Below are 57,671 nucleotides of genomic sequence, written 5' to 3'. Positions count from 1 at the left end.
CAACCTCCGGTTCCAGCTGGCCAACGTGCTGCGCTCCCAGGGCGACTACCAGGCCGCGCGGGCGATGGACGAGAGGACCCTGGACGGCCAGCGCCGGCTGCTCGGCGAGGACCATCCGAACATCCTCATGACCTCGGGCAGCCTGGCCGCCGACCTGCGCGCGCTGGGGCGCTACAAGGAGGCGCTGGACCTGGACCTGCGCATCCACCTGGGTTTCAAGGAGATCTTCGGCGACGACCATCCGCGTACGCTCTCGGCGGCCAACAACCTGGCCATCGACCTGCGGCTGGCCGGCGACAGCGAAGCCGCCCGCCGGCTCACCGAGGACACGGTCCGCCGCCGCACCGCGCTGCTCGGCCCGACCCATCCGTACACGCTCGCCACCAAGGGGCACCACGCACGCGACCTGCGCGACCTCGGCGACTACCGGACCTCCGCCGAGCTCCTGCGCGAGGTCCGCGAGAGCTTCGAACAGGTTTTCAACCCGGGGGTGCCCGAAGTCCTCCAGGCCGACAAGAGCCTCGCGGTCTCCCTGCGCAAGGCGGGCCGTACCGCCGAGGCACTGCGGATCACCGAGGAGACCTGGAAGACGTACGCCCGCTACCACGACCGCTACGGCAGCACCATCCCCGAGGTCCTCGCCTGCGGACTCAACCTGGCCGCGGACTACTTCGCCACGGATCCCGAGGACGGTCCGGCGCGGGCGGTCCACCAGGTCGAGGAGGTGCTGGACGGGTACCAGGACTCGTTCGGCGCCGAACACCCGTTCACCATGTACTGCTTCAACAACCTCGCCATGTACCACCGGGCCCTCGGCAACACCGAGAAGGCCGAGGAACTGAGCCGCCACGCCCGCGACTGTCTGGCGGCCACGCTCGGGGACGACCACCCCGCCGTCCTGTCCGCCGGCCTCAACCTGGCCAACGCCTACGGGGACCGGGGCCTGTACGACCATGCCGAGCGCTCGGAGCGCCAGGCCGTGGAGGGGCTGCGCCGACGGTTCGGCGCCGACCACCCCGATGTGCTGGTCGGCATGGGCAATCTGGCGATCACGCTGCGGGCGACGGGTCGTGAGGAGGCCGTGCGGCTCCAGGAGAAGGCGGCGATCCGACTGACCCAACTGCTGGGCCGGAACCACCCGGTGACCGTGCTGGTCCGCGACTGGCAGCGGGTGGGGAGGGACTTGGAGCCGCATCAGATCTGAGGCGGACGTCCCGGAAGCCGCCGGGGGCGTCTCCGAGCGGCGCGGACTAGACGGCCACCAGCGGTGCGCCGTCGCGCCACTTGAGGATCTTGTCGAAGCTGACGATCGCGCCGCCGAGGCCCGGCTTGTTGCCGATGTGGACGTGGTCGGCGAGTTCCCGGATGAGGCAGAGGCCGCGGCCGTCCTCGGCGTCGGTGGGTGCCGGGCGGACCGGGTGGCGGTGGGGGAAGCCCGGGCCCGAGTCGGCGACCTCGATCCGGCACTTCTCACCGTCGAGGTAGGCGGTCACCCGGTACGCCTCGGTGGCGGTGCCGGCCGGGATCGCGCCGCCGTGCTCGACCGCGTTGGCGCAGGCCTCGCTGAGGGCGATGGAGAGGTCGTAGGAGACGTCCGGATCGACGCCCGCGGTCTCCATCGTGCCGATCAGCAGCCGTCGGGCGAGCGGCACGCTCGCGGCTTCACGCCGCAAATGGAGTGACCACCAGATGCTCATGCTCCAGCCTCCCGGCCGCGGCTCGACATACCGTTACGTATTGCCGCCGAGGGCCGGGCGCAATCGCCCGGAACCCGTCTGTCCGCCCATACGGCGGATGCGGCCCCCGCACATTCGGTGTATGCGGACCGAACCCTTCCGAGTCACCCACAACTTCCACCACTCCCTTGCAAGTGGCTGGGCGGTGACCTCGCTCCCTCGCAAGTGGTCGGGCGGTGACCACATTCCCTTGCAGATGGTCGGGCAGTGACCGCACTCCCCTCAGCTCCGCCCCGCGATCAGCGCACCCGCACAGCCCGGAGCACCTCAGGCCTTTCGGACCCGCCCCTGCCACGCGCCCACCTCAGCCCCACCCGAACACCCACCCGAACACCCACCTGAACACCGCCCTCTCCCACCCCGTACCTCACCGCGTGAACCCGCCGAACCCAGCGGAGCGCCCCGGTGCGATGATGGGCCCGCCATGACTGCCCCCCACCCACGCCGGCCGACCGCCGCACGCCGGGCCCGCGCCGGAGGCGACCTCCGGGTCCTGCGGGCCGCGGTGTTCGCCGCGGTCTGCGTCGTGCTGGCCGGGGCCGGACACGCGCTCGCCTCGTGCGCGACGGTCCCGCTGTGGAGCCTGGGCGTCGGGTTCGTCGGCACCTTCTGCGTCGCCGCCGCGCTGGCCGGACGGCAACGCTCGCTCCCGGGCATCGCGGCGCTGCTGGCGGTGGGCCAGACCGTGCTGCACGTCCTGTTCGGCCTGAACCAGCACGGGACGACGGCCGCGTCACGCACCACGGAGACCATGGACGCCGCGCTCATCGAGCGCGCCGCCCGCTTCGTGTGCGGCACGACCGCCGCTGCCCTGAGCCCCGCGCAGGCCCGGCGCATCCTCATCGACGCCGGGGTCGGCGGCACGCACGTCGCGCACGACCCCGCGGACGCCATGACGACCGCGCCGGGCTCCTCCGCCGCGCTCCTGCCGTCCCTGCCCATGCTGCTCGGCCATGTCCTCGCGGCCGTAGCCGCAGGGTGGGTGCTGCGCCACGGCGACCTGGCACTGCTCCGCCTGGCCAGGCTCGCGACCCAGGAGCCGCTCGTACGGTCGCTGCGCGGCGCGCTCGCGCTGGCGCGGGCCCTGCGGTCCGGGCTCATGGGCGCGCCGGAGGCCTTTTCACGCGCCCCGCGAACGGTGTACGCGGCGCCCACCGCCTTGCGGACGACCTCGCTCCAACACACCGTCGTCCGCCGCGGCCCTCCGACCGCCGCGCCCGCCTTCGCGCTCGTCGCCTGACCCGACGCACGCTCACTCCGCACCAGGGAGAGGGAGTCCGTCGCCCGGCGTCGAGACCCGCGCACCCGCTCCCGGCCCCGGCCCCACGGCTCCGGACCCTGCGGCCCAGGCCTCGCGGCTCCAGCTCTGCGGCTCCCGGACTCGAACACCGGCGCCCAGCCTCTGGTTCCTGGTCTTGGTCCTGGTCTTGGTCTTGGTCCTGGTCTCGTCTCGGTCCCGGCTCCGGACACCGGCCCAGGCTCCGGTCCCCCGGCCGTCGGCTCCGGCCGTCGGCTCGGCGTCGGCTCGGCGTCGGCTCGGCTGTCGGTCTCCGTTCCGGCCCGGCCCGGTTGGTCGGCTCGCGGCGCGCGCTGTCCCTCGTCCTCTCTTCTCCCTCACTCACTGTGGAGTGTCACCAGTCATGAAGGTTTCTCGTATCGCCGCCGTCGGCGCCCTCGCCGGCTCGGCCGTCCTCCTCCTGTCCGGCCCCGCGTTCGCTCACGTCAGCGTCGCGGCGGAGGGCACGGCGGCCAAGGGCGGGTACGCGACCGTCAACTTCAAGGTCCCCAACGAGCGCGACGACGCCAGGACCACCAAGCTCGAAGTGAACTTCCCGACCGACCACCCGCTCGCCTCGGCCCAGCCGGAGGCCGTCCCCGGGTGGAAGATCCAGGTCACCAAGGCCACGCTCGACAAGCCGGTCGAGCTGCACGGCGAGCAGATCGACGAGGCCGTCTCCAAGATCACCTGGACCGCCACCGGCGACGGCATCGCTGCGGGCTTCTTCCAGAAGTTCCCGGTCTCCATCGGTCAGCTCCCCGAGAACACCGACGAACTGGTCTTCAAGGCGATCCAGACGTACTCCAACAAGGAGGTCGTCCGCTGGATCGAGGTGCCGCAGGACGGCCAGGAGGAGCCCGAGAACCCGGCTCCGGTGCTCGCGCTGTCCGCCGCGTCCGACGACCACCACGGCTCGTCCGGCGCCTCGAACGCCTCCGAGGAGTCGAAGGACGCCGACGACGCCGAGGCCGCGTCGAAGGAGACCACCGCCGCGCCCGCCGACAGCAGCGACACCACCGCCCGTGTCCTCGGCATCGTCGGCATCGTGGTCGGCGCCGCGGGCGTGGCGTACGGCGTCCTGGCCGGCCGCCGGCGCACGGACGCCTGAGTCTCCGGCTTCCCGGCAACTTCCCCTCGGCGCACGTGGACGCCTCGTGCGCGCCGGGGCTCGAATCGACTGGACATTTCTCATGCGCACGAACACGAAGAAGAAGACGCTCGCGGCCGGTGCCCTGCTGGTCGCGGCCGTCCTCGGCCTCTCGGCCTGCGGCACGGGTGACGACTCCACGACGTCGGTCGCCGAGGTCTCCGACACCGGCCCGGAGCAGGCGGCCACGGTCCTTGACCAGCCGTTCACCAAGCCGGACCTGGTCCTCACCGACACGAACGGCAAGTCGTACGACCTCCGCAAGGAGACCGAGGGCAAGCCGACGCTGATCTACTTCGGCTACACCAACTGCCCCGACGTCTGCCCGCTCACCATGAACAACCTCGCGGTCGCCAAGAAGGAGGTCGCGAAAAAGGTGTCGAAGGCGGAGCTGGCGAACCTGCGGCTCGTCTTCGTCACCACCGACCCGGAGCGCGACACCTCGGCGGAACTGGGGAAGTGGCTCAAGGGCATCGACTCCGAGATCGTCGGTCTGACCGGCGACTTCGACGACATCCAGGCCGGCGCCCGCACCCTCGGCATCTCCATCGCCGCGCCGACCAAGGACAAGAACGGCAAGCCCGTCTCCGAGCACGGCACCCAGGTCATCGCCTTCTCCCCGAAGACCGACGGCGGCTATGTGCTGTACGGCGAGGACGCCACCGTGCAGGACTACGAGAAGGACCTGCCGAAGCTGCTCAAGGGCGAGAAGCCGTGAAACCAGTGGCCGGCCCCGTCCTGATCACCGCCGCCGCGCTCGTCGCCCTGACCGGCTGCGGTGCCACCGGCTCCTCTTCCTCCGACTCCGCCGATTCCGCCGACTCCTCCGCCGCCAAGCTGTCCGTGAAGGCGGCCTATATGCCGCAGCCCGTCACAGACTCCATGGCCGCCGGTTTCCTCGTCATCGAGAACGACGGCGGTACGGCGGACGAGCTGACCTCCGTCACCAGTGATCTCGCCCAGGACGTCACCGTCCACGAGACGACCGGGCAGTCCATGCAGGAGGTCAAGGGCCTGGAGATCCCCGCCGACGGCGAACTCGTCCTGGAGAGCGGCGGAAACCACCTGATGTTCGAGAACCTGAAGCGCAAGCCGAAGGAAGGCGAGACGGTGTCCCTGCGGTTGAACTTCACCAAGTCCGAGGCCATCACGGTCGAGATGCCCGTGAAGTCGGCGACGTACCAGCCGACCAGCGGTCACTGAGGGAGGTAGCACCGGTGAGCCGGTTGAGGCCGTTGCTGTTGCTGTTGTTCGCCACCGTCGCAGCGCTGCTCGCCGGTGCCGTGCCCGTCTCCGCGCACGCCGCGCTGACCGGCAGCGACCCGCAACAGGGGTCGGTGGTCCAGGAGGCACCGGATCGGGTGTCGCTCACCTTCTCCGAGAAGGTCGCGGTGTCCGACGGCTCGGTGCGCGTGTACGACCCCAAGGGCAAGGAGGCCGACACCGGCGAGGTCACCGACCTGGGCGGCAACAGCTACGCCGTCGGGCTGCACGCGGGCCTGCCCGACGGCACGTTCACCGTCACCTACCAGGTCGTCTCGGCGGACAGCCACCCCGTCGCCGGCGCCTTCACCTTCTCGGTGGGGGCACCTTCCAAGACGACGGTCGCGGTGCCCGAGCAGGGGGCCGGCGGCGGGGTCGTCGGCGGCCTCTACGGCTTCGCACGCTATCTGTCGTACGCCGGTTTCATCCTGCTGGTCGGCGGCGCGGCCTTCGTGCTGGCCTGCTGGCAGCGCGGAGCCGGGGTTCGGCCCGTGCAGCGGCTCGTGGTCTCCGGCTGGCTCGCGCTGACCACCGCCACCCTCGCGATGCTGCTGCTGCGCGGCTCGTACACCGGCTCCGGCAAGCTCGGCGACGTCTTCGACCTCGACCTCCTCGGCCAGGTCCTCCAGACGAAGACGGGCGCCGCCCTCGTCTCCCGTCTGCTGCTCCTCGCCGCGGCGGCACTGTTCATCGCGGTGCTGTTCGGCGCGTACGCGCGGCGGTACGAGGAGATCGAGGAGGGCGAGGACGAGGACGACGAGGAGACCACCGGCATCGAGCCCGCCGGCACCGAGGCCTCTGCGGACTCTGTGGGCTCTGCGGACGACGCGGACGACGCGGACTCCGAAAACGACGACGAGTCCCTCCAGCGGGACCTCACCTTCGGGCTGGCCATCGGCGGCGGCGTGGTCGCCGCCGGGCTCGCCGCGAGCTGGGCGATGGCCGAGCACGCCTCGACCGGTATCCAGACCGGCATCTCGATGCCCCTGGACGTCCTGCACCTCCTGGCGGTCGCCGCCTGGCTGGGCGGCCTGGCCGCGCTGCTCGTAGCCCTCTTCCGGGCACCTGTCGACGCGCAGATCGAGAGGGACGCCGTACGACGGTTCTCGCGGCTCGCGTTCGGCAGCGTGCTCGTGCTGACCGCGACCGGGATCTACCAGTCGTGGCGGCAGGTGGGCAGCTGGTCCGCGCTGACCGGCACGTCGTACGGACAGCTCCTCCTCGTGAAGATCGGCCTGGTCGCCGTGCTGGTCGGGATCGCGTGGATCTCGCGCCGGTGGACCGCGCAGCTGGCGGAGGCGCCGGCAGTGGCGGAAACGGGAGTCGCCGAGGAGAAAGAGGTCTCCGAGGAGGTCTCCGAGGCGAAGGAGCTGGCGCCCGCGCACGCCACGAGCGGCTCCACGAAGGCGACCGGTGACGGTTGCGAGCGGGCCGCACAGCTCGCCCGGCAGCGGGCGGCGGTGGCGAGCGCCCGCGAGAAGCGGATACGGAACGCGGATCCGGGCCGTTCGGGTCTGCGTCGGTCCGCGCTGGCGGAGGCGGGCGTCGCCGTCGTCCTGCTCGCCGTCACGACGGTGCTGACGGCCACCGAACCGGGGCGCACGGTGGAGGAGGCCGAGGCGGCCAAGGCGGCCGTGACACAGCAGGACAAGACGTCCGGGGCGCTGGCGCTGGACATGTCGTTCGACACCGGGGGCAAGAACGGCCAGGGCGTGGCCCGGCTGCAGATCGACCCCGCGCGGGTGGGCGCCAACGAGATGCACGTCTACGTCCAGGGACCCGACGGCAAGCCCTTCGACGTCCCCGAGGTGAAGGTCGCCTTCACCCTGGAGGCCAAGAAGATCGGCCCGCTGCCCGTGGTTCCCGACCGCGTCACCACCGGCCACTGGACGGCGAGTGGCGTACAGGTCCCCATGGCGGGCGACTGGAAGATCGAGATCACCGTACGGACATCTGACATCGACCAGGTGACCGTCAGCAAGAACGCGAAGATCGGCTGAAACACACCATGGCTGACCAGGACCTCGTCGAAGACGGCTCCGTGGCCCCGAGAGGGGCTCGGGGCGGTGCCGACCATGCGGCCACCGCCGCGCCCGCGCGAGCGACCACGCACAACTCACCGTCGCCGTCCGCGGGTGCGGAGCCGACGCGAGGGACGGCACCGTCGCCCGGCCTCGCGAGCGGGCCCATCTCCCGACGTCGGCTGCTCGGCACGGCCGCCGCTACCGGCCTCGCGCTGGGTGCGGCGGGCGGCGCCGCAGGCTATGCGGCCGGCGCGGCTTCCTCGTCCTCCTCTTCCTCCGAGAGGGTCACCCCGCTGTCCTCCCTCGGCGCGGGGGAGGTGAGGTTTCACGTGAAACATCAGCCGGGGATCACCACCCCGCTCCAGGCCCGTGGCCATCTCGTCGCCTTCGACCTGGCGGCCGGGGCAGGGCGCAAGGAGGCAGCGGCTCTGCTGCGTCGCTGGTCGGACACGGCCCGGCGACTGATGGCGGGCGAGCCCGCGGCTCAGGACGACACGGATATCGCGCTCGACGCGGGACCCTCGTCGTTGACGGTCACCTTCGGCTTCGGCCACAGCTTCTTCGCCCGTACCGGTCTGGAGAAGCAGCGCCCGGAGTCACTGGACCCGCTGCCGGACTTCTCCTCGGACCAGCTCGACAGGGCGCGCAGCAACGGCGATCTGTGGGTGCAGATCGGGGCGGACGACGCGCTCGTCGCCTTCCACGCCCTGCGCGCGATCCAGAAGGACGCGGGCGGCGCGGCACGGGTGCGGTGGCAGATGAACGGCTTCAACCGCTCGCCGGGTGCCACGGCCCACCCCATGACCGCCCGCAATCTGATGGGGCAGGTCGACGGCACCCGCAACCCGAAGCCGACCGAGTCCGACTTCGACGAGCGGATCTTCGTGCCCGAGTCCGCATCACCGAGCACCTCCGGCGACCCCGCGTGGATGGCGAACGGCTCCTACGCGGTCGTACGCCGCATCCGCATGCTCCTCGACGACTGGGAACAGCTCTCGGTCAAGGAGCAGGAGGGCGTCATCGGGCGCCGGAAGTCGGACGGGGCGCCGCTGAGCGGGGGCCCGAAGGCGACGGAGACGACCGCGATGGATCTGGAGAAGACGGACGCCCAGGGCAATCTCCTCGTCCCGATCAACGCGCACGCCCGCATCACCCGTCCCGACCAGAACGGTGGCGCGGCCATGCTCCGCCGCCCGTTCTCCTTCCACGACGGCATCGACGCGAAGGGCGTCCCCGACGCCGGTCTCCTCTTCGTCTGCTGGCAGGCCGACCCCCTGCGGGGCTTCGTCACCGTCCAACGCAAACTCGACCGCGGCGACGCGCTGTCGAAGTTCATCCGCCACGAGTCGAGCGGCCTCTTCGCGGTGCCGGGAGGCGCGGCGGAGGGGGAGTACGTGGGGCAGGGCTTGCTGGAGGGCTGACGGTCCTGCTGCCGGGCCGAGGGTCGTACTGCTGGACCGAGGCCCATTAGGGTGAGTCCATGCCAGCCAGCTACGTGTACCTCGGCCCCGAGGGCACCTTCACCGAGGTCGCCCTGCGCACACTGCCGGAGTCCGCGACCCGCGAGCTCGTCCCGATGGTGTCCGTGCCCGCCGCACTCGACGCCGTCCGCAACGGCGAGGCCGAGGCCGCGTTCGTCCCGATCGAGAACTCCGTGGAGGGCGGCATCACGACCACGCTCGACGAGCTGGTCGCCGGCGCCCCGCTGATGATCTACCGCGAGGTCCTGCTCTCGATCACCTTCGCGCTGCTGGTCCGGCCGGGCACCCAGCTCTCGGACATCAAGACGGTCACCGCCCACCCGGCCGCCCAGCCGCAGGTCCGCAACTGGATGAAGGCCAACCTCCCGCCCGACGTCGTCTGGGAGTCCGCCGCCTCGAACGCCGACGGCGCCCGTCTGGTCCAGGAGGGCCGTTACGACGCCGCCTTCGCCGGCGAGTTCGCGGCCTCCCGGTACGGCCTGGAGCCGCTGGAGACCGAGATCCACGACGCGGAGAACGCCCAGACCCGGTTCGTCCTGGTCGGCCGTCCCGCCCGGCCCGCCGCCCCGACCGGCTCCGACAAGACGTCCGTCGTCATCTGGCAGCGCGACGACCACCCCGGCGGGCTGCGCGACCTGCTCGGCGAGTTCGCCGTCCGTGGCGTCAACCTGATGCTTCTGCAGTCCCGCCCGACCGGCGAGGGCATCGGCAACTACTGCTTCGCCATCGATGCCGAGGGCCACATCTCCGACCGGCGGGTGGCGGAGGCGCTGATGGGCCTCAAGCGGATCTGCCTCCAGGTCCGCTTCCTCGGTTCGTACCCGCGTGCGGACGCCACCACCGCGAAGGTACGGCCCACACTGCCGGGCACGTCCGACACCGAGTTCGTGGCCGCGGCGGACTGGGTGGCGCGCTGCCAGGACGGCCGGTTCTGATCCGGCCCACCGCCGGTGCTACCTGCCTATTTTCTTTGTCCACAGAAGTTATCCACAGGGCACCTTCTCGACCTGGGGACAAGTCGACAACACAGCCCTATTCAGTCGACAAATCGCCTTCCCGGGTCCCCCTGTGTCCACAACCCCGTGAGTCACCCTTCGTCCATGTGTCTCCTCGCGTGAATCCTTTAGAGCGACCCATTCCCCCGCGAATCCACTCGAAAGTGGGCGTGAAGGTGGTTTGGGTCGGGAATCCTCAAGGCGGAGTCCGATTCCCCCAGTGATCTTTCCCGAAGTCCACAGATCTTTCGCACAGCCTGTGGATAACTCTGCGGCACTGTGGATTCCTGTGGACGACCGATCCCCAAGTCCCTTGCGACACAAGGAAGTCGAGTCAACCAGGCGCCGAACCTCTGCCCCCTTCAGGGGGTCGCGCCCCGGTTCATTGACTTTCGCCGGCACCGGCCGGGCCCTGCCCACGTGATCGACATTCCAGCCAAAGATCCAGATAAAGGGCGTACAGCGAATTCAAGTCGTGGGCCGGAACCACGCACCGGTAGCCTTGAGGGGTGATTGACCTTCGCCTGCTCCGTGAGGACCCCGACCGTGTGCGCGCGTCCCAGCGCGCCCGTGGAGAGGACGTCGCACTCGTCGACTCCCTCCTGTCCGCCGACGAGCGGCGCAGGTCGTCCGGCGTCCGCTTCGACGAGCTCCGCGCCGAGCAGAGGTCGCTCGGCAAGCTGATCCCCAAGGCCTCCCCCGACGAGAAGGCCGAGCTGCTCAAGCGCGCGGAACAGCTCAAGGCCGACGTCAAGGCCGCCGACGCCGAGCGCGGCGCGGCCGACAGCGAGACCCAGGAGCTCCTCCTCCAGCTGGGCAACCTCGTCCACCCCGACGTCCCCGTCGGCGGCGAGGAGGACTTCGTCACGCTGGAAACGCACGGCGACATCCGTGACTTCGCGGCCGAGGGCTTCGAGCCCAAGGACCACCTGGAGCTCGGCACGATCCTCGGCGCCATCGACACCGAGCGCGGCGCCAAGGTCTCCGGCTCGCGCTTCTACTTCCTGACGGGCGTCGGCGCCCTCCTCGAACTGGCCCTGGTCAACGCGGCGATCGCCCAGGCCACCGCGGCCGGCTTCACCCCGATGCTCACCCCGGCGCTGGTCCGCCCGCAGTCGATGGCCGGCACCGGCTTCCTCGGCCAGGCCGCCCAGGACGTCTACCACCTCGACAAGGACGACCTGTATCTGGTCGGCACCTCCGAGGTCGCGCTGGCGGCGTACCACATGGACGAGATCATCGACGCCGACCGCCTCCCCCTGCGGTACGCGGGCTTCTCCCCCTGCTTCCGCCGCGAGGCCGGCTCGCACGGCAAGGACACCCGGGGCATCTTCCGCGTCCACCAGTTCGACAAGGTCGAGATGTTCTCGTACGTCGCGCCGGAGGACTCGCAGGCCGAGCACCAGCGCCTGCTGGACTGGGAGAAGCAGTGGCTGACGTCGCTCGAACTGCCCTTCCGCGTCATCGACGTCGCCTCCGCCGACCTCGGCTCCTCGGCCTCGCGCAAGTTCGACTGCGAGGCGTGGATCCCGACCCAGGGCAAGTACCGCGAGCTGACCTCGACGTCCGACTGCACGGAGTTCCAGTCGCGCCGCCTGCAGATCCGCGTCCGTGACGGCAAGCAGGTCAAGCCGCTGGCCACGCTCAACGGCACGCTCTGCGCCGTCCCGCGCACCATCGTGGCGATCCTGGAGAACCACCAGCAGGCCGACGGCTCCGTCCGCGTCCCCGAGGTCCTCCGCCCGTACCTGGGTGGCCGCGAGGTGCTGGAGCCGGTAGCCAAGTGAGCGAAGCGGCAGCCACCGGGGGCTCCACGGACTCCGGCAAGACCACGGTGTCCGAGGCGCCCGGGGCCCCCGGCGCGTCCAGGGCCGCTGAACCGTCCGTGACGCCCCCGAAGGTCTCCGAACCTTCCCTGACGCCCCCGGGCTTCCCCTACAAGCTGATCGCGACCGACCTCGACGGAACGCTCCTCGGTTCCGACGACTCGGTCTCGCCGCGCACCCGTGAAGCGCTCGCCGCGGCCACCGCGGCGGGCGCCGCCCACATCGTCGTCACCGGCCGGGCCGTCCCCTGGACCCGCCACATCCTCGACGACCTCGGCTACCGGGGACTGGCCGTCTGTGGCCAGGGCGCACAGGTGTACGACGCCGGAGAGCACCGGCTGCTCACGGCCGTCACCCTCGACCGGCAACTCGCCGCGGTCGCCCTCGCCAAGATCGAGGCGGAGGTCGGCCCCCTGCATCTGGCCGCCAGCCGCGCGGGCCTGGACGGCGAGATCCTGGTCGGTACCGGGTACGCCCTGCACGGCTCGCTCCCCACCACCCCGCTCACGGACGTGTCCGACCTCTGGGCGGCCCCGCTGAACAAGATCTACATACAGCACCCGACCCTGACCTCCGACGAACTCACCGAGGCCTCCCGCCAGGCCGCCGGCGGCTTCGTCACGGTCGCCATGGCCGGTGAGGGCATCGTCGAGCTCCTCCCCCTCGGCCTCACCAAGGCCACCGGTCTCTCCCTCGCCGCCCGCCGCCTCGGCGTGAAGCGCACGGACACCATCGCCTTCGGCGACATGCCCAACGACATCCCCATGTTCACCTGGGCCACCCACGGCGTAGCCATGGCCAACGCCCACCCCGACCTCAAGGCCGTCGCCGACGAGGTGACGTCCTCCAACGAGGACGACGGCATCGCCGAGGTACTGGAACGCCTGCTGCCCTGAGAACGAGTGCCACGGGTAGCCGGCTTCCTGCCGCTACGGCCTCGCGAGGCTGTCCGCACGTACCCCGGCCCGACGACCGGCCGAGCCACTGCGACTGCGACTGCGAACGGCGGAGGATGCACGGATCGAACGTGCGCGGGCAGAACCCGACCACGGCTTAGCAAGCCGGTGCCTTACCACTCGGCCAATCCTCCGGGTGGGCGGCCCACGCGAAGCGATTCGCGCGCTCGAAGCGGCCGCCCCGGGCAGCTCCCCACTGGGGGGACGGGACTCGACGGAGGGGTAACTACTCCGGAGCCCGCCGTGGGCTGCCCTGCAGGGAACTCGGCGTACTGCGCCTGAAGGACAGCATCGCCGGGCTCCTCTCCCAGAACGTGGCGCCGACTCGATCCGGCGACTTGGACATCAACCACTGTGCCCGGCAGCCGGGTTGCCCGCCACCGAATATCGGCCGCCCGGCCCTCGGCCAGCCGAACGGTCAACCGCGGCGCCACTTGCGGCGTCGCGCCTTGCTGAAGAACCATCCGGCGGGCGGTTCGTCCGAGCGCCAGGGCTGGGGATCCGGGGCCTGTCGCCGCCACCGCGCCGCCAACATCCTGGCCCGCGCCGACGGTTCGGCCGTATCGGCGGACCGTATGAAGTCCTCGTCCAGCACGAGGTCGTCCCAGACGTCCTCACGCGCGTCCCGCGTCTCGCCGCCGTCCGACGAGCTCTCCGACTCCGCTGTCATCCCCGTGCCCTCCCGCCCTCCGGCCGCCCTTCCTGGCCGCGTATGCCCCGTGTATCCGTCCCGCCAGTCTGCCTGGACGTGCGTGAAGCCTCCGTCAAGAGCAAAAGAAGGGCCTCCGGGGCGGATCGCCCCGGAGGATTCCGTCACTCCTCGCCGGCGAGCTTCAGCGTCCGCAGTTTCTGCCCCGCGTACCAGGTCGCGCCCGCTGTGACGACCGTCAACAGGACCACCGCGGTCGGCAGTCCGACGTCGGAGGTCACCAGACCGCCGTCGGTGACCTTCTGGGCGACGGCGAGCGCCCACTGCTGGACGCTGAGGGTGCGCGCTCCGTCCACCAGGGACCCGAAGAGGGTCTCCCAGACGAGTGCGTACACGAGCCCGAAGACGACCGCGTGCCGGGTGACCGTGCCGAGGAGCAGGAACATCGCGGCGTACGCGATCGAGGCGACCAGCGCCGCCACCGTGTACGCGACCGCGATCTGCTGCCCGTTGCCGTTCAGGATCAGACCCGCGATCAGCGTCGGTACGGCCGAGAAGGCCATGGTCACCGCGATCGCCACGATCAGCTTGGTGAAGATGATCGTCGGCCGCTTCACCGGCTTGGCCAGCAGATACACCACGGAACCGTCGTCGATCTCCGGTCCGATCGCGCCTGTACCCGCGATGACGCCGATGATCGGCACCATCGTGGCGAGCGCGAATCCGCCCAGGAGATCCGCGGCCACCTGGTCGTCGGCACCGCTCAGGGCGCGCACGGCCACGGAGAGCACGATCAACAGGGCGGGCAGCGCGCTGAGGATGAGGGCCCGGCGGCGGCCGAGCAGGGCCCGGTAGGTGAGCCGGGCGACTGTGGGGTCGTACATGTTCGGCCTCCTACGCCGCGACGAGATACGAGAAGACGGACTCGAGGGACTCGTCCGACGGTGAGACCGTGAGCAGACGGATGCCGTGGTCCCGGGCCACCCTCGGCAGCAGTGTCGTGAACCGGCCGAAGTCGACGGCCTGGATACGCAACGCGCCCTCGGTCATGTCCACTTCGATGCCGGCGGTCGAGGGATCGGCGATCAGCGCGGCGGCCAGGGCCCGGTCGTCGCTGGAGCGCACCAGATAGCGGTGCGGGCGATCCGTCATCAGCCGGCGGATGCGCCGGAAGTCACCGCTCGCCGCGTGCCGTCCGGCGACGATCACCTCGATGTGGGCCGCCAACTGCTCGACCTCTTCGAGGATGTGGGACGAGAAGAGCACCGTGCGCCCCTCGTCGCCCATCCGCCGCAGCAGGTCCATGAGCTGCATGCGCTGGCGCGGGTCCATGCCGTTGAACGGCTCGTCCAGCAGCAGCAGTGACGGTTCGTGGACCAGCGCCGACGCCATCTTCACGCGCTGACGCATGCCCTTGGAGTACGTCGAGATCTTGCGGTCCTGCGCGTACTCCATCTCCACCGTGGCCAGCGCCCGCTGGGCCGCCGTCGCCCCGAGGCCGTGCAACTCGGCGTTGGCGACGACGAATTCGCGGCCCGTGAGGAAGTCGTACATCGCCTCGCGCTCGGGAACGATGCCGATGTGCTTGTAGATCTGCTCGTTGCGCCACACCGGCGTGCCGTCGAGGGTGACGGAGCCCGTGGAGGGGGCGAGGAAGCCGCCCATCATGTTGATGAGGGTGGACTTGCCGGCGCCGTTCGGGCCGAGGAGGCCGGTGACACCGGGGCCGATCGTCATCGTGACGTCGTTGACCGCCACCACGTTGCCGAACCAGCGTGAGACGTGGTCGATGTTGAGCGTGGTCACAGCCCGACCTTTCGGTAGCGGCGCATCAGCAGGCCGTAGGAGCCGGCGATGAGACCCAGGACGACGAGGACGTAGAGGGCTCCCTGCCCGCCGGAGGGCCCGTGCCCGCCGGGGAAGGCCGAGGTGGCGCCCAGGAAGGCGGTCTGCACACCGTCGATCAGCGTGATGGGCGAGAAGAAGCCGAGCCACGGCACCGCGTCCGGGCTGTTCTGCTCGTTGGCGATGGCCTGGACGACGGACACCGCACCGTAGGAGATGGTGAGGACGGCGATGACGGCCGCGATGCCGAAGCCCCGGCGCGGGGTGACCGCCGAGATCACCAGGCCGATACCGGCGAAGAGGAGCGACAGCAACGCCACGGACACCAGTCCCTGTGCCAATCCCTTGGTCTGGTCGGTGAAGTCGAGCTTGGCCAGCAGCGCTCCGACGTACAGCACGAGCAGGGGGACCGCCGTGAGGATGAACAGCGCCGAGGTCAGCGCCGCGAACTTCGCGCGGACGTAGTCGGCGGTCTCGATCGGGCGCGAGAAGTACAGCGGTACGGTCTTGAAGCGCAGGTCGCGCGAGACGGACTGGGGTGCCTGGGAGGCGACGTACAGGCCGATGACGGCCTGCATGATGACCGCGTAGTCGGTGTACTTGACGGGCAGGTCGTTGGCCTGGGTGGCGACCGCGACCGCCACCATGATGGCCGCCGGCACGCACATCACCGCGAAGAGGAGCATGGGCAGCACCTTGGACTTCGCCGAGCGGCCCAGCCCGTACGCGCCCCGCAGGGACTGCGAGTACAGCGAGCGCCGGGCGTAGGCGCGGCCGAGACGGGGGCCGTCGTAGGAGCGGTATCCGATGTTGTGGATACGGCTCTGCTCGCCCGTGCGGGCGGGCTGTCCGCCACCGAGGGACGGTGCCTGTGCACCGTGCTGCTCAACCGCCATGGCCGACCGCCTCCTTTCCTGCGTCCTGGGCGCTCAGGGTGCCGCTCTGCTCGTCGTTGTCCTGGAAGACCTCGGCGATCTGGTGCCTGCGCTGCTCCATACGGACCAGGCCGAGGCCCAGGTCGGCGACGACGTCGCGGACCAGGTCGTGGGTCTCCTCGCCCTCGGCTGTGAGCAGCAGGATGTGCCCGGCGCCCGGGAGGCCGCTGCCGTCGGAGACGGTGACTCCGCGCGCGTGGAGAGCCTGACGCAGCGCGCCGGTGCCGTCCGGGTGCTCGTCGCTGTCGGTGACCTCGATCGCGAGGGTCGCCGTGCTCTGGGTGAAGTCCCTGGTGGAGCTGGACCGCAGGAGCTTGCCGCCGTCGACCACGACCACGTGGTCGCAGGTGCGCTCCAGCTCGCCGAGCAGGTGCGAGGTGACGAGGACGGAGATGCCGAAGTCGGTGTGGATGCGGCGGATGAGGCCGAGCATCTCGTCCCGGCCGACCGGGTCCAGGCCGTTGGTCGGCTCGTCCAGGAAGACCAGTTGCGGATCGTGCACCAGGGCCTGGGCGAGTTTCACCCGCTGTTTCATGCCGGTGGAGTAGCCGCCCATGGGGCGGTACCGCTCCTCGTACAGACCGACATGGCGCAGGGTGTCCGCGGTGCGCTCTCGCGCGGCGGTCGGCGGGAGTCCGGACATGCGGGCCATGTGCACGACGAACTCGGTGGCCGAGACGTCGGGCGGCAGGCAGTCGTGCTCCGGCATGTACCCCACGCGCTCGCGGATGGCGCCGCCCTTGGTGGCGACGTCGAGGCCGAGCACCTCGGCACGGCCCTCCGACGCGGGGGACAGACCCAGCAGGATTTTGATCAGTGTGGACTTGCCGGCGCCATTGGCACCGACGAGTCCGGTCACACCGGGTCCGATGTCCACGGAGAGCCGGTCAAGAGCGGTCACCCTCGGGAACCGCTTGCTCAGGCTTTCGGTCGCGATCACAGTCACGATCTAGACATTAGGGTCGCGGGCCGCCGCGGTCGTCACCCCGCAGAGCTGTCTCGGCCTCACCCTGGAGTCGTACGGGCTCCTAGGGGGCGTCCACCGCCGGTCCCCCTAGGGGTCACCCTGAGGTCGAACGACAGGGAAGAGCCGAGCCGTGCGCGGGCCGCCGTCATGTGAGGGAACGAACGGTGTCACGGTTTCGTGCCCCGGCACTCGCCGCTTTCTTCGCCCGCCGGTTGTCCACAGCCCCGAACGCGCCCGTTGACGCAGCCACCACTCACTGGCACATTCATTGGTGTCACATTGCGAACACGGACCGTGATCGACGACGTCGGACGGGGCGGTGACCACCGATGGACGGCCGAAGGGGGAGACATGACCGATGCGGGCACGCTCGAAGGTGCGCGGGAACGCAGGGTGCGCGCGGACGGAGTCGAGCTGAGCGTCGCCGAACTCGGCGACCCGGAGCGTCCGACCGTCCTGCTCGTGCACGGGTATCCCGACTCCAAGGAGGTCTGGTCCGAGGTCGCCGTACGGCTCGCGGAGCACTTCCACGTGGTGCTGTACGACGTGCGCGGCCACGGCGGGTCCACGGCACCGAAGCCGCTGCGCGGCGGATTCACGCTGGAGAAGCTGACGGACGACTTCCTGGCGGTCGTGGACGCGGTCAGCCCGAACCGCCCCGTGCATCTGGTGGGACACGACTGGGGATCGGTCCAGGGCTGGGAGTTCGCGACGGTCGAGCGGACCGAGGGCCGGATCGCGTCCTTCACCTCGATGTCCGGCCCCTCCCTCGACCACCTGGGGCACTGGATCAAGCGGCGGGTGAAGCGCCCCACCCCGCGCCGGATCGGCCAACTCCTGGGCCAGGGCGCCAGATCCTGGTACGTCTACGTGCTGCACACCCCTGTGCTGCCCGAGATCGCCTGGCGCGGCCCCCTCGGCAAGTGGTGGCCCGGCCTGGTCAGTAGGGCCGAGGGGCTGCCCCAAGGCGACTACCCCAGCGCGTCGTTGCCCACCGACGCCGCGCACGGGGCTTGGCTCTACCGGGACAACCTGCGAACTCGCCTGACCGACCCCCGGGACGACGCGTACGCCCATGTGCCCGTCCAGCTCATCACCGCCCTGGGTGACCCGTTCCTCTCCGAGCGGCTCTACGACGACCTGGAATCTTGGGCGCCGCGACTCACCCGCCGCACGCTGCCCGACAAACACTGGATCCCGCGCACGCGGCCGGATCAGCTGGCCGCCTGGATCACCGAGTTCGTCACGGCGACCGAGCAAGGGCGCCGGGCGCCGATGGCCGCCGGGAAGCACACGGACCGATTCGGGGGGCAGTTGGTGCTGGTCACCGGAGCGGCCGACGGTATCGGCCGGGCCACGGCCCTCGCGTTCGCCGAGGCGGGAGCACGCGTCGTCGCCGTCGACGTGGACGCCGAAGGAGCGGCCCGCACCGCGGAGTCGTCCCGGCGGGCGGGCGCGCCCGAAGCCTGGGCGGAGACGGTCGACGTGTCGGACGAGCAGGCCATGGAGAAGCTCGCCGAGAGGGTCGCCACCGAGTACGGCGTGATCGACGTGCTGGTGAACAACGCGGGGATCGGACTCTCCGGGGCCTTCCTGGACACCACCTTCGAGGACTGGCGCAAGGTCCTCGACGTCAACCTGTGGGGCGTGATCCACGGCTGTCGGCTCTTCGGCAGGCAGATGGCCGAGCGAGGCCAGGGCGGCCATATCGTCAACATCGCCTCGGCCGCGGCGTATCTGCCCTCCAGGTCGCTGCCCGCGTACAGCACCTCCAAGGCGGCGGTCCTGATGCTGAGCGAGTGCCTGCGCGCGGAGTTGGCCGGGCGGAGCATCGGGGTGTCGGCGATCTGTCCCGGCATCGTCAACACCGGCATCACCTCGACCGCGCGCTTCGCGGGGGTCGACGCCGCAGAGGAGAAGCGTCGGCAGCGGAGGACCGCGAAGCTCTACGGACTGCGGAACTACCCGCCGGAGAAGGTCGCGGAAGCCGTTCTGCGCGCGGTCGTCCAGAACCAGGCGGTCGTCCCCGTCACCCCGGAAGCCCGCGGCGGACGCCTCATGTCCCGGTTCGCCCCCCGTGCGCTGCGCGCGCTCGCCCGCCTGGAGCCGCCGCTGTGAGCCGTCAGGACGAACGGAGCGAGCAGGACGACGTACCGGCGGCCGTGTATCGCATCGACGACCTGGCGCACCGCAGCGGCACCACGGTCCGGACGATCCGCGCCTATCAGGACCGGGGACTGCTGCCCAGCCCCGAGCGGCGCGGACGCGCGAATGTGTACTCCGACGCGCATCTGACCAGACTGCGCCAGATCGCCGACCTCCTCGACCGCGGCTACACCCTCGCCTCCATCAAGGAGCTTCTGGAGGCCTGGGACACGGGCCGTGGTCTCGGCGGGGTCCTCGGTCTGGCCGCGGAGGTCGAGGGGCCGTGGACCGACGAGAAGGCCGTACGGATCTCGCGGGCCGAGTTGGCCGAGCGGTTCGGTGGCGCCCCCGACGAGACGGCGGTGGCGGACGCGGTCGACCTGGGGGTGCTGGTGCCGGTCCCGGACGAGGAGAACCTGTTCCTCGTTCCGAGCCCCCAAGAGCTCTCGGTGGCGGCCGAGTTGCACGCCGCGGGCGTCCCCCTGTCCGCGATCGCTGTTCATCTCAGGGAGTTGAGGGGTCAGATCGAGCACATCGCCACCCGTTTCCTGGAGTTCACCACCGAGCACGTGTTCGCCCACTCCATCGGGAAACACCAGCCGCCGACAGAGACCGAAGCGGTCGAAACGGCGGAACTCGTGCGACGGTTGAGGCCGCTCGCCCAGCAGTCGGTGGACGCCGAACTCGCCCGCGCGATGCGGATGTTCGCCACCCGACAGCTGCGCCGGCACCTCGACTCCGACGCCCCGTCCGAACGCGAAGAGGAGCCGCGTTCCGTACTGATCCCGGCGTCGACGATACGAGCCGTGGAGAGCCTGGTTGGTCCGGAGCAGGTCTCCGCCTTCGTCACGGCGGCCGCCGAACGCGAGGTGCAGTCGCGCACTTTGGACACACTGACAGCAAATATGCGCGAAAAAGGATAAATTGATCAATCGATCTGAATCTGACGGGCTGTTGTCCACAGAATCTTCAATTCCCCTGTGGATAACTGCACTTGGCTGTGGATCAAACATCCGCGTCAAAATCAAGTGCGTGACGCGGGTCTCGCCGTGCACGCTGGCGAGATGAACGAACGACGCACCGTGAGAGTGTCGAAATACCTCTCGAAGCACCTGCGGCACCAGCCGGAGCGGATCGGGCTCACGCTCGACGAGGGGGGCTGGGTCAGGATCGACACCCTCATGGAGGCGGCCGCCGCCCACGGTTTCCCCTTCACCAGGGCCGAGCTCGACCATGTGGTCGAGGCCAACGACAAGCGACGCTTCGCGGTCGAGGGCGAGCGGATCCGCGCCAACCAGGGGCACACCGTCGAGGTCGACCTGGGACTGCCCCCGGCGACCCCGCCCCCGTACCTCTACCACGGCACCATCGCGGCCTACCTGGGCGCGATCCGCGCCGAGGGACTGCGCGCCATGAACCGGCACGACGTGCACCTCTCACCCGACCGGGAGACCGCCACCCGCGTCGGCGCCCGCCGCGGCCGGCCCGTCGTGCTGTCCGTGGACGCGGGCGCCATGCACCGGGACGGTCACGTCTTCCGCGTCAGCGACAACGGGGTGTGGCTGACCGAGACGGTTCCGCCCCGGTACCTGCGCTTCCCGGAGTCGCACTGAGCGGAACCACTCGGCGGCTGCCCTTACGCTCGGGGTATGAGTCTGCGTCTGAGCACCGTGATCCTGCCGTACCTCCGCTGGCACGAGGGCGGCCGTGACATGTGGCAGCGGGCCGAGCAGCTCGGGTTCCACACCGCGTTCACCTACGACCACCTGTCGTGGCGAACCTTCCGGGACGGGCCCTGGTTCGGCGCCGTACCCACCCTGACCGCAGCAGCCGCCGTCACCGACCGCATCCGCCTCGGCACGCTCGTGACCTCGCCGAACTTCCGGCACCCGGTGACCCTCGCCAAGGAACTGATCTCCCTCGACGACATCTCCGGCGGGCGGCTCACCCTGGGCGTCGGCGCGGGCGGCACCGGCTTCGACGCCACCGCGCTCGGGCAGGAACCGTGGACGCCGGGTGAGCGTGCCGACCGTCTCGCCGAGTTCGTTCCCCTGCTCGATTGGTTGCTCACCGAGGACTCCGTCTCGTACGAGGGCGACTACTACTCCGCCCATGAGGCGCGCAACATCCCCGGCTGCGTCCAGCGTCCCCGGCTGCCCTTCGCGGTGGCCGCCACCGGTCCGCGCGGGATGCGACTGGCCGCTCGGTACGGGCAGGCCTGGGTGACCACCGGGGACCCCAAGCTGTTCGAGACGGGCACACCCGAGCAATCGGTTCGAGCCATTCGCGGACAGGTGGAGAAGCTGGCCGACACGGCCGCGGCGGTCGGCCGCGACGCGGCCAGGCTCGACAAGATCCTCCTCACCGGTTTCACCCCGGACCGGGGCCGCCCCCTGGAGTCGCTCGACGCCTTCGTGGACTTCGCGGGCCGCCACGCCGACCTGGGCTTCACCGACCTCGTGATCCACTGGCCGATCCCGGACTCCGACTTCGCCGCGGACGAGAAGGTCTTCGAGCGGATCGCCATGGAGGCCCCGGCGCAGTTGGCGTGAGCACCCCGCCCGGAGCCGGCGCTCCCCCGGGGCGCCACGACTCGAAGGGGTGCCAGCAGCGAGAACAGCCGCAGTCAACAGGCCAGACAGTGGGTCAGCCGGCTCTCTGATCACTCACTTGTGCGGGCGCCCGCACGACCGTGCGCGCATATGCGCGACAATGGGGTCCGTGACCTCAGCGACGCGACAGCCCGAGACCCCGGCCCCGACCGTCCCGCTCCGGCTCATAGCCACGGACCTCGACGGCACCCTGCTCCGCGACGACAAGTCGGTCTCCCCCCGCACCGTCGCCGCCCTCGCGGCCGCGGAGGAGGCGGGCGTCGAGGTCTTCTTCGTCACCGGCCGCCCGGCCCGCTGGATGGACGTCGTCAGCGAACACGTCCACGGTCACGGCCTGGCAATCTGCGGAAACGGTGCCGCCGTGGTCGACCTGCACGGCGGCCCCGGCGCCCACCGCTTCGTCAAGGTCCGCGAGCTCGCGCGCGAGAACGCCCTCGACGCGGTACGGCTGCTGCGTGAGGCCGCGCCGGGCACGGTGTACGCGGTCGAGCAGACGTACGGCTTCAACCAGGAGCCCGAGTACCCGAAGCTCCACATGGAGATCCCCGACATCCTGGCGCCCGCCGAGAAACTGCTGGCCCCGGGCGGTGTGGCCGATCACGAGCCGGTGCTGAAGATCCTCGCGTACCACCCGGAGATCGACCCCGACGACTTCCTCGCCACCGCTCGCATCGCCGTCGGCGACCGTGCCACCATCACCCGCTCCAGCCCCAGCGCCCTGCTCGAGATCAGCGGGCCGGGCGTCTCCAAAGCCAGCACCCTCGCCCTGTGCTGCGCCGAGCGCGGTATCTCCCACGAGGAGGTCGTCGCCTTCGGGGACATGCCGAACGACGTCGAGATGCTCACCTGGGCGGGCCAGTCGTACGCCATGGGCAACGCGCACCCGGACGTCCTCGCGGCGGCCTCCGGCCGGACCGTGGCCAACAACGACGACGGTGTGGCGGTCGTGATCGAACGGCTGCTGGCGGAGCGGCTGTAGAGACCTGTCACCCGCCTACAACTTCACCCCGTGCTTCCGCAGCCACGGGACGGGGTCCACACCCGAGCCCAGCTCCGGGGTGACCCGCACCTCGAAGTGCAGGTGTGGTCCGGTGGAGTTTCCGGTGGTGCCCGACTGGCCGATCCACTGGCCCGGGCCCACCCGGTCCCCCTGGTCGACGGTGACGGCGGCGAGGTGCGCGTACTGCGAGAAATAGCCGTCCGCGTGTTTGACGACGATCTCGATGCCGAAGGCGCCCCCGCACGACACCTTCACCACGCGCCCCGCACCGACCGCCCGCACCGGCGTGCCGATCGGTACCGCGAAATCCTGCCCCGTGTGCCGACTGGCCCAGCGCTCACCGCCGCTGCCGTAACCTGCGGAGAGTTCGTACGTGGCCACCGGGGCGACCCACGCGCTCGACGGCTCGCCGTCCGGCTGATCCAAGCGGACCGCTCCCCGGCAGGCGCCGGCCGCGACCGCTTCGTCGGCCTGGCCCTGGAGCGTCCACTGCGCCACTTCGAGCTTCTGCTCGATCGCCTTCTTGTTCCCGGAGAGCCCGGCCTTCCACTCCTCCAGCGCTCGCCACGCCGTAGCCGCCCTCGCCTCGTCCGCAGCGAGCCTCGTTTCCGCGCGACGACTCCTGGTCACGGCGTTGTTGACGGCCAGATCGGCCTGCCACGCCGCCCGCTGACCTCGCATCAGCTCTTCGGGGTCGTCCGCGAACAGCATCTGCGCGGTGTACGGCACCCCGCCGCCCTCGCGGTACTGGGCGCGCGCGATCCGGCCAAGGTCGGCGTTGAGCACGGCGATCTGCTTCCGCTCCTTCGTGAGCAGTTTCTCCAGCCGCACCGTCTTCGCCTTCTGCGCCTCCGCCGCCTGCCGCCCCGCCTCATACCGTTGTGTGGCCACCGCTGCTTCCTCGAACAGCCGCGCCACCCTGGCGCTGATGCCTTCCTCGGCGGACGGGCCCGGAGCCCCGCCGCGATCGCTGTCGGCCGCCGGCCGGGCCGCGACAGTGGCCGAGGCACACAGCACCATGGCGACGAGCAGCGAGTGTCGGCGAGAGAAGCGCATATCAGCGATCGTGGACCTGCGCCGCGCCGTAGTCCTGTTCGAGTCGTACGGCCGGGGGACACTCTGCCCCGGACGGCTCAAGGAATGGAGCCGAACAGGGGCCGGACCGTGGGGCATTCGGCGCTGATCCTTGAAGCCGAGGCAGACCCGTACCGACCGAGCCTGATCAACGGAGCTCAATGGGACTCAACAGCCGACCGAACGCCGGGCCGACCGTCGGGCACCGCCGCAGCAGCTGCGGCGAAGCCGCTGGGCGTTCAGACGCCGGCCAACAGCTCCCCCGCTGCCTCCCGTTCCACCATCTCCCGCAAGGGGCCGTCCACCAGGGCCAGTTCCGCGTAGGTCCCGCGCTGCGCGACGCGGCCCTCCGCGAGGACGACGACTTCGTCCACCGCGTCGAGGCCGGCCAGCCGATGGGTGATCAGCAGGGTCGTACGGCCCTCGGTGGCGGCCAGCAGGTCCGCGGTGAGCGCGTCGGCGGTCGGCAGGTCCAGGTGCTCGGCGGGCTCGTCGAGCACGAGAACCGGGAAATCGGCCAGCAGCGCGCGAGCGAGAGCGAGCCGCTGACGCTGACCGCCGGACAGCCGCGCGCCGTGTTCGCCGATCAAGGTGTCGAGCCCGTCGGGCAGTTCGTCGGCCCAGTCGAGCAACCGTGCCCGCGCGAGCGCGTCCCGCAACTCCCCCTCATCGGCGTCCTTCCGCGCGAGCAGCAGATTCTCCCGCACCGAACTGTCGAAGAGGTGCGCGTCCTGGGCGCACAGCCCCACGAGCCGCCGTACGGCGTCCCCGTCGAGCGTGTACGCGTCCACGCCACCCAGCGTGTAGGTTCCCTCGCGCGCGTCCAGGAAGCGCAGCAGCACCTGCGCGAGGGTCGTCTTGCCGGCCCCCGAGACGCCGACCACGGCGATCCTGCGGCCCTCGTCCAGGGTGAGATCCAACGCGGTGAGCGCGTTCCGGTCCTGCCCGGCGTACCGTGCGCCGAGCCCTTCGAGCCGTAGCGGGAACGGCGACGCCGGCGCCTCGGCCGACTCCTCCGGTTCGCGGACGGGGTCGGGTGTGTCCAGTACCTCGTAGACGCGCTCCGCGCTCCTGCGCACCCGCTGGCGGAACTGGACGGCGAGCGGCATCCCCAGGACCGCCTCGAACGCGGCCAGCGGGGTGAGCACGACGACGGCCATGGCCACGCCGCTCAGCCGTCCGTCGACGACCGCCTGGGCGCCGAAGAGCGCTGTGGCGGCGACGGTGAGCCCGGAGACGAGCGCGGTGAGACCGTCCCCGAGCGCGGTCGCCGTGGCCGCTCGGGAAGCGATCCGGGTGAGCACCTGGTCGGCCCGGCGCGCCTCCGCCGTACGCGCGGGCAGAGCGCCCGCGACGGCCAACTCGGCGGTGCCGGTGAGCAGATCGGCCACGTGGGTGGCCAGTACCCCACGGGCCGGCGCCAGCCGGTACTCCGCCCGCCGGGCCACGGCCCCGGTCAAGATAGGAACCCCGGCCCCGGCGGCGAGCAGGCCGACGGCCAGAACCGCTCCCGCTTCGGGCAGCAGCCAGGCGGTGAACCCGACAGAGGCGGCGGAGACGGTCACCGCGGCCCCGGTAGGCAGCAGCCAGCGCACCCAGTAGTCCTGCAGCGCGTCCACGTCGGCGACCAGTCGTGAGAGCAGGTCCCCCCGCCGGATCGTCCGCAGTCCGGAGGGTGCCAGCCGCTCCAGCCGCCGGTAGACGGCCACCCTCGTGTCGGCCAGCATCCGCAGCACCGCGTCGTGCGACACCAGCCGCTCCGTGTACCGGAACACCGCCCGTCCGATCCCGAACGCCCTCGTCGCCGTCACCGCGACCATCAGATACAGCACCGGAGGCTGCTGCGAGGCCCGTGAGATCAGCCATCCGGAGGTCGCCATCAGCCCGACCGCACTGCCCAGGGCGAGGCTGCCGAGCAACAAGGCGAGGGCGAGTCGGCCCCGTCGCGGCCCGGCCATCCGACGGACCCGGGCCAGAACGCCTCCGCTCTGCTCCAGTGGCAGGTCTTCCCCGGCTGTCGGCTCCGGAGTTTCCTGTCGTTCCGACCGAGCGGACACGGCGACCGCTCGGTCCCGCTCGGCGGCCGGCGCCGCCCCGCGCCCCGTCGCCTCCTCCAGCCGCACCACCCGGTCCGCCACCCTCAGCAGCGCCGGACGGTGGACCACCAGCAGCACGGTCCGGCCCACCGCCAGCCGCCGTACCGCCTGTACGACCTCCGCCTCGGTCTCGCCGTCCAGCGAGGCCGTCGGCTCGTCGAGGAGCAGCACGGGCCGGTCGGCGAGGAACGCCCGGGCGAGGGCGAGGCGTTGTCGCTGCCCGGCGGAGAGTCCGACGCCGTCCTCACCGAGGACCGTGTCCACCCCTGCGGGCAGGGCCTCCACGAAATCGAGCGCTCCCGCGTCGGCGAGCGCCCGCCGTATCGCCGTGTCGTCCGCGTCCGGTCGGGCCAGGCGTATGTTCTCCGCGATCGACCCGGCGTAGACGTGGGGTCGCTGCGGCACCCAGGCCACGCGCGATCGCCACTCGTCCAGGTCGAGCGAGGCGAGATCGGCTCCCCCGACTCGTACACCGCCCGCCGTAACCCCCGCGAACCCCAACAGGACGTGCAGCAGTGTCGACTTGCCCGCGCCGCTGGGCCCGACGAGGGCCACCGTCTCGCCGGGTTCCACGGTGAAGGAGACGTCGGAGACGGCGTCGTACGACCGGCCGGGGTAGCGGACGGTCACCCCGTCGAAGCGGAGGTCACCCTCGTCCGGCACCGCCCCGGTCCCGGACGCCGGCACCGGCGTCTCCAGCACCTCGAAGATCTCCTCTGCCGCCGCGAGTCCCTCCGCGGCCGCGTGGAACTGGGCTCCCACCTGCCGGACCGGCAGATACGCCTCGGGCGCCAGGACGAGGATGACCAGACCGATGTACAGGTCCATCTCGCCGTGCACGAGCCGCATGCCGATGGTGACCGCGACCAGCGCGACCGAGATCGTCGCGAGCAGTTCCAGCGCGAAGGACGACAGGAAGGCGATCCGCAGTGTCCGCATGGTCGCCTGGCGGTACTCGCCGGTGATCCGCTTGATCGACTCGGCCTGGGCCTTGGCCCGGCCGAACACCTTCAGCGTCGGCAGCCCGGCGACGACGTCCAGGAAGTGCCCTGACAGCTGTGACAGCAGCCGCCACTGACGATCCATCTGCGAGCGGGTGGCCCAACCGATCAGCACCATGAAGATCGGGATGAGCGGCAACGTTCCGACGATGATCGCCGCCGACACCCAGTCCTCGGTGACGATCCGCGCGAGGACCGCGACGGGCACGACGACGGCGAGACCCAACTGCGGCAGATAGCGCGAGAAGTAGTCGTCGAGCGCATCGACCCCACGGGTGGCGAGGGCGACCAGCGAGCCGGTGCGCTGCCCGCTCAACCAGCCGGGCCCCAGTGCGGTGGCCCGTTCCAGTAGCCGCCCCCGCAGCTCCGACTTCACCGCCGCACTCGCGCGGTGAGCGGCCAGTTCGGTGAGCCAGGAGACCAGGGCCCGGCCGAGCGCGACCGCAGCCAAGAGAAGCAGGGGAGTGCGGAGTTCGGGAACCGACATTCCGTGCTGGAAGGCGCCGACCACCACCTCGGCGATGAGCATGGCCTGCGCGATGACGAGCGCGGCTCCCGCCACACCCAGCCCGACGACGACCACCAGGAAGAAGCGGGTGGCGTGCGCGTACCGCAGCAGTCGTGGGTCGATCGGTTTCACGTGAAACACCCTTTTCTCAGCAGGCATGTTTCACGTGAAACATGCCTCTTCGGCCCGGGGAGGTACGTTTCACGTGAAACATCGTCAAACGCACCTCCTCGCCGGGACTCAGTGCACCGACTCGGCGATGTGCTGTGTACCGATCCGCTTGCGGAACACCCAGTAGGTCCACCCCTGGTAGAGCATGACCACCGGTGTGGCGATGGCCGCGCACCACGTCATGATCTTCAGGGTGTACGGGCTGGACGACGCATTGGTGACCGTGAGGCTCCAGTCCTCGTTCAGCGAGGACGGCATGACGTTCGGGAAGAGCGTCAGGAAGAGCATCGCGACGGCGGCCACGATGGTGACCCCCGACAGGGCGAACGCCCAGCCCTCCCTCCCTGCCCGAACCGCCGCCAGCGCCACGACCAGAGCGACGACGGCCACGACAGCAGCGACCAGGGAAGCACCGTCGCCCTTCTCGATCTGCGTCCAGAGCAGGAAGAGAAGCGCCAGCCCGGCCGTCACTGCACCTACGCGCAGTGCCAGCTTGCGCGCCCGCTCACGAATGTCCCCGACGGTCTTGAGGCCGACGAACACCGTTCCGTGGAAGGTGAACAGTGCCAGCGTGACCAGACCACCCAGCAGGGCGTACGGGTTGAGCAGGTCGGCGAAGCTGCCGACGTATTCGAAGTCCTGGTCGATCTTCACCCCGCGCACGATGTTGGCGAAGGCCACACCCCACAGGAAGGCGGGGAGCAGCGAGGTCCAGAAGATCGCTGTCTCCCAGTTGCGCTGCCATGTCTCCTCGGGCCGCTTCACCCGGTACTCGAAGGCCACACCACGGACGATCAGGCAGACCAGGATGAGCAGCAGCGGCAGATAGAAGCCGGAGAAGAGGGTGGCGTACCACTCGGGGAAGGCTGCGAAGGTCGCGCCGCCCGCCGAGAGCAGCCAGACCTCGTTGCCGTCCCAGACGGGCCCGATGGTGTTGATGAGGACCCGCTTCTCCGGACGGTTCCGGGCCAGCAGTTTGGTGAGGACACCGACCCCGAAGTCGAAGCCCTCCAGGAAGAAGTAGCCGATCCACAGGACGGCGATGAGGACGAACCAGACGTCGTGAAGTTCCATGACTGTGCTCCCTTGGCCCGGTGCGGCCTAGTACGAGAAGGCCATCGGCTTGTCGGCGTCACGGGAGTCGCCGCCGATCTTCGTGGGCGGGTTGAGGTCGGCCTCCGTCAGCTCGGGCGGCCCCGCCTTGACGTACTTCACGAGCAGCTTGACCTCGACGACGGCGAGGATGGCGTACAGCGTGGTGAAGACGATCATCGAGGTGATGACCTCGCCCTGGGAGACACCGGGGGAGACCGCGTCCTCGGTGCGCAGCACGCCGTAGACGACCCAGGGCTGGCGGCCCATCTCGGTGAAGATCCATCCCCAGGAGCTGGCGATCAGCGGGAAGCCCAGGGTCAGCACCGCGATGCGCCAGTACCACTTGGTGAGCGTCGGACCGAGCGCCTTCTTCGGCAGCAGTACGAGATGCGGAACCTCGTCGTCGCCGACCCGCAGATGCTGCGGCAACAGGAACTTCCGACGCGTGAGCCAGAGGCCGACCGCGCCGATCGCGACGGACGCCATGCCGAACCCGATCATCCAGCGGAAGCCCCAGTAGGCGACGGGGATGTTGGGCCGGTAGTCGCCGGGCCCGAACTTCTCCTGCTCGGACTTGTTCACGTCATTGATGCCGGGGACGTACGAGTCGAAGTCGTCGTTGGCGAGGAAGGACAGCAGGCCGGGGATCTCGATGGCGACCTTGTTGTGGCCCTCGTCGACGTCGCCGTAGGCGAAGACGGAGAACGGCGCGGGCGCCTCGCCGTCCCACAGCGCCTCGGCAGCGGCCATCTTCATCGGCTGCTGCTTGAACATGACCTTGCCGAGCAGGTCGCCGCTGATCGCGGTGAGCATGCCGGCGATCACCACGGTGACCAGGCCGAGGCGGAGCGAGGTCTTCATCATCGGGATGTGCTTCTTGCGGGCCAGATGGAAGGCGGCGATGCCGACCATGAAGGCTCCGCCGGCGAGGAAGGCCGCCGCGAGGGTGTGGAAGACCTGGGTCAGCGCGGTGTTCTGGGTCAGGACGAGCCAGAAGTCGGTGAGCTCGGCCCGGCCCTTCGCCTCGTTGATCCGATAGCCGACCGGGTGCTGCATCCAGGAGTTGGCCGCGAGGATGAAGTACGCCGACAGGATCGTGCCTATGGAGACCATCCAGATGCAGGCGAGATGGATCTTCTGCGGGAGCTTGTCCCAGCCGAAGATCCACAGGCCGATGAAGGTGGACTCGAAGAAGAAGGCGATCAGCGCCTCGAAGGCGAGCGGGGCTCCGAAGACATCACCGACGAAGCGGGAGTAGTCAGACCAGTTCATGCCGAACTGGAACTCCTGCACGATGCCGGTGACGACACCCATCGCGATGTTGATCAGGAAGAGCTTGCCCCAGAATTTGGTGGCCTGGAGGTACTTCTCCTTCCCCGAGCGCACCCAGGCGGTCTGCAGGCCCGCGGTGAGCGCGGCGAGCGAGATCGTCAGGGGGACGAAGAGGAAGTGGTAGACGGTCGTGATGCCGAACTGCCATCGCGCCAGAGTCTCCGGCGCCAGAGCGAGGTCCACGTCTTCTCCTTACATGCCGTGGCACTGCGGCAGTTTGTCCCGCCTGTCACGTACATCTCAGGACAACCGGGACGCGCTTGTGAACGCGTTCACATTCACAAGCAATTATGACGCATGCCCGTTCGAGCATCGATAGGTGGGGGGTCCCTAAGTCCGTGCCGATGGGCCTATGGCGCAAACAAGCACGTCAGCGCTAACGCACATGCGGAAGGGGCTCGGGAGATCCCGAACCCCTCACCACCGAGAGCCCAGAGCGCGAGAGCGCGCAGAACCCTAGAGCTCCTTGCGGAAGGCCTCCGTCACCTTGAGGAAGATGTCGTTGGCCTCGGTCTCGCCGATCGTCACCCGCACGCCCTCACCCGGGAACGGCCGCACGACGACGCCGGCCTGCTCGCACGCGCCGGCGAACTCGACGGTGCGCTCCCCCAGCCGCAGCCAGACGAAGTTCGCCTGCGTCTCCGGCACCGTCCAGCCCTGGCCGCGCAGCGCCTCGACGACCCGGTTCCGCTCGCAGACCAGCGAACCGACCCGGCCGAGCAGCTCGTCCTCGGCGCGCAGCGAGGCGACGGCGGCGTCCTGTGCGAGTTGGCTCACGCCGAACGGCACGGCCGTCTTCCGCAGCGCGGCAGCCACCGGCTCGTGAGCGATCGCGAAGCCGACCCGGAGCCCCGCGAGTCCGTACGCCTTCGAGAAGGTGCGCAGCACACAGACGTTCGGCCGCTCGCGGTAGAACTGGACGCCGTCCGGCACCTCGACATCCCGCACGAACTCGCGGTACGCCTCGTCCAGCACCACCAGCACGTCACCGGGTACCCGATCGAGGAACCGCTCCAGCTCGGCACGGCGGACCGCCGTGCCCGTCGGATTGTTCGGGTTGCAGACGAAAATGAGCCGGGTCCGATCGGTGATCGCGTCCGCCATCGCGTCCAGGTCGTGCACATCGCCCGGCGTCAAGGGCACCTGCACGGACGTGGCCCCGCTGATCTGCGTGATGATCGGATACGCCTCGAACGACCGCCAGGCGTAGATCACCTCGTCGCCCGGCCCGGAGGTCGCCTGCAGCAGCTGCTGGGCCACGCCGACCGAGCCGGTGCCCGTGGCGAGGTCCGTGACCGGCACCCCGAAGCGGTCCGCGAGCTCGTTCATGAGCCCCGTGCACGCCATGTCCGGGTACCGGTTGAAGGACGCGGCCGACCCCGTCACGCTCTCCAGCACACCGGGCAGCGGCGGATAGGGGTTCTCGTTGGAGGACAGCTTGTACGCCACCGGGCCGCCCGCCGCGGCCGGCTTGCCGGGCTTGTAGGTGGGGATCCCCTCCAGCTCGGCTCGCAGCTTGGGGCTCGTCTCGCTCACCGCAGTCCTCCTCGTCGACGTAATGCTTCTCACCTTATGAGGATTCGGCTCCCCTGCGAATGGCCTGTGGACAACCGCGTCCGTACCGCGACCGCACCTCAGCCGTCACACCCGCCCCAGGGGCATCAGCACACGAAGGTGTACGAATCAGGGGGCGCATCGCTCATGGACGTACGCGCCGGTGGCTCACGCCGTAGCGCGCATCACCCGTCCAGGTGAGTTGAGACCTCTTCGAAACATCAGTCGCTTGGCAGGCCCATGCGCGTCGACAAGTCACGTCCTGATATGAAATCGTTCAACTCCCTTGCAATGCAAGGAAATTGACCCTATATGACCTTGCAGAAACGTGCCTGTCAACGAGTGCATATGCGTCCGCACTACCCCACCGCATGAGCCCTACTATCGGCTCGCCATGACAGCAGCAGGGAAGCACCAGGTGAGCCGCGCGGAAACTCCCCGCCGAGGCAGCCGGTCAGGGCGGGCGGGCATCCGGGACGTGGCCGCCGCCGCCGGAGTCTCCATCACGACCGTTTCCGACGCCCTCAACGGCAAGGGCCGGCTCCCGGACGCCACCCGACGCCATGTACGCGAGGTCGCCGACCGACTTGGCTACCGCCCCTCGGCGGCCGCCCGAACTCTCAGAACCGGCAAGTCGGGCCTCATCGGCCTGACCGTGACCACATACGGGGATGAACCTTTCACCTTCACCGAGTTCGCGTACTTCGCGGAAATGGCGCGGGCCGCCACCTCGGCCGCGCTGGCCCGGGGCTACGCCCTGGTCATCCTCCCCGCGACCTCGCGGCACGACGTGTGGTCGAACGTCGCCCTGGACGGCACCGTCGTCATCGACCCCTCCGACCATGACCCGGTCGTCAGCGAACTGGTCCGCCAGGGATTACCGGTGGTCTCCGACGGCCGACCGGCCGGCTCGCTGCCGGTCACCGCGTGGGTCGACAACGACCACGAGGCCGCCGTCCTCGGCATCCTCGACCACCTGGCCGACGCGGGCGCCCGCCGGATCGGACTTCTCACCGGCACGACGACGGACACGTACACCCATCTCTCCACCACCGCATACCTGCGCTGGTGCGAGCGCGTGGGCCAGGATCCCGTCTGCGAGTCCTACCCGGCGCACGATCCGTGCGCCGGAGCCGTCGCGGCCGACCGGCTGCTGGCCCGGCCGGACCGCCCGGACGCGGTCTACGGCCTCTTCGACCCGAACGGCACCGACCTGCTCGCCGCGGCCCGGCGTTACGGTCTACGCGTCCCCGACGACCTGCTGCTCGTCTGCTGCAGCGAGTCCGCCGTGTACGCGACCACCGAGCCGCCGATCACCACGCTCTCGCTGAAGCCGCGCCGGATCGGCACGGCTGTGGTCCAGCTCCTCATCGACGCGATCGAGGGGGTCGAGTCGGACCAGCCGGTCGAGCAGGTGATACCGACGGAGTTGATCGTGCGGACCTCGTCCGAGCGGCGTCCACCGCGCACGACGGTCAGCCCGCCACGATCACCTGAAGCGGGTTGACGCCCCACTTGAGGATCCGAACGGGGATTGGGCGGGGAGAGCCCCGCCCAATTCGGGAGAAAACCGCGGTGAACTGGGGCCCTGCGCCATTTCACCACCCCTGGGTCATCACACGGCGCGATCCGCATTCCTATGATGGGCGCACACACCGCGGGCCGCTGCGACCAGGCAGTCCGATGCGGTGCAGATGCGGGCGATGGTGGTGGAGGGGTCGATGACTCAGGGGGCCGGTCAGGGACCCGAGGTGCGGACGCCGACGGTGCGCGATTTCCGCGTGCCCGCGTACGTCCACGAGGCCGGTCCGTACGGACACTCCGCGGACCCCGGCGAAGCGTCCGGGCCCGCCGAGGATCCTGAGGGCTACCCCGAGGGATACACCCCGACCCAGCGGGACCTTCCGGTGATCAACCGGGGCGACACCCTCCAGGTCGTGATCGACCCGGAGACCACGGCGGCCGAGCCGTCCTCCGCCCGGCCGAGCCCGCTCTTCGTCGTCGGAGACGTCCACGGCTATCTGGACGAGCTCCTCGCCGCGCTCCGCGAGAAGGGCCTCGTCGACGCCGCGGGCAACTGGTCGGCGGGCACCGCCCGGCTCTGGTTCCTCGGCGACTTCACCGATCGAGGCCCGGACGGCATCGGCGTCATCGACCTCGTGATGCGCCTGTCCGCCGAGGCCGCCGCGGCCGGCGGCTACTGCAAGGCCCTCATGGGCAACCACGAGCTGCTGCTGCTGGGCGCCAAGCGCTTCGGCGACACCCCCGTGAACTCCGGCGCGGGCACGGCCACCTTCCAGGCCGCCTGGCTCCTCAACGGCGGCCAGAAGACCGACATGGACCGCCTCCAGGACCACCACCTCCAGTGGATGGCCCGTCTGGACGCCATGGAGGAGGTCGACGGCCACCTCCTGGTGCACTCCGACACCACCGCCTACCGCGACTACGGCGACTCCATCGAGGCGGTCAACGACACAGTTCGCGAGACCATCACGCGCAACGACCCGGACGAGGTCTGGGACCTCTTCCGCAAGTTCACCCGCCGCTTCTCCTTCCGCGACGAGGGCGGCGCCGATGCCGTGCGCTCGCTGCTCGAGACCTATGGCGGCACCCGCATCGTCCATGGTCACAGCCCCATTCCGTACCTCCTGGGAGAGGTCGGCTCGGAGGACGGCGAGGACCGCACGGGCCCCTCGGTCGACGGACCGTACACCTATGCGGACGGTCTGGCCGTCGCCATGGACGGCGGTGTGACCATGGCCGGAAAGCTGCTGGTCCAGGAACTTCCGCTGCCTACCTGAGGCGTCAACGGGCAGGCGTCCCCCGTCGGAAGACTTCGCTGGCCAGGGGCCAATTTCCTCAAACCCCCTGTCACCGCCTGCCGTCACCGCTCTACCATCGGCTTATCCGTAGCAGGCTCCCCTCCGTTTCTGCCCGACGGCTCGTCAGCATGCCGAGCCACAAGCCCTACGGAGCATCGGGGGATGCACATGAACAGCGTTCCGCAGCACCTGCTCAGTGAGGACCGCCAGGAGTACGAGCGGATCCTCGGCGAGGCGCTGCGCTCCGCACCACACCGCCCGGAATTCGCCGCCGGTCTCCAGCGGCTCAACCCCGAACAGCTGCGCACCATGGCCCTCAACGCCTCGGCGATCATCACCGCCGCCGCGGCGACCGAATACCAGTACTACGTCAAGGTCCGCGACGAATTCCGCAGCCCGTCGTCGGCCACCACGCCTGCCGCCGAAGGGACGGCGTCCGGCTCCAGCGAGCCGGACGGCTCCACAGCGGGACTCGCCGCCACCGTGGGCGAGGTCACAGAAGCGGCGGGCGCGGGCGTCGGTGCCATCGCCGCGGTACTCGCTCCGGTCCTCGCCGGAACCGCGGCGGTGCTCTTCCTGCTCGTGGGTTACGTCATGAAAGTGCTCGACCCGGAGCGGGCGATCGCCGAGACCCTCCTCACCACGGGGTGGGTCTTCGGTGCGGTCACCGCGGCGGCGATCCTGGTGGCCGCCGTCGGGCTTCTGCTCACCGCCCTGCGCAACAACGCCACCGCACTCCTCGACGAAGGAACGCGCAGCGAGCTGAACGAGGAGGTGACCCGGGCCAGGGAAGCCTGGCGCGAGGCCCTCCTGGAGCGCGGCATCCTGCCGTTCCTCCGCGATGCCCTCGCGAACCCTGGTCCGGCGCTGCTGCTGGAGCCGGACCGTCCGGCCCCGCCCAGCCGTATGCCGCACCTCGGCTACAACCGCCCGAGCTTCAGCAGCAGCCCGGAGAGTGGCAGCGCCGGCTCGCGGCCCAGCTACAGCAGCCCGGACTTCTCCAGCCCGGACTTCGGCGGCCCGGAGCACCAGCCGGACTGACAACCGGCCTCCGGCCACCGCCCACCCGCGGCGGCGGGCTCTCCCGGCAACCGGCCGGAAGAGCACCGCTCGTCGCACGGGGTGCGCGACCCGCACGGCTTCAGGAGGACCCGCGCCCAGGCAGCGGGAGCCGACGAACGAGCCCCTTTCCGCGGCCGAACGTGCTGGCTCCCGCCCACGTGCCTCAGTCGGCCATCGGCAGATAGACCCGGTTACCCGCCTCGGCGAACTCCTTGGACTTCTGGGCCATGCCCGCCTCGATCTCGGCCCGGGAACCGCCGTGCTCACGACGGATGTCCTGGGAGATCTTCATCGAGCAGAACTTCGGTCCGCACATGGAGCAGAAGTGAGCCGTCTTGGCCGGCTCCGCCGGGAGCGTCTCGTCGTGGAATTCGCGGGCCGTGTCAGGGTCGAGGGCCAGGTTGAACTGATCCTCCCAGCGGAACTCGAAGCGGGCGTCCGACAACGCGTCGTCCCACTCCTGTGCGCCTGGGTGTCCCTTGGCGATGTCCGCCGCGTGGGCCGCGATCTTGTAGGTGATGACGCCGGTCTTCACGTCGTCACGATTGGGCAGCCCCAAGTGCTCCTTCGGCGTGACGTAGCAGAGCATCGCGGTGCCCCACCAGGCGATCATCGCGGCACCTATGCCTGAGGTGATGTGGTCGTACGCCGGAGCGACGTCCGTCGTCAGCGGGCCGAGCGTGTAGAACGGAGCCTCGTCGCAGATCTCCTGCTGCAGATCGATGTTCTCCTTGATCTTGTGCATCGGGACATGTCCCGGACCCTCGATCATGGTCTGTACGTGGAAACGCTTCGCGATCCGGTTCAGTTCTCCGAGAGTGCGCAGCTCCGCGAACTGCGCCTCGTCGTTGGCGTCCGCGATGGAGCCGGGCCGAAGGCCGTCGCCGAGGGAGTAGGTGACGTCATAGGCGGCGAGGATCTCGCACAATTCCTCGAAGTTCTCGTAGAGGAACGACTCCTTGTGGTGGGCAAGACACCAGGCCGCCATGATCGAGCCACCGCGCGAGACGATGCCGGTCTTGCGGTTGGCGGTGAGCGGCACGTAGGCGAGGCGTACGCCCGCGTGGACCGTCATGTAGTCCACACCTTGTTCGGCCTGCTCGATGACGGTGTCCTTGTAGATCTCCCAGGTGAGCTCCTCGGCCTTGCCGTCGACCTTCTCGAGCGCCTGGTACAGCGGCACCGTACCGATCGGGACGGGGGAGTTGCGCAACACCCACTCGCGGGTGGTGTGGATGTTCCGGCCGGTGGACAGGTCCATGACCGTGTCGGCACCCCAGCGGGTCGCCCAGGTCATCTTCTCGACCTCCTCCTCGATGGAGGAGGTGACCGCGGAGTTTCCGATGTTGGCGTTGACCTTCACCAAGAACCGCTTACCGATGATCATCGGCTCGATCTCGGGGTGATTGACGTTCGCGGGCAGTACGGCCCGGCCTGCGGCGATCTCCTCGCGGACGACCTCCGGCGAGACGTTCTCCCGAACGGCCACGTACTCCATCTCGGGCGTGATCTCACCGCGTCGGGCGTACGCGAGTTGGGTCACGGCCCGGCCGTCGCGGCTCCGGCGCGGCTGGCGCGGCCGCCCGGGGAACACCGCGTCCAGGTTGCGCAGACCGCCACGCGGCGAGGTGTGCTTGATCCCGTCGTCCTCGGGCCGAACAGGACGGCCCGCGTACTCCTCGGTGTCTCCCCTGGCGATGATCCAGTTCTCGCGCAGGGGGAGCAGCCCCCGCCTGACGTCGGTCTCCGCGGTCGGATCGGTGTATGGGCCGGAGGTGTCGTACAGGGTGATGGACTGTCCGTTGGTGAGGTGCACCTGGCGGACCGGCACCCGCAGATCGGGGCGCGAGCCCTCGATGTACGCCTTGTGCCAGCCGATGGACTTCCCGGCCTCCAGGGGCTGTTCACCCTGGTTGTTCTCGCCCTCGGACGCGGTGGAAGCCCCGTCTGTCTGGCTGGAGGCAGGCGTGCGTGTGTCCTCGATGGTCATGAGACCTACTCCCTACGCCGGCATTACCCGGTAACAGGTTCAGCGGTCGACGCAGCGAATTCCGCCCGACGATGTTCCACGTGAAACATCGCGTCTGCGGAGGTCAGCGCCCTCTCAGCCCGGTGCTCCGAGCTCCCGCGTGTGCAAAGGTGCCTCCACGCTAGCGGCAGATGTGGCGCGGTGAACAGTGGGCATCGCTCGTTCTTGCGATGATCGGTCGGTGACCACGACGCAGCAGCCCCCGCCTCCACCCCCCGAGCCGCCCCACGGCCATGGCCCCGGAAACGGCCATGGGCATGGTTCCGGCGGTGGCCCTGGATACGGCTCCGGAGGCGGCCACGGCTCCGGTGGCGGAGACGGTGCCGGAGGCGGACATGGCCAAGGACCGTCCTCCGGCGGCGGCCACGGCCATTCCCACAGTCATAGCCATGGCCCCGCCGCGCCCGTGTCGCAGCACCTGCGCAAGGTCATCGCGGCGGTGCTGATCCCCTTCGCGACCGCGGTCGTCGTGGGTCTCGTCGTGCTCTGGCCCGGCGGCGCCCCGGCGCACGAACGCACGGGGGTGGGCTTCGACCGACAGACGCAGCAGGCCACCGTCACCAAGGTCGAAGAGGTCAGCTGCTCGTCGGTGAACGCCTCGGGCGGCACCCCGACCGGCGACACGTCCACCGCCGAGGGCTCGTCCGCCCAGCAGCAGGCGAACGGCACCTGCAAGAAGGCCACGGTCCGGGTCGACACCGGTGACGACAAGGGCCGTACCTTCACGGAGATCGTTCAGCCGGACCAGTCACGGCAGTTGGAGCAAGGCCAAGAGGTCGTGGTCGCGTACGAACCCGCCGCGCCCAAGGACCTGCAGTACTCGGTCACCGATGTGAACCGGAAGTTCCCGATGGCGCTGCTCGCCGGGATCTTCGCACTCGCCGTCGTGGTCGTGGGCCGGATGCGCGGTGTCATGGCCCTGGTGGCACTGGCCATCAGTTTCCTGGTGCTGACCCTCTTCATCCTGCCGGCCATCTTGCAGGGCTCGAACCCGCTGGTGGTGGCAGTGGTCGGGGCCAGTGCCATCATGCTCATCGCCCTCTACATGTGCCACGGACTCTCGGCCCGGACATCCGTGGCGGTGATCGGCACCCTGATCTCACTGCTGCTGATCGGCCTGCTGGGTTCGGGGTTCATCGGCTCGGCCTACCTGACCGGCAACACCGACGACAACACCGGTCTGATCCATGGGCTGTACCCGACGATCGACATGAGCGGTCTGCTGCTCGCGGGCGTCATCATCGGCTCCCTCGGCGTGCTCGACGACGTGACGGTCACGCAGACGTCGGCGGTGTGGGAGCTGCACGAGGCCAATCCGACGATGGGCTGGCGCAACCTGTACCGCGCGGGCATCCGGATCGGCCGCGACCACATCGCGTCGGTGGTCAACACTCTCGTGCTCGCCTACGCCGGTGCCGCGCTACCACTGCTGCTGCTCTTCTCGATCGCGCAGAGCAGCGTCGGTACGGTCGCCAACAGCGAGCTCGTCGCCGAGGAGATCGTGCGTACGCTCGTCGGCTCGATCGGGCTGGTGGCCTCGGTGCCGGTGACCACCGCGCTGGCCGCCCTGGTCGTCTCCGCCGACCGCCCGGGCGCCCCGGAAACGGCATCCGTGCCCGCTCCGGCCCGGGGCGGAAGGGGTCGCCGCCGCAAGCGCTGAAGCGTTACGGCACCCCCGGCGGCGTAACGTTCAGCCCGCGCTCTGCTCCTCCGCCAGGATGCGGTCCAGCGCCTCGTCGAGCAGTGCGTCGAAGTCGGCGAGGGAACGCTCCTGTCCCAGCGGCACGAGCTTGTCCGTGCGGTCGAGGAAGGCCACCAGTGGGGCCGTGCCGACCCGGAACATCGCCTGGTCGCTTCCCACCTGAAGGCGGATCAGGACCTCGCCGAACGTCTCCGGATCGGCGGGCGCGATGTGGACGTCCCCGTCCCCGCACGGACGGCCGACTCCGTCGATGAGCAGTTCCCGCCCGAAGGCCCAGGTCACCGGGGCATCACCAGGCAGGTGAAAGGTCAGCCGCACGGCATAGGGATCACAGGTCTCGTAACGCAGCTCCACGGGAATGCGGAAGGAGAGCTCCTCCGAGACGAGGAAGCTCATCATGACCTCTGCCTGTACCGACTCGCGCATCGCCTACCCCGCCGTGTTCGTCGACTGGCCAGGAATCATCCGCCTGACACCCCTGGAAGTTTGCTGAAAGTACACGAGAGATCACAAGGAGTGATTTTTCAGATGCTGATAGAGATCGCGAGTGTCCCTAGTAGCTTTCCGATCTCCGTCTGCAACTGGTGGGCCACCGGCAACAGACGGGTCGCCTGGTGCGAGGGCAGTGAGATGGCGAGGGTCCCGGCAGTCGTCCCGACGGTGAGGGGAATCGCGGCGCAGACCGTCCCGAGGGCGTACTCCTGCTGTTCGACCACCGGCTCCATGCGCCCAATGCGCCCGAGGCGCCGGAGCAGCGTCTCCTCGTCACGAACCGTGTACGGGGTGAGCGACTGCACCGGATAGCGGTCCAGATGGTCGCGGCGGGCCTCCTCGCTCAGCTGCGACAGCAGGCACTGTCCGATGGCGTGGGCGTGCCCCGTTTCACGGAAGTCGGCCCATTCCTCGACGGCCGGTGTGTTCGGGCTGTCGGCGACGCACAGGACCTCGATCTCGCCGTCCCGGTAGATCGCGAAGTAGACGGGCACGCCCAGGGTGTCCCGCCAGTGCGCCAGCGCCTCGCTCACCGTGCTGCGACGTTTCTGCTGCGCCCCGCTGCTGCTCAGCCGCTCGGCCGCCTCACCGAGGAAGAACAGCCCCCTGTCCCGGTACAGGTAGCCCTCGTGCACCAGTGTGCGGAGCAGGTGGTACGCCGTGGGCAGCGCGAGTCCGGCGTCCCGTGCCAACTGTTTGGCGGGCGCTCCGTGTCCCCGCTCGGCAACGGCTTCCAGTAGCCGCATCGCCCGCTGCACAGAACCGATCAGGGTGCCGGAATTCGCCTCCGGCACGGTCGGCGGCGTTGGGGACGGGATACGGGCTCCCCTACCCGCCCCGTGCCCGTGGGACGGCTCAGGGCGCACGAGCCCTGTCGTCTGCGCCTGGCTCCGGAGCTGGGGTGCCGGCGGCTGGGCTTCGGTACGGGTCGACGATGACGGCGTCTGCGCCTGTGCCAGAGCCGATCCCGGGGCGGTCGCCGGGGTGGTGTCCGTCGCCGGGGCCGCCGGACGCTGCGTCCGCGTCCGGGGCGCGGACGGCTCTGGCCGCCGAATGTTCTCCTCGCCCGGGGAGGTACGTGGCTGCACAGGGGGAGCCGGGGCCGTCGAGGGCGTCGTACGCGGGGGTGGTGGTGGGCCATGCGTCTCAGGGGCCCGGGCACGTGGCTGCTCGGCAGTCACCGGGCTTGATCGTGGGCCCGGCTGCGTAGGAGGAACCGCGCTCTGAGCCGACCGGGGGCTTGGCCTGGCGGGTGGGGAGAGCTGTTCTGCTGGTGCGGTGTCAGCCGTGGCCAAGGGTCACTCCCGAAGCGCGAGGAGGGCCGCCCGTGCGGGGGCACGGGAGGAGATGCGCCGCTCGCGGGGATCGAGCCCGCGACGAGTTTCCGGACTCTAGCCGCCCCTCACCGCCCGCAGACGGCCCCGCCGGGAAACTTCCCCCTGGCGAGGGAACCTCACGTTCCTGTTACCGCCGCGCCCTGACGGGCTTCACCCACTCACGCCTCAGCCGTTGCACGGCGCTGACACCTCACCAGTCGCCGCGCGACGAGGACCCCGCCGTGAACTTCCTGACGACGTAGATCAGTCCGCCGACCAGGGCCACGAAGACCAGCACCTTGAAGAGCAGGCCGACCACGACCTGGACGACGCTGACTATCAGCCCTCCGAACACCAGCAGGGCGATGACCGGCATCGCGATCCACTTCACCCACCACGGCATCCCCGCGAAGATCTCCCGCATCGCCCTTGCTCCTTGTCTCCACCCGTCGCCCGCCACCGGGACACTGATTCCGGGCCTTCTGCTGCCTTGTCGTCGATGCTAGGCCCGCGCAGGAGCGTTCCGGGGGCTTCGCACCCCTTGTCCGTCCCTGATCGTCCCCCTAGGGAACGCCGAAGTGGACGTCAGCCCTCCGGCGGAGAGAACACCACGACGACCCTCAGGTCCTCGGTGATGTGGTGGAACTTGTGGGCGACCCCGGCAGGCACATACACGACACTGCCGCGCGCCACCTGAGTCGTCTCCAGCCCCACCGTGAGCGAGGCACGGCCGCTCACGACGAGGTACACCTCGTCCTGGCTGTGCGGCCTCTGCGGATCGAGCTCGCCGGCATCGAGCGCGTACAGGCCGACCGACATGTTCCGCTCGCGCAGGAACTGCAGGTATGCGCCGTCGTTGGCGGCGCGCTCCGCCTCCAGTTCGTCCAACCGGAATGCCTTCATCGACTTAGTCGCCCCTGCCCAGTACTCGTACCAATCGCTTCTGCCACGATCAGACACATGATGAATTTCCTAGTCAAGACGATCGCCAACGCGGGCGCCCTTGCGGTCGCGGTGTGGCTGGTGGACAAGATCACGCTGACCGGGGACAGCACGGGCAAGAAGGTCGGCACGCTGCTGCTGGTCGCCCTAGTCTTCGGCCTGGTGAACGCGGTGGTCAAGCCGCTCGTACAGCTGCTGACCCTCCCCCTGTTCATTCTCACGCTCGGCCTGTTCACGCTGATCGTGAACGCCCTGATGCTTCTGCTCACCTCCTGGCTGGCCGACGTCCTCGACCTGAGTTTCCACGTGGAGGGCTTCTGGATCGCCGTTCTCGGCGGCCTGATCATCTCGATCGTCTCCTGGGCGCTTTCCCTCGTCCTGCCCGACGGGGACTGAGGGCCCGGCATGACGTACCGAGTCTGTTTCGTCTGCACCGGCAACATCTGCCGTTCCCCGATGGCCGAGTCCGTCTTCCGCGCCCGCGTCGAAGAGGCGGGGCTCGGCGCAGTGGTCGAGGTCGACAGCGCGGGGACCGGGGGCTGGCACGAGGGCGACGCCGCCGATCCGCGCACGGTCGTGGTCCTGGAGTCGAACGGCTACGGAAGCGTCCATGCGGCCCGGCAGTTCCAGGTCTCGTGGTTCTCCCGCCTCGACCTCGTCATAGCCCTCGACAAGGGCCACCTCAAGGCCCTGCGCCGCCTCGCCCCGACGGCGGCGGATGCGGACAAGATCCGCCTCCTGCGTTCCTACGACCCCGCCGCCGGAGACGACCTCGACGTTCCGGACCCCTACTACGGGGGCATGGACGGGTTCGAGGAGTGTCTGGAGCTCGTGGAGGCCGCGAGCCCAGGTCTGCTGGCCACCGTGCGCGAGAAGGTCGAGGTAGGGGCCGCATGAGCACCGAGAACCCCGCTTCGGGCCTCGGCGAGGGCACCCGCGCGGTGCGCGCCGGACTGCCCGAGCCCGTCAAGCACGAGCCCACCCTCCCCGGACCGGTCTTCGCCGCCCACTATCACCTGCCGGGCGAGCCCACGGGCCCGTACGCCTATGGACGCGACCAGAACCCCACCTGGACGCTGCTGGAACGGGCCATCGGCGAACTGGAGGCCCCCGGGCAGGACGACGTCGAGACGGTCGCCTTCGCGTCCGGCATGGCCGCCATCTCGGCCGTCCTCTTCTCCCAGGTGCGCTCCGGTGACGTCCTCGTCCTGCCGAGCGACGGCTACAACGTACTTCCGCTCGCCGGTGAACAACTGCGGGCGTACGGCGTCGAGGTGCGCAGCGCACCGACGGGCGGCAACGCCCAGCTCGACGCTCTGGACGGCGCCAGACTGCTGTGGATCGAGACACCGTCGAACCCGGGGCTGGACGTGTGCGACGTGCGGCGGCTCAGCGAAGCGGCACGTGCGCGTGGGTGTCTGGTGGCCGTCGACAACACCCTGGCGACACCACTGGGGCAGCGCCCACTGGATCTGGGTGCCGACTTCGCCGTGGCCAGTGGAACGAAACAGCTGACCGGCCACGGGGACGTCCTGCTCGGGTACGTCGCCGGGCGCGACCCCGCGCTGATGGCCGACGTGCGGCGATGGCGCAAGATCGTCGGAGCGATCCCCGGCCCGATGGAGGCCTGGCTCGCACACCGCTCGCTCGCCACGCTCCAACTCCGTGCCGACCGGCAGAACGTCAACGCCCTGGCGGTGGCCGAGGCGCTCAAAGGCCGGCCCGAGGTCACCGGGGTGCGCTATCCCGGGCTGCCCGACGATCCCTCGCACAAGATCGCCTCACAGCAGATGCGGCGCTACGGGTGCGTGGTGTCGTTCGCGTTGCCCACGCGCGCGCGTGCCGACCGTTTCCTCGACGCGCTACGCCTCGTGGACGACGCCACGAGCTTCGGCGGGGTGCGCTCCACCGCCGAGCGACGCGGCCGCTGGGGAGGTGACGCGGTTCCGGAGGGCTTCATCCGTTTCTCGGCCGGCGCTGAGGACACGGACGATCTCGTGGCGGACGTACTGCGGGCGCTCACTGTTGCCGCCGACTAGCGCCGACGCTACGCACAACGGACGGTCCGAGCCTCCCCCCTCGTGGCTCGGACCGTCCCCGGTTCTCCGCGCGAAGAACCGCGCGAACAAGGCTAGTTGACTCTGTGTCAGTGTCCAATCACAGTAGCGACAGAGACCTATCGACTTATTTATAGTTGGGCGCTCCGGAGGCAGCGAGGGGAGGCGACCATGGATCTGGCCCTACTGCGGACGTTCGTGACCGTGCACCGGGCCGGTTCCTTCACCCGTGCCGCCGCCCTGCTGGGTCTTTCACAGCCGGCCGTCACTTCCCAGATACGCACTCTGGAGCGCCAGTTGGGCCGCCCGCTCTTCCTGCGGAAGGCCCGGGGGGTGACTCCGACGACCATCGGCGACGAGCTCGCCCACAAGGCCGCGCCGCATCTCGACGCGCTGGTGGAGATCGCCGAGACCGGCCTCGACGACGACTCCTCCTTACGGACCCTGCACCTCGCCGGACCTCCGGAATTCACCGCCGAGCGGGCCCTGCCCGCGCTCACCGTCCTGACCCGCGACGACGGCCAGGGCTTCGCGCTGCGGGTCTCCTTCGGGAACTCCGACGAGGCGCTGGAGGGCCTTGCCGCCGGGCACCACGACCTGGCCATCACCACCGCACAGCCGCGTGGTGCCCTGCTCAGCGCAGCCCCCCTCTGCGACGAGGAGCACGTCCTGGTCGCCGCCCCGCGCTGGGCGGACGAGATCGGCCCGGGCAGGCTGGGGCGCAAGGGGGCGCACACGCTGGAGGAGCTTCCCCTCGTCGAGGTACACGAGTCACTGCCCTTCATCGCCCGCTACTGGGCGGCGGTCTTCGACGCCAGGCCAGGCACCTCCGGGACCGTCGTCGTCCCCGATCTGCGCGCGGTGATCGCCTGCGCGATCTCGGGGGCCGGGCTGGCCGTGGTCCCCCGTTACCTGTGCGCTTCCGCCCTGGAGCGTGGTGACCTCGTCACGCTCCTCGAACCCGCTGTGCCGCCGCTGCGGACCTATTTCCTGGTGGTCCGCACCGGCACCCTGGCCATGCCGCACATCGCGCGGGCCCACGAGTGGCTGTTGGGGACAGCAGCGAACTGGTCCTGAGGCACTCTTGGAGCCTCCGCGCAGAGAGGGTGCCGACCGCAGGACGACCGCAGACGGACTGTGAGCGCCGGGGTGCCACTCTTCCTGGCCACGGTGATGTTTCACGTGGAACATGCGGGGCCACATTTCTCCCATGACCGTACGACCCGTGGTCAAGCGCACCGCCCGCGCCGTTCTGCTCGACGGCGACGACCTGATCCTGATCAAGCGGACCAAGCCGGGCATGGATCCCTACTGGCTCACGCCGGGCGGCGGTGTCGAACCGGAGGACACCACGGTCGTCGACGCGCTCCACCGCGAAGTCCACGAGGAGCTCGGCGCCAAGATCACCGATGTGGTGCCCTGTTTCGTGGACACCGTCGAACACATCGGCGAGGACGGCGGCGCCACCGGTGTGAAGGTCCAGCACTTCTTCGTCTGTCGTCTGGAGTCCATGGACCCTTCCAAGCGACACGGCCCCGAAGTGGATGAGCCTCTGGGGGAATACGAGATCGTGCGCATCCCCTTCACCCGGGTCGGCATCGCCTCCGTACATCTCGTCCCGTTGTCCCTGCGGCACTACCTGGACGGGAACATCGAGGGGGTGCGGGCGATGCACGCGCCCGACCTGGGCTGACGACCTCCGGCGATCAATCACCCTCCCGGTCTCAGACGTCAGTCCCCGGCAGCCACCAGCTCCTCCACCGAGTCGTGGCGTATGCGGTCGGCTGAAATCCCGGCGGCCTTCAGCGCGTCCACACCACTGCGGATCATGCCGGGCGGACCGGAGAGGTAGGCGTCGTACCCGTTCCAGGGGCCGTGGTCCCGTATGGCGTCGGGCAATTGCAACAGTCCGTGCTTGTCCACGACCGGACGGACATCGAGCCAGGAGTTGCTCTGCTGCAGCCGTAGCAAGGTGTCGAGGTCGTAGAGATCCTGGCCGGTGCGGGCTCCGTAGAAGACCTCGACGGGGCGGTGCCGTCCGTGCTCGGCCACGTCCTCCACGATGGCTTTGATCGGCGCGATACCGGTGCCCCCGCCCAGACAGAGCAGGCCGCTGTCGCTGGTGTGGTCGACGGTCATCCCGCCGGCAGGCGGCCCCAGACGCAGCACGTCACCCGGCCGGGCGCGGTGCACGAGCGAGTTGGAGACCCAGCCCGCGGAGATCGCCTTCACATGGAACGACAGCAACCCGTCCGAGCGGGGCGCGGAGGCGAACGAATAGTGCCGCCAGATCCGCGGCCACCAAGGGGTCTCCAGGCTCGTGTACTGCCCGGCGAGGAAGGGGTAAGGCTGGTTCGGGCGGACAGTGATGATCGCTGTGTCCGCGGTTCTCAGATCGTGTGAGACGACCTCGGCGAGCCACCACGGCGGGGACCGCAGCTCGTCCGCAGCCGCCGCATCGATCATCACCTGGGAGATCGTCGTGTACGTCCGCACCCAGGCAGCCTCGGTCTCGTCGTTCCAACTCGCCTTGGCGTACCGGCTCAGCGCGCCGATCAGACATTCGCCGACAGCCGGGTAGTGCTCGGCCTGGGTCCCGTACTTGCGGTGGCCACGGCCGAGATTCTGCAGGTAGTCGACGAGGACGGGAGTGTTGTCGATGTGCTCGGCGGCGGTCAGCAGCGCCTTGAGCAGGCGGTCGCGCTGGGCGTCCATCGCCGGGGGGAACATCGAGCGCAACTCCGGGTGCTGAACGAAGAGCAGCGCGTAGAAGTACGAGGTGACCTTGTCGGCGACAGGTCCGACCTCGGCCATGGTCCGCCGGATGAGAACGGCGTCGGGGGAAGCGTTGGCGGTGTGTCCGGCAGGCTCGTCCGGCACGCGAGGGTCGAAGACGGAGTGGTCGGAGCCGTGATCCGGGGCGTGCGGAGGGCCCTGGTCCGGGGCGGTCGGAGAGCTGAGTGGGTCGCTGGGAGGGAGATCCGCGCCGGTCTGTATTCGTTCCCGCGGGGCGCTGTCCCTGTTTTGCTGTGGGCCGTTCGGCGGCTCCTGGGAGCGGCCCACAGGTCGCAGGGCTGCGAGGCGGTTGCCCTCTGGCTCCTGGCCTCCGCCAGGGGGCGGCGGCGATGTGCGAGGCGTGAACCAACCGCCTCCGTCAGTGTCCCCCGAAGTACCGTTACCGGCCGACGTGGTGGTCGGAGCGTCCATGGTCTGCCTCGCCTCGAGCATCTTTCGGTCGATCTGCGTACGCCCTCCAGTCGGAAGTCGCACGTTTTCCCCCGCGGACGGCCTTGCTATTCCCGTTGGTTCCCCGTCGACCAATGCAGCCACATTCAATCCGGGTTCCCGCTCCGTACGGACAAGTAGATAAGAGTGTGACGTGAGCCGCAGCACTCACGGCAGCGTTGCACAGCGCGCGAACGCCCCCGCCTGGTCACGGTAAACGCAGGTTCTCGATCTCCCTGTCCGGTTAGGCTGCATTGAGCTGCGTTCGCACCCCCACCATGAGACGACTGCATCTCGCTTCGGACACGAACCGGACTCGACCCTACCGGCAGGGCGGTCACGCACAAGTCCCCCCTGGGCCAGACCGGAATTCAACGGGTGCGAATCAGCGATTCCTTCAATTACCCGGCCCGTCACACCCATTCATAGGCATCTCACAGATCTTGCCGCCGAGGGCACGCAGACGAGCGACACTCCTCCGATCGCGACCGGTACGCGCCCCGTTCGCGACCCTCGAATACGTCATGTCATGAATGCTGAGGCCAGCCGTGCCCGCACGCGTATGCCCAGAGATGGATGTTTCACGTGAAACATCCGTCTGCACGCTGTGCACGACCGGTGCACGAGATGGCCAGAACGGCGCACAACGACGGCAAACCGGTGGACGCCAGGGGCGCGTGTCGGACAACCTGACCTGCGTGTCGACACCTTTCCCCACCCCTCTGCCCATCCGCCGTCTGACGCCTCGCGATCTCACCGCATGCGCCGACCTCTCCGAGGACCGGGGCTGGCCTCGCGAGGAGCACAAGTGGGGGCTGCTTCTGTCGGCCGGCACGGGATACGGCGTCGATGACCCTGAGGGCGGGCTGATCACTGCCTGTGTGGTCACCGAGTACGGCCCGGCGGGCCGCCCCGAACTGGGGGCGATCGGCATGGTGCTGGTCGCCGAGCGGCACGCCCGCCAGGGCATCGGCCGCAGCCTTATGCAGCATGTCCTCGCGGAGATGGGGACGACACCGCTGACTCTGCACGCCACCCCGCACGGGCGCCCGCTCTACGAGGAGCTGGGCTTCAAGGTCACCGGACGGGCCGAGATGGTGCGCGGGCACTTCACGGCCGGGGGACCGGACTCTGCGGTTTTCACTCGCCCGGCCACGGCCGAGGATCTCATCACGATCCTTCGGCTCGACGAAGAGGTTTTCGGCACGGACCGCACCCACGTCCTCACCCGGCTACCCGCCTTCGCCGACCAACTGCGCGTCGCGGAGGAGAACGGCCGGATCATCGGATACGCAGCCGCCTGGCCCAATCTGAACGACCAGGTCGTCGGCCCACTGATCGCCCGTGACACGGAGGCGGCGAAGGCACTCATCGCTTCCCTCGCCGCCCACACGGACCGACCGTTGCGCACCGACATCGACGTCCGCCACGAGGAGCTGCTGACGTGGGTGAAGGGCCGTGGCCTGGCTTCGATCGCCTTCAACTCCGTGATGACGTACGGGATCTCGGAGCTACCGGGTGACTGGGCCAGGCGTTACGCCCCGCTGACCGTGGCAGCCGGCTGAGGCCGGCACCCGCGGTCTCGGCCCGCCCGCCGTCAGTGGTGGACGGGTGACCGCCGAGCGTCCACTCCCGCAGACCCCGCAACGACCGTGCCGACGACGTTCTCCCTGCGCTCCAGCGCTGCCGCGACGAACGCCAGCACGAGGGCGCTCGCGGCGAGAGCGGCTCCGACCAAGTTGGGTGCCGTGTAGCCGAGGCCCGCGTCGATGACGAGGCCGCCGAGCCAGGCGGCGAGTGCGTTGCCGAGGTTGAAGGCGCCTATGTTCACGGCCGAGGCCAGTGTGGGTGCGCCGTGCGCCTGGTCGAGGACTCTCTTCTGCAGCGGCGGTACGGTCGCGAAGCCCAGGGCGCCCACCAGGGTGAGGGTCACAGCGGCGGTAATCTTGCCATGGGCGGTGAGTGAGAACAGGGCGAGGACGACGGCCAGGGCGCCCAGCGAGACGTACAGCATGGGCATCAGCGCGCGGTCCGCGTACTTGCCGCCCAAGAGGTTGCCGCCGACCATGCCGAGGCCGAAGAGAACGAGGAGCCAGGTGACGGAGGAGTCGGCGAAGCCGGCGACATGCGTCATCATCGGCGCGATGTAGGTGACTGCCGCGAAGACCCCTCCGAAGCCGAGCACGGTCATCGCCATGGCCAGCACAACCTGGACGTTCTTGAACGCCGCCAGCTCGTGCCGAAGGCGGACCTCTGCCGGCCTGGGCATCTCGGGGACCAGCCGGGCGATGCCCAGCAGCCCGACGACTCCCAGGGCCGCGACCCCGGCGAAGGTGACCCTCCAACCGAGGGACTGCCCGATCAGAGTGCCCAGGGGGACACCCACGACGTTCGCGACGGTCAGACCGCTGAACATCATCGCGAGAGCACCGGCCTTCCGGTGCGGGGCGACGAGATCGGCCGCGACCACCGAGCCGATACCGAAGAAGGCGCCGTGTGCGAGTGAGGCGACGACCCGCCCGAGGAGCATGACGGAGTAGGCGGGGGCGGCCGCGGAGAGCAGGTTGCCCACGATGAAAAGCGCCATCAGCAGCAAGAGCATCCGCTTGCGGGACACCCGCGTGCCCAGGGCGGTCGTGATCGGCGCACCGAGCACGACGCCGAGCGCGTAGCCGGTCACGAGGAAGCCTGCGGTGGGGATGGAGACATCGAAGTCGCCGGCGACCTCGGGTAGCACCCCCATGATCACGAACTCGGTCGTTCCGATGCCGAAGGCCCCGATCGCGAGGGCCAGAAGCGCAAGGGGCATGAGGGCGACACCTTCCAGAAGATTGCATGTGCGCTTTACAAGCGTACACAATACTTGCAGACGCGCTTTATCGGCAGAAGCTGGCAATTGCATGGGGTGGCCTATCCTGGTGACGACGGCTCTGGGACGGAGGAACACCGATGACAGCCACGGATCCCGCGCTCACCGCCCTGGCCCAGGGCTGGTGCGCTCTCTCCTTGTTGCACGGGAGGATCGAGGCCCACATCGAACGCGCGCTGCAGGCCGGGCACGACCTGAGCGTGCGCGAGTACTCCCTGCTCGATGTGCTGAGTCGCCAGCACGACGGCGAGGGTGGGCACCTCCAGATGAAGCAGGTCGCCGACGCGGTCGTCCTCAGCCAGAGCGCGACCACTCGTCTGGTCACCCGGCTCGAGGATCGTGGACTGCTCGCGCGCTACCTGTGCCCCACCGACCGTCGAGGCATCTACACCGATGTCTCCGAGGCAGGCCTGCAACTCCTCGCGGCGGCACGCCCCACCAATGACGCCGCCCTGCGCGAGGCACTGGACGCGGCCGCGGAGAACCCCGAACTGGCCCCACTCGTCCGCGTCGTGGAGTCACTGAACACGGCGGCGTAGGGTGCGGGCATGGGAGATCTGGACATACGCCCGGCGACCGGGGAGGACGTCTCGGAGATCGTCGCGATGTTGGCCGACGACCCCTTGGGCGCCCAGCGAGAGTCACCGGACGACCTGACCCCCTACCTCACCGCCCTGGAGCGTCTGACAGGCGACCCTCACCAACACGTGGTGGTCGCGGTCCGTCAGGGCCGTGTCGTCGGGACGCTCCAGCTGACGATCGTTCCGGGACTCTCCAGACGCGGCTCCACCCGCGCGATCATCGAGGGCGTACGGGTACACACCGATGAGCGCGGCAGCGGCCTCGGTTCACGGCTCATCGAGTGGGCGATCGACTCAGCACGGGCTCAGGGTTGTCAGTTGGTGCAGCTGACGTCCGATGTCACACGCACCGAAGCACACCGCTTCTACGAGCGGCTCGGCTTCGAGGCCACCCACGTGGGCTTCAAACTGCCGCTCTGAGAAGCGGCCCGGGATGGCTGTGGGGTCCTGTTTCACGTGAAACATCGCGAGCCGGGACCCCGGCTGCACCAGAACCGCGCCTATGCGATCCCGCGCCACCCCTCGGGATCCACTCCACCGGGCACCGGAGCCCCCTCGTCGTACGGCTGACGGGTGAACACGAACGACCCGAGGTCCAGGTGACTCAGGGTCCCGTCGGGCCTTCGTACGGCCTGCAGGAGCTCTCCGGCGAAGTAGCCGTTGAGCCCCGTCCACGTGCCGTCGTCGTTACGTCGGAAACGAGCACCGCGCAGGGTGGCTGCGAGCGGCTCCAACGTGAGACCTCCTTCGGAGGTGAGCCGCAGCACGAAGCTGTACGTCCCCCAGTACCAAGGGCCGACCAGCTCCAGGACCGACTGGTCGACTTCGGTCAGCGGCCGCCACGGCTCGGGGATCCGCGGTTCGGCATCCGCCACGATGCGTACGAGGTCGGCAGCGACCTCCAACACCACCGGCCCTGAGGTGCAGTTGGTCAGCACGACGGCTGCCACATCGTCATCGACACTGATGGTGAGTTGGGCGAGGAAACCAGGGACCGAGCCTCCATGACCGACGAGGAACCGGCCGTCTCGGTGCTGAAGCTGCATCCCCAGCCCGTACGCCGCTCCGGCCGCCACATCGGCGGCCTCCCCCGGCGCGGCCGGCGTCCGCATCTCCAGGACCGACTCCGCACTCAACACCCATTCGTCCCCCTTCGCCAGGAAGACCGCGAAGCGAGCCAAGTCGCCTGCCGTGGACCAGAGTTGCCCTGCGGGTCCCATACGGCCCAGGTCCTCGACCTGCTCCGGCAACATCACGTCCGCCCAGGGGTGTACGGCCCAGCCACCCGCGTGCGGTGCCTCCGGGTGCCAGGTAGTGCGGCGCAGGCCGAGGGGTTCGAGAACCTCTCGTCGCAGGACCTCTTCCCAGGGAGCACCTCGCAGCTGCTCGACGAGCGCGCCGAGGAGGGTGAACCCGGGGTTGGAGTAGTGGAAACGACGGCCTACGGGATGGCGATGGGGCTGCTCCCCGAGAACATCGGCGAGTTCCGGGCGCAGGGATCCCGAGGTGCGCTCCCACCAGGGCGAAGGGGACTCCGCCGCCAGTCCTCCCGTGTGTGCGAGCAGGTCGGCGATGGTCGCCTCCCCCGCGCCGGTGCCCGGCAGATGCTTCTCCAGCGGGTCGCCGAGGTTCAGTGCGCCTTCATCACGCAGCCGCATGACCAGAACAGCGGTGAAGGTCTTGGTGATCGAACCGATCCGGTACTGCACGTTCGTGTCCGGCCCGTGCCCGTCCACCGAGGTCCGTGCCCCGTTCCACACCGTCTCCCCGCCCCGGACCACCGCCGCGACCAGAGACGGTGCCCGCCCCTCGGTCTGAGCGACGGCAATACGGTGCAGCAGGGCCCGGCGCGTGGCAGGAAGCAGCTCTTCGTGAGGTGTTGTCATGCGCTCAGTCCACCGGGCCGGGGCGCCGGGAGTCGAGCGCATTTCGGCGGGTCAGGTCTGTGCCATGTCGACGAACCGCGAGTAGTGGCCCTGGAAGGCGACCGTGATCGTGGCCGTCGGACCGTTACGGTGCTTGCCCACGATGATGTCCGCCTCGCCGGCGCGCGGCGACTCCTTCTCGTAGGCGTCCTCGCGGTGCAGCAGGATCACCATGTCGGCGTCCTGCTCGATCGATCCCGACTCACGCAGGTCGGAGACCATGGGCTTCTTGTCCGTACGCTGCTCGGGACCACGGTTGAGCTGCGACAGGGCGATCACCGGCAGCTCCAGCTCCTTGGCCAGCAGCTTCAGGTTTCGCGACATGTCCGAGACTTCCTGCTGGCGGCTCTCGGACCGCTTGCCGCCGGACTGCATGAGCTGCAGATAGTCGATGATGACGAGCTTCAGATCGTTGCGCTGCTTCAGGCGTCGGCACTTGGCCCGGATCTCCATCATCGACAGGTTCGGGGAGTCGTCGATGTAGAGCGGCGCTGCCGACACGTCCGGCATCCGGCGAGCCAGCCGCGTCCAGTCCTCGTCCGTCATCGTGCCGGACCGCATGTGGTGAAGGGCCACGCGTGCCTCGGCCGACAGCAGACGCATCGCGATCTCGTTGCGCCCCATCTCGAGCGAGAAGATCACGCTCGGCATGTTGTGCTTGATCGAACAAGCGCGGGCGAAGTCCAGCGCCAGCGTGGATTTACCCATGGCGGGACGAGCCGCGATGATGATCATCTGGCCTGGGTGCAGACCATTGGTGAGCTGGTCTAGGTCCGTGAAGCCGGTCGGCACACCGGTCATCTCCCCCGACCGTGAACCGATCGCCTCGATCTCGTCGAGCGCGCCCTCCATGATGTCGCCGAGCGGCAGATAGTCCTCGGTCGTGCGCTGCTCGGTGACCGCGAAGATCTCGGCCTGGGCTCTGTTGACGATCTCGTCCACGTCGTCGTCGGCCGCGTATCCCATCTGGGTGATACGGGTGCCGGCCTCGACGAGGCGGCGCAGGACTGCCCGCTCGTGGACGATCTCCGCGTAGTACTCGGCGTTCGCCGCCGTCGGCACCGTCTGGACGAGCGTGTGCAGATAAGAGGCACCGCCCACTTTGGTGATCTCGCCGCGCTTGGTGAGCTCGGCGGCGATGGTGATGGGGTCGGCGGGCTCGCCCTTGGCGTAGACGTCGAGGATCGCCTGGTAGATGGTCTCGTGCGCCGGCTTGTAGAAGTCGGGGCCCTTGAGGATCTCGACCACGTCGGCGATGGCGTCCTTGGACAGCAGCATGCCACCGAGGACTGATTGCTCGGCGTCAAGATCCTGCGGCGGCACGCGCTCGAAGGCCGAACCCCCGCCGTCCCACTCCCCGTTGTCCCTGCCCCGGTCGTGCCGGTCGTCCCTGCCCCGGTCGCCGTCCGGACGCCGACGGGAAGAGGGCAGACGATCGCTGGGTCCGCTGTCGGCCCACGGGTCGTCCAAGGGCTCGGAAATGCTCACCGAGCGACCTCCTCCCGTCCGCCGAGCGGACCTCGCCGTGCTTCTCATTTCTACGGCACGGCACTGACAAATGAGACGCCCAACTCCGGTTCTGGCGCGTCGGTTTTGCGAGGTTTCCGTGATCGGCCAGGGGAGTGGGCGCCGCACCACCGTAGGCCCGTCGGCACCGTCAGCCAATCTGGTTATCCACAGGCCATGTGGACGACGGCCCAGATGCTGTGGAGAACCCCGCAAAACCTGTGCACGACTCGGTGGACAGCCCTGTGAACAAGACCCCTCCCACGCCCGGATTACCGCTCTGAACTGGGCTTCTACCATCCACGGGCTGTGCAGAAGAAAAACTTTCCCGACCGGATCAAGATCATCACGATAGGTGCGCGAGAACACGCTCCACCAGGCAGTATGTAACAGTCACTAGTGGATTGCATCTCTTACCTGTGGAAGATTAGATTGATGCTCATGACACAGGCTTCCGCGACCGGTAAGGCCACCCGGCGTCGGCACGATCGAGAGATCATCACGCTGGCCGTTCCGGCCTTCGGCGCGCTCGTCGCCGAACCGCTCTTCCTCATGGTCGACACCGCGATCGTCGGCCACCTCGGCACCGCACAACTTGCCGGTCTCGGTGTCGCCTCGGCCCTCCTCGTCACCGCAGTGAGCGTGTTCGTGTTCCTCGCCTACGCCACCACGGCCGCCGTCGCCCGGCGCCTAGGAGCCGGCGAGCTTCGGGCCGCCATCCGCCAGGGCGTGGACGGCATCTGGCTCGCCGTGCTGCTGGGAGCAGCCGTCGTCGCGGTCGTCGTGCCCACGGCCCCCACCCTTGTCGCTCTCTTCGGGGCCTCGGACACGGCAGCTCCCTATGCGACGACCTATCTGCGGATCTCGGCGCTCGGCATCCCGGCCATGCTCGTCGTACTCGCCGCCACAGGTGTCCTGCGCGGTCTCCAGGACACGAAGACCCCTCTTTACGTCGCAGTGGCGGGCTTCGTCGCCAACGGTGCTCTGAACGCAGGTCTCGTCTACGGGGCCGACCTGGGAATCGCAGGGTCCGCATGGGGGACGGTCATCGCACAACTCGGCATGGCTGCCGCGTACCTCTGGGTCGTGATCCGGGGCGCCCGCAAACACGGCGCCTCACTGCGTCCAGACATCGAGGGCATACGAGCCTCGGCTCAAGCGGGGGCACCTCTGCTGGTCCGCACGCTCTCGCTGCGGGCGATCCTCATGATCGCCACCGCCGTGGCCGCCCGGCTCGGGGACGAGAACATCGCCGCACACCAGATCATCCTCTCGCTCTGGAGCCTGCTCGCCTTCGCCCTGGACGCGATCGCCATCGCCGGACAGGCCATCATCGGCCGCTACCTCGGCGCGGGAGACGCCCAAGGGGCCCGTGATGCCTGCCGCCGGATGGTGCAGTGGGGGGTCGCCACGGGTTCCCTGCTCGGACTCCTGGTGGTCGCTGCCCGCCCCCTGTTCATTCCGCTCTTCACCAGCGATCCGACAGTCCAGGAAGCAGCACTGCCCGCTCTGATCGTGGTGGCGCTCGCCCAGCCGATCTCTGGGGTCGTCTTCGTGCTGGACGGCGTGCTGATGGGCGCGGGAGACGGCCCCTACCTCGCGCGGGCCATGCTCCTGACCCTGGCGGTCTTCGTTCCGACCGCCCTGCTCGTCCCGACCTTCGGCGGTGGTCTGACGGCCCTCTGGGGCGCCATGACGCTGATGATGGCGACGCGCATGGTGACCCTTTGGCTGCGATCCCGGTCCGGCCTCTGGGTCGTCACCGGAGCGACCCGCTGAGAGTCCGGGCCTTACCTCGCGGTGAGAACACAGCGAAGCCCGCTCCGTTTCACGTGAAACATCGCCCCCTGACATGTATATGGGGCCGCACCCTGAGGGTGCGGCCCCATATACCGCCTCAGCGAGCGCGACCCTTAGGCCGCGATGACCTCGATGTTGACCTTGGCGGCAACCTCGGGGTGCAGACGCACGGACGTCTCGTGAGCGCCCAGCGTCTTGATCGGCGCACCCAGCTCGATGCGGCGCTTGTCGACCTCGGGACCACCGGAAGCCTTGATCGCGGAAGCGATGTCGGCCGGGGTGACGGAACCGAAGAGACGACCGGCGTCGCCGGAGCGGACAGCCAGACGGACCTTGACGGCCTCGAGCTGGCCCTTGATCTGGTTGGCCTGCTCGATGGTCTGGATCTCGTGGATCTTGCGAGCACGACGGATCTGCTCGACGTCCTTCTCGCCGCCCTTGGTCCAGCGGATCGCAAACTTCCGCGGGATCAGGTAGTTGCGAGCGTAGCCGTCCTTGACGTCGACGACCTCGCCGGCAGCGCCGAGGCCAGAGACCTCGTGGGTAAGGATGATCTTCATGTGTCGGTCACCCTTCCCTTATCGCGCGGTGGACGTGTAGGGCAGCAGCGCCATCTCACGGCTGTTCTTGACGGCCGTGGCGACGTCACGCTGGTGCTGCGTGCAGTTGCCGGTCACGCGGCGGGCACGGATCTTGCCGCGGTCGGAAATGAACTTCCGCAGCATGTTCGTGTCCTTGTAGTCCACGTACGTGACCTTGTCCTTGCAGAATGCGCAGACCTTCTTCTTCGGCTTGCGCACAGGCGGCTTCGCCATGTGATTCTCCTGTGTGATCAAGAAGTTTGGGGTACGGCCCCGCCCTTGACCTCGACGACCGGTGATCCGGCCACGAAGCCTTAGAAGGGGGGCTCGTCCGAGTAGCCGCCACCGCCGCCGGAGCTTCCGCCCCAGCCGCCGCTGCCGCCCTGGTTGCCACCGGCGGGAGCGCCGCTGGCCCACGGGTCGTCGGCGGGAGCGCCGCCACCCTGCTGGCCGCCACCGGGGCTTCCGCCCCAACTGCCGCCGGCCTGGCCGCCACCGCCACCGTAACCGCCCTGGCCACCGCGGCCGCCTCCGGCGGTCTTGGTCACCTTGGCCGTGGCACTGCGCAGGCTGGCGCCGACTTCCTCGACGTCCAGCTCGTAGACCGTGCGCTTGACGCCCTCACGGTCCTCGTAGGACCGCTGCTTCAGTCGGCCCTGCACGATGACGCGCATGCCTCGCTGGAGCGACTCGGCGACGTTCTCCGCCGCCTGACGCCAGACCGAGCAGGTCAGGAACAGGCTTTCGCCGTCCTTCCACTCGTTGGTCTGACGGTCGAAGGTGCGGGGGGTGGACGCGACACGGAACTTCGCGACCGCCGCACCGGACGGGGTGAAGCGCAGCTCGGGGTCGTCGACAAGATTGCCGACGACCGTGATGACGGTCTCGCCTGCCATGGGGGAACCTCTCGGCGGGTTTGCTGCTGGCTGCTTGTGCTGCTACTCGGATCCCGGGATCGACTGAGCGGGAAGGCTCAGTGGGTCTCGGGGCGGAGGACCTTGGTCCGGAGGACCGACTCGTTCAGGTTCATCTGGCGGTCGAGCTCCTTGACGACCGCAGGCTCGGCCTGCA

53 protein-coding genes and 1 tRNA gene (2 of these 54 running past the window's edge) are annotated in these 57,671 nt (G+C 69.4%); 29 read left to right on the top strand and 25 right to left on the bottom strand.

Features of this window, described 5'->3' with window-relative positions:
* Positions 1-1,204, top strand: partial view of an FxSxx-COOH system tetratricopeptide repeat protein gene (gene fxsT / locus RM704_RS11155; RefSeq protein ID WP_033530711.1) — the 3' end only. 2,792 nt of this gene lie to the left of the window's left edge; the window shows 1,204 of its 3,996 coding nt (coding positions 2,793-3,996); its start codon lies off the left edge, out of view; it ends in the stop codon at positions 1,202-1,204.
* Between the two features lie 46 nt (positions 1,205-1,250).
* Here the strand turns inward: fxsT and RM704_RS11150 are convergent, their stop codons facing one another.
* Positions 1,251-1,697, bottom strand: coding sequence for an ATP-binding protein (locus RM704_RS11150; RefSeq protein ID WP_033530710.1), 447 nt, complete (start codon positions 1,695-1,697; stop codon positions 1,251-1,253).
* A 121-nt stretch (positions 1,698-1,818) separates the two neighbouring features.
* On the opposite strand from RM704_RS11150, the gene RM704_RS11145 reads away from it, so the two are divergent.
* The 10 genes from RM704_RS11145 (at position 1,819) to RM704_RS11100 (ending at position 12,647) form a co-directional block, all read left to right on the top strand.
* Entirely contained in the window at positions 1,819-1,947 is a 129-nt protein-coding gene (locus tag RM704_RS11145) for a hypothetical protein (protein WP_311590500.1), read from the top strand.
* 213 nt (positions 1,948-2,160) lie between these two features.
* Positions 2,161-2,976 carry a hypothetical protein gene (locus RM704_RS11140; RefSeq protein ID WP_192829799.1) on the top strand — a complete coding sequence of 272 codons (816 nt, stop codon included), beginning with the start codon at positions 2,161-2,163 and terminating at the stop codon, positions 2,974-2,976.
* Between the two features lie 400 nt (positions 2,977-3,376).
* Positions 3,377-4,123, top strand: coding sequence for a YcnI family copper-binding membrane protein (locus RM704_RS11135; protein ID WP_033530709.1), 747 nt, complete (start codon positions 3,377-3,379; stop codon positions 4,121-4,123).
* Positions 4,124-4,205: 82 nt separating this feature from the next.
* Positions 4,206-4,880 carry an SCO family protein gene (locus RM704_RS11130; RefSeq protein WP_033530708.1) on the top strand — a complete coding sequence of 225 codons (675 nt, stop codon included), beginning with the start codon at positions 4,206-4,208 and terminating at the stop codon, positions 4,878-4,880.
* Positions 4,877-5,365, top strand: a complete 489-nt coding sequence (locus RM704_RS11125; protein ID WP_033530707.1) for a copper chaperone PCu(A)C — start codon at positions 4,877-4,879, stop codon at positions 5,363-5,365. Before RM704_RS11130 ends, RM704_RS11125 begins: the two co-directional genes overlap by 4 nt.
* A gap of 14 nt (positions 5,366-5,379) precedes the next feature.
* Entirely contained in the window at positions 5,380-7,425 is a 2,046-nt protein-coding gene (locus tag RM704_RS11120) for a copper resistance CopC/CopD family protein (RefSeq protein WP_033530706.1), read from the top strand.
* An 8-nt stretch (positions 7,426-7,433) separates the two neighbouring features.
* The gene (efeB, locus tag RM704_RS11115; protein ID WP_033530705.1) at positions 7,434-8,870 is read left to right on the top strand and encodes an iron uptake transporter deferrochelatase/peroxidase subunit; all 1,437 of its coding nucleotides are present in this window, start codon (positions 7,434-7,436) and stop codon (positions 8,868-8,870) included.
* Positions 8,871-8,929: 59 nt separating this feature from the next.
* The gene (gene pheA / locus RM704_RS11110; protein WP_033530704.1) at positions 8,930-9,865 is read left to right on the top strand and encodes a prephenate dehydratase; all 936 of its coding nucleotides are present in this window, start codon (positions 8,930-8,932) and stop codon (positions 9,863-9,865) included.
* Between the two features lie 569 nt (positions 9,866-10,434).
* Positions 10,435-11,712: a serine--tRNA ligase gene (serS, locus tag RM704_RS11105; protein WP_033530703.1), complete on the top strand. Its 1,278-nt coding sequence runs from the start codon at positions 10,435-10,437 to the stop codon at positions 11,710-11,712.
* A 98-nt stretch (positions 11,713-11,810) separates the two neighbouring features.
* Entirely contained in the window at positions 11,811-12,647 is an 837-nt protein-coding gene (locus tag RM704_RS11100) for an HAD family hydrolase (protein ID WP_438828909.1), read from the top strand.
* Between the two features lie 110 nt (positions 12,648-12,757).
* On the opposite strand, the gene RM704_RS11095 is transcribed toward RM704_RS11100, so the two are convergent.
* From RM704_RS11095 to RM704_RS11070, 6 genes are all read right to left on the bottom strand, one after another.
* Positions 12,758-12,841 (bottom strand) — tRNA-Ser (locus RM704_RS11095).
* 284 nt (positions 12,842-13,125) lie between these two features.
* The gene (locus RM704_RS11090) at positions 13,126-13,377 is read right to left on the bottom strand and encodes an SGM_3592 family protein (RefSeq protein ID WP_033530702.1); all 252 of its coding nucleotides are present in this window, start codon (positions 13,375-13,377) and stop codon (positions 13,126-13,128) included.
* A gap of 143 nt (positions 13,378-13,520) precedes the next feature.
* Positions 13,521-14,240, bottom strand: coding sequence for an ABC transporter permease (locus RM704_RS11085; protein ID WP_033530701.1), 720 nt, complete (start codon positions 14,238-14,240; stop codon positions 13,521-13,523).
* Positions 14,241-14,250: 10 nt separating this feature from the next.
* Positions 14,251-15,162: an ABC transporter ATP-binding protein gene (locus RM704_RS11080; protein WP_033530700.1), complete on the bottom strand. Its 912-nt coding sequence runs from the start codon at positions 15,160-15,162 to the stop codon at positions 14,251-14,253.
* Positions 15,159-16,097 (bottom strand): ABC transporter permease subunit, encoded by a 939-nt coding sequence (locus RM704_RS11075; protein WP_033530699.1) that lies wholly within the window; start codon positions 16,095-16,097, stop codon positions 15,159-15,161. Before RM704_RS11075 ends, RM704_RS11080 begins: the two co-directional genes overlap by 4 nt.
* On the bottom strand, positions 16,087-17,076 hold the full coding sequence (locus RM704_RS11070) for an ABC transporter ATP-binding protein (protein WP_033530698.1): 990 nt from the start codon (positions 17,074-17,076) through the stop codon (positions 16,087-16,089). The genes RM704_RS11075 and RM704_RS11070 overlap by 11 nt, the downstream gene beginning before the upstream one ends.
* A gap of 378 nt (positions 17,077-17,454) precedes the next feature.
* Here RM704_RS11070 and RM704_RS11065 point away from each other — a divergent pair, with 378 nt between their 5' ends.
* The 5 genes from RM704_RS11065 (at position 17,455) to RM704_RS11045 (ending at position 22,839) form a co-directional block, all read left to right on the top strand.
* A complete protein-coding gene (locus RM704_RS11065) occupies positions 17,455-19,221 on the top strand; it encodes an SDR family oxidoreductase (protein ID WP_033530842.1) in 1,767 nt (588 codons plus the stop codon).
* A complete protein-coding gene (locus RM704_RS11060; RefSeq protein ID WP_052146372.1) occupies positions 19,218-20,171 on the top strand; it encodes a MerR family transcriptional regulator in 954 nt (317 codons plus the stop codon). Before RM704_RS11065 ends, RM704_RS11060 begins: the two co-directional genes overlap by 4 nt.
* A 141-nt stretch (positions 20,172-20,312) precedes the next feature.
* On the top strand, positions 20,313-20,861 hold the full coding sequence (locus RM704_RS11055) for an RNA 2'-phosphotransferase (RefSeq protein WP_033530840.1): 549 nt from the start codon (positions 20,313-20,315) through the stop codon (positions 20,859-20,861).
* Positions 20,862-20,897: 36 nt separating this feature from the next.
* Positions 20,898-21,800, top strand: a complete 903-nt coding sequence (locus RM704_RS11050) for an LLM class flavin-dependent oxidoreductase (protein ID WP_033530697.1) — start codon at positions 20,898-20,900, stop codon at positions 21,798-21,800.
* A 169-nt stretch (positions 21,801-21,969) separates the two neighbouring features.
* On the top strand, positions 21,970-22,839 hold the full coding sequence (locus RM704_RS11045) for a Cof-type HAD-IIB family hydrolase (protein ID WP_033530839.1): 870 nt from the start codon (positions 21,970-21,972) through the stop codon (positions 22,837-22,839).
* Positions 22,840-22,854: 15 nt separating this feature from the next.
* On the opposite strand, the gene RM704_RS11040 is transcribed toward RM704_RS11045, so the two are convergent.
* The 5 genes from RM704_RS11040 to hisC form a co-directional block, all read right to left on the bottom strand.
* Entirely contained in the window at positions 22,855-23,916 is a 1,062-nt protein-coding gene (locus RM704_RS11040) for a M23 family metallopeptidase (RefSeq protein WP_033530696.1), read from the bottom strand.
* Between the two features lie 257 nt (positions 23,917-24,173).
* Positions 24,174-27,671, bottom strand: coding sequence for a thiol reductant ABC exporter subunit CydD (gene cydD / locus RM704_RS11035; RefSeq protein ID WP_192829798.1), 3,498 nt, complete (start codon positions 27,669-27,671; stop codon positions 24,174-24,176).
* Between the two features lie 108 nt (positions 27,672-27,779).
* Complete coding sequence (gene cydB, locus RM704_RS11030) at positions 27,780-28,784, bottom strand: cytochrome d ubiquinol oxidase subunit II (RefSeq protein ID WP_033530694.1); 1,005 nt, start codon at positions 28,782-28,784, stop codon at positions 27,780-27,782.
* A gap of 27 nt (positions 28,785-28,811) precedes the next feature.
* Positions 28,812-30,320 carry a cytochrome ubiquinol oxidase subunit I gene (locus RM704_RS11025; protein ID WP_033530693.1) on the bottom strand — a complete coding sequence of 503 codons (1,509 nt, stop codon included), beginning with the start codon at positions 30,318-30,320 and terminating at the stop codon, positions 28,812-28,814.
* A gap of 273 nt (positions 30,321-30,593) precedes the next feature.
* Positions 30,594-31,673, bottom strand: a complete 1,080-nt coding sequence (gene hisC / locus RM704_RS11020; protein ID WP_033530692.1) for a histidinol-phosphate transaminase — start codon at positions 31,671-31,673, stop codon at positions 30,594-30,596.
* A gap of 412 nt (positions 31,674-32,085) precedes the next feature.
* Between hisC and RM704_RS11015 the strand changes: the two genes are divergently transcribed.
* The 3 genes from RM704_RS11015 (at position 32,086) to RM704_RS11005 (ending at position 35,554) form a co-directional block, all read left to right on the top strand.
* Positions 32,086-33,198, top strand: a complete 1,113-nt coding sequence (locus tag RM704_RS11015; protein WP_078937375.1) for a LacI family DNA-binding transcriptional regulator — start codon at positions 32,086-32,088, stop codon at positions 33,196-33,198.
* 214 nt (positions 33,199-33,412) lie between these two features.
* Positions 33,413-34,492, top strand: a complete 1,080-nt coding sequence (locus tag RM704_RS11010) for a metallophosphoesterase family protein (RefSeq protein ID WP_033530690.1) — start codon at positions 33,413-33,415, stop codon at positions 34,490-34,492.
* A 183-nt stretch (positions 34,493-34,675) separates the two neighbouring features.
* Positions 34,676-35,554: a membrane protein gene (locus tag RM704_RS11005; RefSeq protein WP_033530689.1), complete on the top strand. Its 879-nt coding sequence runs from the start codon at positions 34,676-34,678 to the stop codon at positions 35,552-35,554.
* Between the two features lie 184 nt (positions 35,555-35,738).
* Here the strand turns inward: RM704_RS11005 and thiC are convergent, their stop codons facing one another.
* Complete coding sequence (gene thiC, locus RM704_RS11000; RefSeq protein WP_033530688.1) at positions 35,739-37,565, bottom strand: phosphomethylpyrimidine synthase ThiC; 1,827 nt, start codon at positions 37,563-37,565, stop codon at positions 35,739-35,741.
* Between the two features lie 220 nt (positions 37,566-37,785).
* Between thiC and RM704_RS10995 the strand changes: the two genes are divergently transcribed.
* On the top strand, positions 37,786-39,264 hold the full coding sequence (locus RM704_RS10995; RefSeq protein WP_033530687.1) for a YibE/F family protein: 1,479 nt from the start codon (positions 37,786-37,788) through the stop codon (positions 39,262-39,264).
* A gap of 30 nt (positions 39,265-39,294) precedes the next feature.
* On the opposite strand, the gene RM704_RS10990 is transcribed toward RM704_RS10995, so the two are convergent.
* From RM704_RS10990 to RM704_RS10975, 4 genes are all read right to left on the bottom strand, one after another.
* Entirely contained in the window at positions 39,295-39,732 is a 438-nt protein-coding gene (locus tag RM704_RS10990; protein ID WP_033530686.1) for an SsgA family sporulation/cell division regulator, read from the bottom strand.
* Positions 39,733-39,830: 98 nt separating this feature from the next.
* Positions 39,831-40,556, bottom strand: coding sequence for an IclR family transcriptional regulator (locus RM704_RS10985; protein ID WP_033530838.1), 726 nt, complete (start codon positions 40,554-40,556; stop codon positions 39,831-39,833).
* Between the two features lie 769 nt (positions 40,557-41,325).
* Positions 41,326-41,538: a DUF5326 family protein gene (locus RM704_RS10980; RefSeq protein WP_033530685.1), complete on the bottom strand. Its 213-nt coding sequence runs from the start codon at positions 41,536-41,538 to the stop codon at positions 41,326-41,328.
* 161 nt (positions 41,539-41,699) lie between these two features.
* Positions 41,700-42,017 (bottom strand): cupin domain-containing protein, encoded by a 318-nt coding sequence (locus RM704_RS10975; protein ID WP_033530837.1) that lies wholly within the window; start codon positions 42,015-42,017, stop codon positions 41,700-41,702.
* 57 nt (positions 42,018-42,074) lie between these two features.
* On the opposite strand from RM704_RS10975, the gene RM704_RS10970 reads away from it, so the two are divergent.
* The 5 genes from RM704_RS10970 (at position 42,075) to RM704_RS10950 (ending at position 45,806) form a co-directional block, all read left to right on the top strand.
* Positions 42,075-42,452, top strand: a complete 378-nt coding sequence (locus RM704_RS10970; RefSeq protein WP_033530684.1) for a phage holin family protein — start codon at positions 42,075-42,077, stop codon at positions 42,450-42,452.
* 9 nt (positions 42,453-42,461) lie between these two features.
* On the top strand, positions 42,462-42,953 hold the full coding sequence (locus tag RM704_RS10965) for a low molecular weight protein-tyrosine-phosphatase (RefSeq protein WP_033530683.1): 492 nt from the start codon (positions 42,462-42,464) through the stop codon (positions 42,951-42,953).
* Positions 42,950-44,095 (top strand): cystathionine gamma-lyase, encoded by a 1,146-nt coding sequence (locus RM704_RS10960; protein WP_033530682.1) that lies wholly within the window; start codon positions 42,950-42,952, stop codon positions 44,093-44,095. Before RM704_RS10965 ends, RM704_RS10960 begins: the two co-directional genes overlap by 4 nt.
* Positions 44,096-44,284: 189 nt before the next feature.
* Entirely contained in the window at positions 44,285-45,190 is a 906-nt protein-coding gene (locus tag RM704_RS10955; protein ID WP_033530681.1) for a LysR family transcriptional regulator, read from the top strand.
* A gap of 133 nt (positions 45,191-45,323) precedes the next feature.
* Positions 45,324-45,806, top strand: coding sequence for an NUDIX domain-containing protein (locus tag RM704_RS10950; RefSeq protein ID WP_033530680.1), 483 nt, complete (start codon positions 45,324-45,326; stop codon positions 45,804-45,806).
* Between the two features lie 38 nt (positions 45,807-45,844).
* On the opposite strand, the gene RM704_RS10945 is transcribed toward RM704_RS10950, so the two are convergent.
* Entirely contained in the window at positions 45,845-47,320 is a 1,476-nt protein-coding gene (locus RM704_RS10945) for a globin domain-containing protein (protein WP_438828907.1), read from the bottom strand.
* A 716-nt stretch (positions 47,321-48,036) separates the two neighbouring features.
* On the opposite strand from RM704_RS10945, the gene RM704_RS10940 reads away from it, so the two are divergent.
* Entirely contained in the window at positions 48,037-48,903 is an 867-nt protein-coding gene (locus RM704_RS10940; protein WP_033530835.1) for a GNAT family N-acetyltransferase, read from the top strand.
* Between the two features lie 32 nt (positions 48,904-48,935).
* Here RM704_RS10940 and RM704_RS10935 read toward each other — a convergent pair whose 3' ends face one another.
* A complete protein-coding gene (locus tag RM704_RS10935) occupies positions 48,936-50,147 on the bottom strand; it encodes an MFS transporter (RefSeq protein WP_033530679.1) in 1,212 nt (403 codons plus the stop codon).
* Positions 50,148-50,287: 140 nt separating this feature from the next.
* On the opposite strand from RM704_RS10935, the gene RM704_RS10930 reads away from it, so the two are divergent.
* Together RM704_RS10930 and RM704_RS10925 are read left to right on the top strand one after the other, a co-directional pair.
* Entirely contained in the window at positions 50,288-50,746 is a 459-nt protein-coding gene (locus RM704_RS10930) for a MarR family winged helix-turn-helix transcriptional regulator (protein WP_033530678.1), read from the top strand.
* Positions 50,747-50,755: 9 nt separating this feature from the next.
* Positions 50,756-51,208: a GNAT family N-acetyltransferase gene (locus tag RM704_RS10925; protein WP_033530677.1), complete on the top strand. Its 453-nt coding sequence runs from the start codon at positions 50,756-50,758 to the stop codon at positions 51,206-51,208.
* Positions 51,209-51,288: 80 nt separating this feature from the next.
* Here the strand turns inward: RM704_RS10925 and RM704_RS10920 are convergent, their stop codons facing one another.
* Positions 51,289-52,674 carry a serine hydrolase domain-containing protein gene (locus tag RM704_RS10920; protein ID WP_033530676.1) on the bottom strand — a complete coding sequence of 462 codons (1,386 nt, stop codon included), beginning with the start codon at positions 52,672-52,674 and terminating at the stop codon, positions 51,289-51,291.
* A gap of 51 nt (positions 52,675-52,725) precedes the next feature.
* Positions 52,726-54,201: a replicative DNA helicase gene (dnaB, locus tag RM704_RS10915; RefSeq protein ID WP_033530675.1), complete on the bottom strand. Its 1,476-nt coding sequence runs from the start codon at positions 54,199-54,201 to the stop codon at positions 52,726-52,728.
* Between the two features lie 453 nt (positions 54,202-54,654).
* Between dnaB and RM704_RS10910 the strand changes: the two genes are divergently transcribed.
* On the top strand, positions 54,655-55,998 hold the full coding sequence (locus RM704_RS10910; RefSeq protein ID WP_033530674.1) for an MATE family efflux transporter: 1,344 nt from the start codon (positions 54,655-54,657) through the stop codon (positions 55,996-55,998).
* Between the two features lie 134 nt (positions 55,999-56,132).
* Here the strand turns inward: RM704_RS10910 and rplI are convergent, their stop codons facing one another.
* The 4 genes from rplI to rpsF all read right to left on the bottom strand — a co-directional run.
* Positions 56,133-56,579, bottom strand: a complete 447-nt coding sequence (gene rplI / locus RM704_RS10905; RefSeq protein ID WP_033530673.1) for a 50S ribosomal protein L9 — start codon at positions 56,577-56,579, stop codon at positions 56,133-56,135.
* An 18-nt stretch (positions 56,580-56,597) separates the two neighbouring features.
* A complete protein-coding gene (rpsR, locus tag RM704_RS10900) occupies positions 56,598-56,834 on the bottom strand; it encodes a 30S ribosomal protein S18 (protein WP_003949403.1) in 237 nt (78 codons plus the stop codon).
* 80 nt (positions 56,835-56,914) lie between these two features.
* Positions 56,915-57,496, bottom strand: coding sequence for a single-stranded DNA-binding protein (locus RM704_RS10895; protein ID WP_033530672.1), 582 nt, complete (start codon positions 57,494-57,496; stop codon positions 56,915-56,917).
* 77 nt (positions 57,497-57,573) lie between these two features.
* On the bottom strand, positions 57,574-57,671 hold the final stretch of the coding sequence (rpsF, locus tag RM704_RS10890) for a 30S ribosomal protein S6 (RefSeq protein ID WP_005482942.1). 193 nt of this gene lie beyond the right edge of the window; the window shows 98 of its 291 coding nt (coding positions 194-291); the start codon falls outside the window, past its right edge — the gene reads right to left on this strand; it ends in the stop codon at positions 57,574-57,576.

Origin of the sequence: Streptomyces gottesmaniae, assembly GCF_031845845.1 — a bacterium.
Taxonomy (GTDB): Bacteria; Actinomycetota; Actinomycetes; order Streptomycetales; family Streptomycetaceae; genus Streptomyces; species Streptomyces akebiae.
This window is presented reverse-complemented; position numbering and strand designations above follow the sequence as displayed.

Coding starts and splice junctions, on each gene's coding strand:
- RM704_RS10925 (WP_033530677.1), top strand. CDS start 50,756: ATGGGAGATCTGGACATACGCCCGGCGACCGGGGAGGACGTCTCGGAG.
- RM704_RS10895 (WP_033530672.1), bottom strand. CDS start 57,496: ATGGCAGGCGAGACCGTCATCACGGTCGTCGGCAATCTTGTCGACGAC.
- RM704_RS10990 (WP_033530686.1), bottom strand. CDS start 39,732: ATGCGCGAGTCGGTACAGGCAGAGGTCATGATGAGCTTCCTCGTCTCG.
- RM704_RS10970 (WP_033530684.1), top strand. CDS start 42,075: ATGATGAATTTCCTAGTCAAGACGATCGCCAACGCGGGCGCCCTTGCG.
- RM704_RS10920 (WP_033530676.1), bottom strand. CDS start 52,674: ATGACAACACCTCACGAAGAGCTGCTTCCTGCCACGCGCCGGGCCCTG.
- cydB (WP_033530694.1), bottom strand. CDS start 28,784: ATGGAACTTCACGACGTCTGGTTCGTCCTCATCGCCGTCCTGTGGATC.
- RM704_RS10965 (WP_033530683.1), top strand. CDS start 42,462: ATGACGTACCGAGTCTGTTTCGTCTGCACCGGCAACATCTGCCGTTCC.
- RM704_RS10910 (WP_033530674.1), top strand. CDS start 54,655: ATGCTCATGACACAGGCTTCCGCGACCGGTAAGGCCACCCGGCGTCGG.
- RM704_RS11065 (WP_033530842.1), top strand. CDS start 17,455: ATGACCGATGCGGGCACGCTCGAAGGTGCGCGGGAACGCAGGGTGCGC.
- RM704_RS11090 (WP_033530702.1), bottom strand. CDS start 13,377: ATGACAGCGGAGTCGGAGAGCTCGTCGGACGGCGGCGAGACGCGGGAC.
- RM704_RS11015 (WP_078937375.1), top strand. CDS start 32,086: ATGACAGCAGCAGGGAAGCACCAGGTGAGCCGCGCGGAAACTCCCCGC.
- rplI (WP_033530673.1), bottom strand. CDS start 56,579: ATGAAGATCATCCTTACCCACGAGGTCTCTGGCCTCGGCGCTGCCGGC.
- RM704_RS10980 (WP_033530685.1), bottom strand. CDS start 41,538: ATGCGGGAGATCTTCGCGGGGATGCCGTGGTGGGTGAAGTGGATCGCG.
- RM704_RS10960 (WP_033530682.1), top strand. CDS start 42,950: ATGAGCACCGAGAACCCCGCTTCGGGCCTCGGCGAGGGCACCCGCGCG.
- RM704_RS11005 (WP_033530689.1), top strand. CDS start 34,676: ATGCACATGAACAGCGTTCCGCAGCACCTGCTCAGTGAGGACCGCCAG.
- RM704_RS11055 (WP_033530840.1), top strand. CDS start 20,313: ATGAACGAACGACGCACCGTGAGAGTGTCGAAATACCTCTCGAAGCAC.
- RM704_RS11040 (WP_033530696.1), bottom strand. CDS start 23,916: ATGCGCTTCTCTCGCCGACACTCGCTGCTCGTCGCCATGGTGCTGTGT.
- RM704_RS10935 (WP_033530679.1), bottom strand. CDS start 50,147: ATGCCCCTTGCGCTTCTGGCCCTCGCGATCGGGGCCTTCGGCATCGGA.
- RM704_RS11075 (WP_033530699.1), bottom strand. CDS start 16,097: ATGGCGGTTGAGCAGCACGGTGCACAGGCACCGTCCCTCGGTGGCGGA.
- RM704_RS10950 (WP_033530680.1), top strand. CDS start 45,324: ATGACCGTACGACCCGTGGTCAAGCGCACCGCCCGCGCCGTTCTGCTC.
- pheA (WP_033530704.1), top strand. CDS start 8,930: ATGCCAGCCAGCTACGTGTACCTCGGCCCCGAGGGCACCTTCACCGAG.
- efeB (WP_033530705.1), top strand. CDS start 7,434: ATGGCTGACCAGGACCTCGTCGAAGACGGCTCCGTGGCCCCGAGAGGG.
- RM704_RS10955 (WP_033530681.1), top strand. CDS start 44,285: ATGGATCTGGCCCTACTGCGGACGTTCGTGACCGTGCACCGGGCCGGT.
- RM704_RS11010 (WP_033530690.1), top strand. CDS start 33,413: ATGACTCAGGGGGCCGGTCAGGGACCCGAGGTGCGGACGCCGACGGTG.
- RM704_RS10975 (WP_033530837.1), bottom strand. CDS start 42,017: ATGAAGGCATTCCGGTTGGACGAACTGGAGGCGGAGCGCGCCGCCAAC.
- RM704_RS11050 (WP_033530697.1), top strand. CDS start 20,898: ATGAGTCTGCGTCTGAGCACCGTGATCCTGCCGTACCTCCGCTGGCAC.
- rpsR (WP_003949403.1), bottom strand. CDS start 56,834: ATGGCGAAGCCGCCTGTGCGCAAGCCGAAGAAGAAGGTCTGCGCATTC.
- RM704_RS11145 (WP_311590500.1), top strand. CDS start 1,819: ATGCGGACCGAACCCTTCCGAGTCACCCACAACTTCCACCACTCCCTT.
- RM704_RS10945 (WP_438828907.1), bottom strand. CDS start 47,320: ATGGACGCTCCGACCACCACGTCGGCCGGTAACGGTACTTCGGGGGAC.
- RM704_RS10930 (WP_033530678.1), top strand. CDS start 50,288: ATGACAGCCACGGATCCCGCGCTCACCGCCCTGGCCCAGGGCTGGTGC.
- RM704_RS11085 (WP_033530701.1), bottom strand. CDS start 14,240: ATGTACGACCCCACAGTCGCCCGGCTCACCTACCGGGCCCTGCTCGGC.
- thiC (WP_033530688.1), bottom strand. CDS start 37,565: ATGACCATCGAGGACACACGCACGCCTGCCTCCAGCCAGACAGACGGG.
- RM704_RS11150 (WP_033530710.1), bottom strand. CDS start 1,697: ATGAGCATCTGGTGGTCACTCCATTTGCGGCGTGAAGCCGCGAGCGTG.
- RM704_RS11140 (WP_192829799.1), top strand. CDS start 2,161: ATGACTGCCCCCCACCCACGCCGGCCGACCGCCGCACGCCGGGCCCGC.
- RM704_RS11135 (WP_033530709.1), top strand. CDS start 3,377: ATGAAGGTTTCTCGTATCGCCGCCGTCGGCGCCCTCGCCGGCTCGGCC.
- RM704_RS11130 (WP_033530708.1), top strand. CDS start 4,206: ATGCGCACGAACACGAAGAAGAAGACGCTCGCGGCCGGTGCCCTGCTG.